This is a genomic window from Roseovarius tolerans (genome assembly GCF_028885395.1).
Taxonomy (GTDB): Bacteria; Pseudomonadota; Alphaproteobacteria; order Rhodobacterales; family Rhodobacteraceae; genus Roseovarius; species Roseovarius tolerans.
Genome location: NZ_CP118494.1, coordinates 1,065,473 through 1,122,641, shown reverse-complemented (window position 1 = coordinate 1,122,641; position 57,169 = coordinate 1,065,473). Strand labels below are relative to the sequence as shown.

General features: G+C 64.8%; 51 protein-coding genes (2 of these 51 cut by a window edge). 21 read left to right on the top strand and 30 right to left on the bottom strand.

All coding sequences use genetic code 11. The annotated features are described in order from the left end of the window. On the bottom strand, window positions 1–111 hold the 5' portion of the coding sequence (locus PVU19_RS05515; RefSeq protein WP_050661001.1) for an AMP nucleosidase. 1,374 nt of this gene lie to the left of the window's left edge; 111 of the gene's 1,485 nt are visible here — the first part of the coding sequence; the start codon lies at window positions 109–111; the stop codon falls past the left edge of the window. A gap of 84 nt (window positions 112–195) precedes the next feature. On the opposite strand from PVU19_RS05515, the gene PVU19_RS05510 reads away from it, so the two are divergent. Both PVU19_RS05510 and PVU19_RS05505 read left to right on the top strand, forming a co-directional pair. Next, window positions 196–639, top strand: a complete 444-nt coding sequence (locus tag PVU19_RS05510) for a VOC family protein (RefSeq protein ID WP_050661000.1) — start codon at window positions 196–198, stop codon at window positions 637–639. After that, window positions 636–1,391: a class II aldolase and adducin N-terminal domain-containing protein gene (locus PVU19_RS05505; protein WP_050660999.1), complete on the top strand. Its 756-nt coding sequence runs from the start codon at window positions 636–638 to the stop codon at window positions 1,389–1,391. Before PVU19_RS05510 ends, PVU19_RS05505 begins: the two co-directional genes overlap by 4 nt. A 235-nt stretch (window positions 1,392–1,626) precedes the next feature. Here the strand turns inward: PVU19_RS05505 and PVU19_RS05500 are convergent, their stop codons facing one another. After that, window positions 1,627–2,103, bottom strand: coding sequence for a transglycosylase SLT domain-containing protein (locus PVU19_RS05500; RefSeq protein WP_050660998.1), 477 nt, complete (start codon window positions 2,101–2,103; stop codon window positions 1,627–1,629). A 116-nt stretch (window positions 2,104–2,219) separates the two neighbouring features. Between PVU19_RS05500 and PVU19_RS05495 the strand changes: the two genes are divergently transcribed. Then, window positions 2,220–3,074 (top strand): SDR family oxidoreductase, encoded by an 855-nt coding sequence (locus tag PVU19_RS05495; RefSeq protein ID WP_050660997.1) that lies wholly within the window; start codon window positions 2,220–2,222, stop codon window positions 3,072–3,074. Between the two features lie 105 nt (window positions 3,075–3,179). Here PVU19_RS05495 and groL read toward each other — a convergent pair whose 3' ends face one another. Next, complete coding sequence (gene groL / locus PVU19_RS05490; protein WP_050660996.1) at window positions 3,180–4,823, bottom strand: chaperonin GroEL; 1,644 nt, start codon at window positions 4,821–4,823, stop codon at window positions 3,180–3,182. Between the two features lie 51 nt (window positions 4,824–4,874). Continuing rightward, window positions 4,875–5,186, bottom strand: a complete 312-nt coding sequence (gene groES / locus PVU19_RS05485) for a co-chaperone GroES (protein ID WP_050660995.1) — start codon at window positions 5,184–5,186, stop codon at window positions 4,875–4,877. A gap of 692 nt (window positions 5,187–5,878) precedes the next feature. Between groES and PVU19_RS05480 the strand changes: the two genes are divergently transcribed. Beyond that, window positions 5,879–6,799, top strand: a complete 921-nt coding sequence (locus tag PVU19_RS05480) for a manganese-dependent inorganic pyrophosphatase (protein WP_050660994.1) — start codon at window positions 5,879–5,881, stop codon at window positions 6,797–6,799. A gap of 104 nt (window positions 6,800–6,903) precedes the next feature. Here PVU19_RS05480 and ccrA read toward each other — a convergent pair whose 3' ends face one another. Both ccrA and PVU19_RS05470 read right to left on the bottom strand, forming a co-directional pair. Beyond that, window positions 6,904–8,193 (bottom strand): crotonyl-CoA carboxylase/reductase, encoded by a 1,290-nt coding sequence (gene ccrA, locus PVU19_RS05475; protein WP_050660993.1) that lies wholly within the window; start codon window positions 8,191–8,193, stop codon window positions 6,904–6,906. Between the two features lie 136 nt (window positions 8,194–8,329). Beyond that, window positions 8,330–9,700: a 1-acyl-sn-glycerol-3-phosphate acyltransferase gene (locus PVU19_RS05470; RefSeq protein ID WP_050660992.1), complete on the bottom strand. Its 1,371-nt coding sequence runs from the start codon at window positions 9,698–9,700 to the stop codon at window positions 8,330–8,332. Window positions 9,701–9,960: 260 nt separating this feature from the next. Between PVU19_RS05470 and PVU19_RS05465 the strand changes: the two genes are divergently transcribed. Continuing rightward, the gene (locus PVU19_RS05465) at window positions 9,961–11,928 is read left to right on the top strand and encodes a protein meaA (RefSeq protein WP_050660991.1); all 1,968 of its coding nucleotides are present in this window, start codon (window positions 9,961–9,963) and stop codon (window positions 11,926–11,928) included. A 19-nt stretch (window positions 11,929–11,947) separates the two neighbouring features. On the opposite strand, the gene PVU19_RS05460 is transcribed toward PVU19_RS05465, so the two are convergent. Then, window positions 11,948–12,340: a DUF4168 domain-containing protein gene (locus PVU19_RS05460; RefSeq protein ID WP_050660990.1), complete on the bottom strand. Its 393-nt coding sequence runs from the start codon at window positions 12,338–12,340 to the stop codon at window positions 11,948–11,950. 188 nt (window positions 12,341–12,528) lie between these two features. Between PVU19_RS05460 and PVU19_RS05455 the strand changes: the two genes are divergently transcribed. After that, entirely contained in the window at window positions 12,529–12,969 is a 441-nt protein-coding gene (locus tag PVU19_RS05455; RefSeq protein ID WP_050660989.1) for a GNAT family N-acetyltransferase, read from the top strand. A gap of 40 nt (window positions 12,970–13,009) precedes the next feature. Here PVU19_RS05455 and PVU19_RS05450 read toward each other — a convergent pair whose 3' ends face one another. The 10 genes from PVU19_RS05450 to PVU19_RS05405 all read right to left on the bottom strand — a co-directional run bounded on the left by PVU19_RS05450 (window position 13,010) and on the right by PVU19_RS05405 (window position 22,275). Next, the gene (locus PVU19_RS05450; protein ID WP_050660988.1) at window positions 13,010–13,360 is read right to left on the bottom strand and encodes a RidA family protein; all 351 of its coding nucleotides are present in this window, start codon (window positions 13,358–13,360) and stop codon (window positions 13,010–13,012) included. Window positions 13,361–13,381: 21 nt separating this feature from the next. Next, entirely contained in the window at window positions 13,382–14,476 is a 1,095-nt protein-coding gene (locus tag PVU19_RS05445) for an NAD(P)/FAD-dependent oxidoreductase (RefSeq protein WP_050660987.1), read from the bottom strand. Then, window positions 14,473–15,501 (bottom strand): histone deacetylase family protein, encoded by a 1,029-nt coding sequence (locus PVU19_RS05440; RefSeq protein WP_050660986.1) that lies wholly within the window; start codon window positions 15,499–15,501, stop codon window positions 14,473–14,475. The genes PVU19_RS05445 and PVU19_RS05440 overlap by 4 nt, the downstream gene beginning before the upstream one ends. Further along, on the bottom strand, window positions 15,498–15,980 hold the full coding sequence (locus PVU19_RS05435) for a GNAT family N-acetyltransferase (RefSeq protein WP_050660985.1): 483 nt from the start codon (window positions 15,978–15,980) through the stop codon (window positions 15,498–15,500). Before PVU19_RS05435 ends, PVU19_RS05440 begins: the two co-directional genes overlap by 4 nt. A 3-nt stretch (window positions 15,981–15,983) precedes the next feature. Continuing rightward, window positions 15,984–16,910 carry a 3,5-dioxohexanoate:acetyl-CoA acetone transferase gene (gene kce / locus PVU19_RS05430; RefSeq protein WP_050660984.1) on the bottom strand — a complete coding sequence of 309 codons (927 nt, stop codon included), beginning with the start codon at window positions 16,908–16,910 and terminating at the stop codon, window positions 15,984–15,986. Continuing rightward, window positions 16,910–18,262 (bottom strand): aminotransferase family protein, encoded by a 1,353-nt coding sequence (locus PVU19_RS05425; protein ID WP_050660983.1) that lies wholly within the window; start codon window positions 18,260–18,262, stop codon window positions 16,910–16,912. The genes kce and PVU19_RS05425 overlap by 1 nt, the downstream gene beginning before the upstream one ends. A gap of 4 nt (window positions 18,263–18,266) precedes the next feature. Further along, complete coding sequence (locus tag PVU19_RS05420) at window positions 18,267–19,337, bottom strand: ABC transporter ATP-binding protein (RefSeq protein ID WP_050660982.1); 1,071 nt, start codon at window positions 19,335–19,337, stop codon at window positions 18,267–18,269. Window positions 19,338–19,445: 108 nt separating this feature from the next. Beyond that, the gene (locus PVU19_RS05415) at window positions 19,446–20,588 is read right to left on the bottom strand and encodes an ABC transporter substrate-binding protein (RefSeq protein WP_050660981.1); all 1,143 of its coding nucleotides are present in this window, start codon (window positions 20,586–20,588) and stop codon (window positions 19,446–19,448) included. Window positions 20,589–20,623: 35 nt separating this feature from the next. Then, on the bottom strand, window positions 20,624–21,409 hold the full coding sequence (locus tag PVU19_RS05410; RefSeq protein WP_050660980.1) for an ABC transporter permease: 786 nt from the start codon (window positions 21,407–21,409) through the stop codon (window positions 20,624–20,626). Further along, window positions 21,409–22,275, bottom strand: a complete 867-nt coding sequence (locus PVU19_RS05405; RefSeq protein ID WP_050660979.1) for an ABC transporter permease — start codon at window positions 22,273–22,275, stop codon at window positions 21,409–21,411. The genes PVU19_RS05410 and PVU19_RS05405 overlap by 1 nt, the downstream gene beginning before the upstream one ends. 109 nt (window positions 22,276–22,384) lie before the next feature. Between PVU19_RS05405 and PVU19_RS05400 the strand changes: the two genes are divergently transcribed. From PVU19_RS05400 to PVU19_RS05385, 4 genes are all read left to right on the top strand, one after another. Further along, on the top strand, window positions 22,385–23,344 hold the full coding sequence (locus PVU19_RS05400; protein ID WP_050661149.1) for a LysR family transcriptional regulator: 960 nt from the start codon (window positions 22,385–22,387) through the stop codon (window positions 23,342–23,344). Window positions 23,345–23,464: 120 nt separating this feature from the next. After that, window positions 23,465–24,823 carry a bifunctional UDP-N-acetylglucosamine diphosphorylase/glucosamine-1-phosphate N-acetyltransferase GlmU gene (gene glmU / locus PVU19_RS05395; RefSeq protein WP_050660978.1) on the top strand — a complete coding sequence of 453 codons (1,359 nt, stop codon included), beginning with the start codon at window positions 23,465–23,467 and terminating at the stop codon, window positions 24,821–24,823. After that, on the top strand, window positions 24,823–26,646 hold the full coding sequence (glmS, locus tag PVU19_RS05390) for a glutamine--fructose-6-phosphate transaminase (isomerizing) (RefSeq protein ID WP_050660977.1): 1,824 nt from the start codon (window positions 24,823–24,825) through the stop codon (window positions 26,644–26,646). Before glmU ends, glmS begins: the two co-directional genes overlap by 1 nt. 11 nt (window positions 26,647–26,657) lie before the next feature. Beyond that, a complete protein-coding gene (locus tag PVU19_RS05385; protein WP_050660976.1) occupies window positions 26,658–27,653 on the top strand; it encodes a hypothetical protein in 996 nt (331 codons plus the stop codon). A gap of 279 nt (window positions 27,654–27,932) precedes the next feature. On the opposite strand, the gene PVU19_RS05380 is transcribed toward PVU19_RS05385, so the two are convergent. Next, a complete protein-coding gene (locus PVU19_RS05380) occupies window positions 27,933–29,939 on the bottom strand; it encodes a tetratricopeptide repeat protein (protein WP_050663782.1) in 2,007 nt (668 codons plus the stop codon). A 98-nt stretch (window positions 29,940–30,037) separates the two neighbouring features. On the opposite strand from PVU19_RS05380, the gene PVU19_RS05375 reads away from it, so the two are divergent. The 4 genes from PVU19_RS05375 (at window position 30,038) to PVU19_RS05360 (ending at window position 34,884) form a co-directional block, all read left to right on the top strand. Continuing rightward, on the top strand, window positions 30,038–31,951 hold the full coding sequence (locus PVU19_RS05375; protein WP_152911678.1) for a glycosyltransferase family 2 protein: 1,914 nt from the start codon (window positions 30,038–30,040) through the stop codon (window positions 31,949–31,951). Next, on the top strand, window positions 31,948–32,994 hold the full coding sequence (locus PVU19_RS05370) for a glycosyltransferase family 2 protein (protein WP_235575869.1): 1,047 nt from the start codon (window positions 31,948–31,950) through the stop codon (window positions 32,992–32,994). Before PVU19_RS05375 ends, PVU19_RS05370 begins: the two co-directional genes overlap by 4 nt. A 125-nt stretch (window positions 32,995–33,119) precedes the next feature. After that, window positions 33,120–33,869 (top strand): FkbM family methyltransferase, encoded by a 750-nt coding sequence (locus PVU19_RS05365; RefSeq protein ID WP_050663780.1) that lies wholly within the window; start codon window positions 33,120–33,122, stop codon window positions 33,867–33,869. A 43-nt stretch (window positions 33,870–33,912) separates the two neighbouring features. Continuing rightward, window positions 33,913–34,884, top strand: a complete 972-nt coding sequence (locus tag PVU19_RS05360; protein WP_235575868.1) for a glycosyltransferase family 2 protein — start codon at window positions 33,913–33,915, stop codon at window positions 34,882–34,884. A 3-nt stretch (window positions 34,885–34,887) separates the two neighbouring features. Here PVU19_RS05360 and PVU19_RS05355 read toward each other — a convergent pair whose 3' ends face one another. From PVU19_RS05355 to PVU19_RS05300, 12 genes are all read right to left on the bottom strand, one after another. Next, a complete protein-coding gene (locus tag PVU19_RS05355; protein ID WP_050663779.1) occupies window positions 34,888–35,484 on the bottom strand; it encodes a hypothetical protein in 597 nt (198 codons plus the stop codon). Further along, window positions 35,484–36,269, bottom strand: coding sequence for an FkbM family methyltransferase (locus tag PVU19_RS05350; protein WP_050663778.1), 786 nt, complete (start codon window positions 36,267–36,269; stop codon window positions 35,484–35,486). The genes PVU19_RS05355 and PVU19_RS05350 overlap by 1 nt, the downstream gene beginning before the upstream one ends. Window positions 36,270–36,395: 126 nt before the next feature. Further along, window positions 36,396–37,457, bottom strand: a complete 1,062-nt coding sequence (locus PVU19_RS05345) for an ATP-binding cassette domain-containing protein (protein WP_050663777.1) — start codon at window positions 37,455–37,457, stop codon at window positions 36,396–36,398. A gap of 14 nt (window positions 37,458–37,471) precedes the next feature. Beyond that, window positions 37,472–38,515, bottom strand: a complete 1,044-nt coding sequence (locus PVU19_RS05340) for an ABC transporter permease (RefSeq protein ID WP_050663776.1) — start codon at window positions 38,513–38,515, stop codon at window positions 37,472–37,474. A gap of 95 nt (window positions 38,516–38,610) precedes the next feature. Beyond that, entirely contained in the window at window positions 38,611–39,573 is a 963-nt protein-coding gene (locus PVU19_RS05335) for an ABC transporter substrate-binding protein (protein ID WP_050663775.1), read from the bottom strand. A gap of 53 nt (window positions 39,574–39,626) precedes the next feature. Continuing rightward, window positions 39,627–40,340: a DUF3726 domain-containing protein gene (locus PVU19_RS05330; RefSeq protein WP_050663774.1), complete on the bottom strand. Its 714-nt coding sequence runs from the start codon at window positions 40,338–40,340 to the stop codon at window positions 39,627–39,629. Continuing rightward, window positions 40,340–41,995, bottom strand: coding sequence for a hypothetical protein (locus PVU19_RS05325; RefSeq protein WP_050663773.1), 1,656 nt, complete (start codon window positions 41,993–41,995; stop codon window positions 40,340–40,342). The genes PVU19_RS05330 and PVU19_RS05325 overlap by 1 nt, the downstream gene beginning before the upstream one ends. A 20-nt stretch (window positions 41,996–42,015) precedes the next feature. Then, window positions 42,016–43,023, bottom strand: coding sequence for a membrane dipeptidase (locus PVU19_RS05320; protein ID WP_050663772.1), 1,008 nt, complete (start codon window positions 43,021–43,023; stop codon window positions 42,016–42,018). Next, window positions 43,020–44,471, bottom strand: coding sequence for an aldehyde dehydrogenase family protein (locus tag PVU19_RS05315; protein WP_050663771.1), 1,452 nt, complete (start codon window positions 44,469–44,471; stop codon window positions 43,020–43,022). The genes PVU19_RS05320 and PVU19_RS05315 overlap by 4 nt, the downstream gene beginning before the upstream one ends. A gap of 133 nt (window positions 44,472–44,604) precedes the next feature. Then, the gene (locus tag PVU19_RS05310; RefSeq protein ID WP_050663770.1) at window positions 44,605–45,015 is read right to left on the bottom strand and encodes a PaaI family thioesterase; all 411 of its coding nucleotides are present in this window, start codon (window positions 45,013–45,015) and stop codon (window positions 44,605–44,607) included. Then, window positions 45,012–46,037 (bottom strand): phosphotransferase family protein, encoded by a 1,026-nt coding sequence (locus tag PVU19_RS05305; RefSeq protein ID WP_050663769.1) that lies wholly within the window; start codon window positions 46,035–46,037, stop codon window positions 45,012–45,014. The genes PVU19_RS05310 and PVU19_RS05305 overlap by 4 nt, the downstream gene beginning before the upstream one ends. Next, window positions 46,034–47,677: a long-chain-fatty-acid--CoA ligase gene (locus tag PVU19_RS05300; RefSeq protein ID WP_050663785.1), complete on the bottom strand. Its 1,644-nt coding sequence runs from the start codon at window positions 47,675–47,677 to the stop codon at window positions 46,034–46,036. The genes PVU19_RS05305 and PVU19_RS05300 overlap by 4 nt, the downstream gene beginning before the upstream one ends. A gap of 231 nt (window positions 47,678–47,908) precedes the next feature. Here PVU19_RS05300 and rpe point away from each other — a divergent pair, with 231 nt between their 5' ends. The 7 genes from rpe to PVU19_RS05265 form a co-directional block, all read left to right on the top strand. Continuing rightward, on the top strand, window positions 47,909–48,610 hold the full coding sequence (gene rpe / locus PVU19_RS05295; RefSeq protein WP_050663768.1) for a ribulose-phosphate 3-epimerase: 702 nt from the start codon (window positions 47,909–47,911) through the stop codon (window positions 48,608–48,610). Beyond that, complete coding sequence (gph, locus tag PVU19_RS05290; protein ID WP_235575867.1) at window positions 48,607–49,275, top strand: phosphoglycolate phosphatase; 669 nt, start codon at window positions 48,607–48,609, stop codon at window positions 49,273–49,275. Before rpe ends, gph begins: the two co-directional genes overlap by 4 nt. A 27-nt stretch (window positions 49,276–49,302) precedes the next feature. Continuing rightward, complete coding sequence (locus tag PVU19_RS05285) at window positions 49,303–50,265, top strand: NAD(P)H-dependent flavin oxidoreductase (protein WP_050663767.1); 963 nt, start codon at window positions 49,303–49,305, stop codon at window positions 50,263–50,265. Window positions 50,266–50,356: 91 nt separating this feature from the next. Then, window positions 50,357–51,637, top strand: a complete 1,281-nt coding sequence (locus tag PVU19_RS05280; RefSeq protein WP_050663766.1) for an acetylornithine deacetylase/succinyl-diaminopimelate desuccinylase family protein — start codon at window positions 50,357–50,359, stop codon at window positions 51,635–51,637. Window positions 51,638–51,708: 71 nt separating this feature from the next. After that, entirely contained in the window at window positions 51,709–52,875 is a 1,167-nt protein-coding gene (locus PVU19_RS05275) for a lytic murein transglycosylase (RefSeq protein ID WP_050663765.1), read from the top strand. 158 nt (window positions 52,876–53,033) lie between these two features. Beyond that, window positions 53,034–55,199, top strand: a complete 2,166-nt coding sequence (gene katG, locus PVU19_RS05270) for a catalase/peroxidase HPI (RefSeq protein ID WP_050663783.1) — start codon at window positions 53,034–53,036, stop codon at window positions 55,197–55,199. Window positions 55,200–55,594: 395 nt separating this feature from the next. Further along, on the top strand, window positions 55,595–57,169 hold the 5' portion of the coding sequence (locus PVU19_RS05265; protein ID WP_050663860.1) for an error-prone DNA polymerase. 1,296 nt of this gene lie beyond the right edge of the window; 1,575 of the gene's 2,871 nt are visible here — the first part of the coding sequence; the start codon lies at window positions 55,595–55,597; the stop codon falls past the right edge of the window.

Below are 57,169 nucleotides of genomic sequence, written 5' to 3'. Positions count from 1 at the left end.
GCCGTCGTAAAGCAGGCAAAGCCGATCCACCGCCGCGCGGGCATCGGTGAACGCCTCAGTCCCCGGCAGGTCGGGCGGAAGGATCGGGTCGGTCGGGTCGTTGGGGCTCATGCGCGCGTCCTGTGCTCGGTCAGAGGGCACACGTTGACACGGGCCAAGCGCACGATCAAGCTGCGAGGCAAAGCGAGGTGTACCATGGATCTTGAGACCGTCACCCCAGAGGATTTCGGGGCCAGCCTGCGCGGCTTTGGTCTCAACATCCTCGTGCGCGACGTGCCCGCGCAGGCGGCATTCCTTGCGGAGGTCTTCGGCGCGGTGCCGCACCGCGTCAGCGGCGATTTCGCGATCATCGCCTATCATGGCCACCTGATCCAGCTGCATGCCGATCACACCTATGGCAGCCATCCGCTGCTTGGCCTTGTGCCCGAGACCCCGCCGCGCGGCGCGGGCGCGTCATTGCACATGTTCGACAGCGACCCCGACATCGCCGCCGCCCGCGCCGAAGATGCGGGCGGGATGATCCTGCAAGCCCCCACCAACAAGCCGCACGGGCTGCGCGAATGCTGCATTCTGTGCGAAAACGGCTATGCCTGGGTGGCCTCGCGGCCCCTCACCGATAATGAAAGGACAGCGACATGAGCGTGACCAGCCTGAAACCCAACATAGAGCATTGGCAGGAGCGGGTCGATCTTGCCGCCGCCTTCCGCTGGACCGCGCGGCTGAACATGCACGAGGCGGTGGCCAATCATTTCAGCCTCTCGATCAACGAGGATGGCACGCGCTTTCTGATGAACCCCAACCAGATGCATTTCGCCCGCATCCGGGCGAGCGACCTGATCGTGGTCGATGCCAACGACCCCGAGACGCTGGAGGGGCCGGACGCCCCCGACCCCACCGCATGGGGGCTGCATGGCGGGCTGCACCGGCACTGCGCCCATGCGCGCTGTGCGATGCATGTGCATTCGACCCATGCCACCGTTCTGGCGAGCCTCGCCGACAGCCGCCTGCCGCCCATCGACCAGAACGGCGCGATGTTCTATGGCCGCCACGTCGTCGATGAGGGCTATGGCGGGCTTGCCTTCGAGGATGAGGGCGAACGCTGCGCGCGGCTCTTCCACGACCCGAAACAGAAGGTCATGATCATGGGCAATCACGGCGTGATGGTGATCGGCGACACCGTCGCCGACACGTTCAACCGGCTTTATTATTTTGAGCGCGCGGCGGAGAATTACATCCGCGCGCTTCAGACCGGGCGGTCCCTGCGGGTGCTGTCGCACGAGGTCGCGGCCAAGACCGCCGAGGAAATCGAGAGCTACCCCGAACAGGCCGACCGGCACCTGTCGGAGATCAAGGCCCTGCTCGACGCCGAAGGCTCGGACTACGCGAGTTGAGGCAGGGAGGGAGATGGGCTGTTTCAGCCGCTGACGCGAGCCGCGCATCGACGGGCCGCGGTGCGGCGATCCAACGCTCGTTCGGCAGAACTTTATCTCTGCCAAGTCAGAAAAACATCCACGCGTTGCGCAGGTTGCTGCCATATCGCCGTGCCGTCGGGGCGGCCCGGCGATGCGCGGCGGTCTTCGACCGCGTATCGCGCGGGTGCTTTGATCCAACGACCGCTCAAGCCCCTCAAGACCGCAACCCGGTCTCGACCAGCAGCCCCTTGCGCTTGGCCTCGTAATAATAGCCCCGCGCATACCAGCCGATCGCGGCATCCGGATCGCCGCCCGCCACCAGATAGGCCCCGCGCAGATACTTCACCCCGTATTTCAGGTTGGTCTCGGCATCGAGCAATGTCTCGGGCGGGCCGCGATGGCCCATCGTGCGCGCGGTCTGCGGAAGGATCTGCAACAACCCGTAATACGGCCCGTTCCGCGCGCCCGGACGATGCGTGCTCTCGCGGATCGCCAGCCGGTGCACCAGGCTGCGCGGCACCTCGTAGTGATCGGCATAGCGATTGATCAGACGGCGCAACTCCGGCGTCTCGTTGGGATAGAGCGGCGGATCATGGGGCGCGCTGCGTGTCGAGACCGACGGCGTCGAACAGGCGGCAAGCGGCAGGCTGGCCAGAAGACCGAGCACAAGGCGGCGCGTGGGATGGGGCATTGCGGCTCCGACATGACTTTGCGCCAGAATGCCCGCCCGCGTCGCCCCGCGCCAGCGACATGATCACCACCGGCGAAACCTTGCCATTCCACCCGCCCCGCGCCATGTAAGGGCGCATGAGCAAGGTTCTTTTCTCCTTCGGCCACGGCTATAGCGCCCGCGCCCTCGCCGCCCGGCTCCTGCCTCAGGGCTGGCGCATCTACGGCACCACCCGCGACGCAGGCAAAGCCCGCGCCCTGCGCGCCGAGGGCGTCATCCCGCTCCTCTGGGGCACCGATGACCTCACCCCCGCCCTGCATGAGGCGACCCACCTGCTCAGTTCCGTAGCCCCGACCGAGGACGGCGACCCGGTGCTCGCCCGCCACCGCGCCGAGATCGCCACCCTCGCGCCGCGCCTCACCTGGGCTGGATACCTCTCGACCACCGGGGTCTACGGCGACCATCAGGGCGGCTGGGTGGATGAAGACACCCCCCTCACCCCCTCCACCAAGCGCGGGCGCCTGCGCGTCGCCGCCGAGACCGAATGGCAGGCGATCCGCGGCCTGCCCCTGCACATCTTTCGCCTCGCGGGGATCTACGGCCCCGGGCGCGGCCCGTTCGAGAAGGTGCGCCAAGGCACCGCGCGGCGTATCATCAAGCCGGGTCAGGTCTTCAGCCGCATCCATGTCGACGATATCGCGCAGGTGCTCGAGGCCTCGATCATGGCCCCCCGCCCCGGCACCGCCTACAACCTCTGCGATGACGACCCCGCCCCGCCGCAGGACGTGATCGCCCATGCCGCCGAATTGCTGGGCGTGGCCGTGCCCGACGCCATCCCCTTCGACGAGGCGGAGATGAGCCCGATGGCCCGCTCCTTCTACGCCGAATCGAAACGCGTCTCGAACCGGCGCATCAAGGACGATCTCGGTGTGCGCCTCATTCACCCCGACTACCGCAGCGGGCTGCGCGCGCTTCTGGTGCAAGAGGGCTGACGCTCCCCTTCATCTTGCCGAAAATACTCAACACTCCGGCCCCCCAACGAGAAAGGGCCGCGCAGCGCGCGACCCTTTCCTTGGCTCCAAAGGCCGGGGGATGATTTACATCATGCCGCCCATGCCGCCCATGTCGGGCATGCCGCCGCCGCCACCGGCGCCTTCTTTTTGCGGCTTGTCGGCCACCATCGCCTCGGTGGTGATCAGGAGGCCGGCAATCGAGGCAGCATCCTCGAGCGCGGTCCGGACAACCTTGGCCGGGTCGATCACGCCGAACTTGAACATGTCGCCATATTCATCGGTCTGCGCGTTGTAGCCGAACTTGAGGTCTTCGCTCTCGCGGATCTTGCCCGCAACAACCGACCCGTCGACACCGGCATTCTCGGCGATCTGGCGCAGCGGCGCTTCGAGCGCGCGACGCACGATCATGATGCCCGCGTTCTGGTCACTGTTCTCGCCGGTCAGACCTTCGAGCGACTTGGCACCCTGCACAAGGCTGACACCGCCGCCGACGACGATCCCTTCCTGCACGGCAGCGCGGGTGGCGTTCAGCGCGTCATCGACGCGGTCCTTGCGCTCTTTCACCTCGGTTTCGGTCATGCCGCCAACGCGGATCACGGCCACACCACCAGCGAGCTTGGCCACACGTTCCTGCAGCTTCTCGCGGTCGTAATCCGAGGTGGTGTCCTCGATCTGCTGACGGATCTGCGCGACGCGTGCCTCGATTTCCGCCTTCTCGCCATGGCCGTCCACGATGGTGGTTTCGTCCTTGGTGATGTTGACGGTCTTGGCGCTGCCCAGCATGTCCATGGTCACCGACTCGAGCTTCATGCCGAGATCTTCCGAGATCACCTGGCCACCGGTCAGGATCGCGATGTCCTGCAGCATGGCCTTGCGACGATCGCCAAAGCCCGGTGCCTTGACAGCCGCGATCTTGAGGCCGCCGCGCAGCTTGTTGACCACGAGGGTCGCAAGCGCTTCGCCTTCGACGTCTTCCGCGATGATCAGCAGCGGCTTCTGGCTCTGGATCACCTGCTCGAGCAGCGGCACCATCGGCTGGAGGCTCGACAGTTTCTTCTCGTGCAGCAGGATCAGGCAGTCATCCAGCTCCGCGATCATCTTGTCGGAGTTGGTCACGAAATAGGGGCTGAGGTAGCCACGGTCGAACTGCATGCCCTCGACCACGTCGGTCTCGGTCTCGAGGCCCTTGTTCTCTTCGACGGTGATGACACCCTCGTTGCCGACCTTCTGCATCGCATCCGCGATCTGACGGCCGATTTCGGCTTCGCCATTGGCGGAAATGGTGCCGACCTGCGCAACTTCGTCGGAGTTTTCGACCTTGCGGGCCGCGGCCTTGATGTGCTCGACGACCTTGGTGGTCGCGAGATCGATACCGCGCTTGAGATCCATCGGGTTCATGCCCGCGGACACGGCCTTGACGCCCTCTTTCACGATGGCTTGCGCCAGCACGGTCGCGGTGGTGGTGCCGTCGCCGGCCTCGTCATTGGTGCGGCTGGCGACTTCTTTCACCATCTGCGCGCCCATGTTCTCGAACTTGTCTTCCAGTTCGATTTCCTTGGCGACAGAGACACCGTCCTTGGTGATGCGCGGCGAGCCAAAGCTCTTTTCCAGCACCACGTTGCGGCCCTTGGGGCCGAGCGTAACCTTGACCGCATCGGCCAGGGTGTTGACGCCCTTCAGCATGCGGTTGCGGGCGTCGGTGTTAAAACGTACGTCTTTTGCAGACATGTTCAGATGCTCCTGATTTCTATGGGTTCCGGGTCAGACGAAGCGCGGCGTTCAGGCGGCCTTGGCAGCCTGATCGGCGTCGATGATGCCCAGAATGTCGCTTTCCTTCATGATCAGCAGCTCTTCGCCGTCGATCGTGACCTCGGTGCCCGACCATTTGCCGAACAGAATGGTGTCACCGGCCTTCACGGCCATCTCGATCAATTCGCCATTGTCCTTGCGCGCGCCGTCACCGACGGACACCACCTGGCCCTGCTGGGGCTTTTCCTTGGCGGTCTCGGGGATGATCAGGCCCCCGGCGGTTTTCTCTTCGCTTTCAACGCGGCGGACAAGCACGCGGTCATGCAGCGGTTTAAATGCCATCTCTGAGGCTCCTTGGCTCAAAGTTACTCCCTATTGATCCCTACTCGGGGATCGTTAGCACTCCCCTCGGGCGAGTGCTAACGAGAGATAGCTAGGCAGTGCGCCTCCCCGAGTCAACACCCTTGGTCGCGAAAATCGTCGGTGTCGGATCAGGGCTGCCGGGTCGGCCTGATGCCGAACCGATGTCAAGGTCGGGATTCGACTTGAAGCGGTCATTGAATGACCCGTAGAAGGTGCCGCGTGATCGCAGGGCCGGGGACTGGCGATGCGCCGTTTGTGGCGGGTACTTTATCCCAGCCAAGTCATTCTAAACTCAACACGTTGCGCACCCTATCAAATCGCCAGGCCGCGGGACGGCGTCATGCCGGAGGCATGCCTCTGGTATGACGATCGCGCAGCACCTTCGGTGCGTTTCGCGCGGACAGGCTTCAACGCCCGCTCCAGGCCAGAACTGTCCCGCCCCATCTGTTGTGATCGTCTCCCCTGTGCCTCCCCTCCCCGGTCATCCTCTGGCTTGACCAGAGGATCTCTTGGCCGAGAGACCCTCGGATCACGTCCGAGGGCGACGATGCGAGAGGCGGGCACCGGAATCGCCCCCCTCTTTGCCGCAGTGCAGCATTGCCGGGTGACAAACCCCGCGCACCTCCCTATAAAGCGCGCCGAAGCATTCACGATCACTGAGGACACGCATCATGACCACTCTTGTTTTCGGCCACAAATCCCCCGACACCGATTCCACCGGATCGCCGATCCTCTGGGCGTGGTATCTCAACGAGGTGAAGGGCGGCGACGCCGAAGCCGTCCTGCTGGGCGAGCCCAATACCGAAGCCGCCTTCCTGCTGAGCAAATGGGACCTGCCCAAGCCGCGCATCATCTCTGATGTTGAGGATGGTCAGGCCTGCGTCGTGGTCGACACCAACAACCCGGCTGAACTGCCCGCCAACATCAACGGCGCTGACGTGCAGGCGATCATCGACCATCACAAGCTGGTCGGCGGGCTGGAAACCAAAGGCCCGATCGACATCACCGTGCGCCCGCTCGCGTGCACCGCGACGATCATGGTCGACCTGATGGGCGACGACGCCGCGAAGATGCCCGATTGGGCCAAGGGCGCCGCACTCACCTGCATCCTTTCGGACACGCTCGAATTCCGCTCGCCCACCACGACCGACCATGACCGCGCCGTGGCCGAGAGCCTCGCCTCCGATCTGGGCATCTCGATCCCCGACTACGCCGCCGAGATGTTCGCCGCGAAATCCGACGTGTCGGCCTTTTCCGACGCCGAACTGCTGCGCATGGATTCCAAGGAATACGAAGTCGGCGGCAAGAAATTCCGCGTCAGCGTTCTGGAAACCACCGCCCCCGCCACCGTGCTCGACCGCAAGACGAGCCTGATGGACAGCATGACCACCGTCGCCGCCGAGGATGGTGTCGATCAGGTGCTCCTGTTCGTGGTGGACATCCTGAATGAAGAGGCGACGCTGCTGGTGCCGAACGATCTGGTCAAGGCGCTCGCCGAGAAAAGCTTTGGCGCGAGCGTGGCGGGCGACGCCGTGGTCCTGCCCGGCGTGATGTCCCGCAAAAAGCAGATCATCCCCAATCTCGCGCTCTGATATCGCACCGACGCGATACCGACAGAATACCGACGCGATACAGACATGAAAAAAGGCCCGCGGTGGACACCTCCCGCGGGCCTCTCTGTATCCGGTGCGCGGGCTTAGCCCCGACCGGCCTCGATCACATCCTCGACCGTGCGCAGCCCAGTGCGCGGAGCCTGAACCAGCACCGCCATGTTGCCCGGCTTGTGTTCGTTGTTCAGCATCTTGGTATGTGCCTGCGGAATCTCGTCCCACGGGAAAACCTCGGACATGCAAGGGTCCAGACGGCGCTCCACCATCAGCTTGTTGGCCGCCGCCGCCTGCTTGAGATGGGCGAAATGGCTGCCCTGCAGGCGCTTCTGATGCATCCACATATAGCGCACGTCGAAGGTGCAGTTGAACCCGCTGGTCCCCGCACAGATCACCACCATGCCGCCCTTCTTGCACACCAGAGACGAGACCGGAAAGGTCGCCTCGCCGGGATGCTCGAACACCATGTCAACGCTGACGCCTTTTCCGGTTATGTCCCAGATTGCCTTACCAAATTTCCGCGCTTCCTTGAGCCATTCGTTATATTCCGGCGTGTTCACCGTGGGCAGTTGTCCCCAGCAGTTGAACTCCTTGCGGTTGATGACACCCTTGGCCCCCTGATCGAGAACGAACTGCCGCTTGCTCTCGTCCGAGATGACGCCGATGGCGTTCGCGCCCGCCGTGTTCGCCAACTGGATCGCGTAAGACCCCAGACCACCCGACGCCCCCCAGACCAGCACATTCTGCCCCGGCTTGAGATCATGCGGCGCGTGACCAAAGAGCATCCGGTAGGCGGTGGCGAGCGTCAGCGTGTAGCAGGCACTTTCCTCCCACGTCAGATGCTTGGGGCGCGGCATGAGCTGCTGCGCCTGCACGCGGGTGAACTGCGAGAACGATCCGTCCGGCGTCTCGTAGCCCCAGATCCGCTGCGTGGGCGAGAACATCGGATCGCCGCCGTTGCACTCCTCATCATCACCATCGTCTTGATTACAATGGATAACCACCTCGTCGCCGACCTTCCAGCGCTTGACCTTCTCGCCCACTTTCCAGACGATCCCCGCCGCGTCGGACCCGGCGATATGATAGTCCGCGCCGTGCCCGTCGAACGGGCTGATCGGCTGGCCGAGACCGGCCCAGACGCCGTTATAGTTGACGCCCGCCGCCATCACCAGAACCAGCACCTCGTGGCTGTCGATCTCCCATGTATCGACCACCTCCTGCTGGAACGATGTTTCCGGCTCGCCATGCCGCTCGCGGCGGATTGCCCATGCATACATATGCTTGGGCACATAGCCGAGCGGGGGCATTTCGCCGACCTCGTAAAGGTCTTTTTCAGGTGCGTCATAGGGCGCGATGCCCGTCTCGTTGTCCAAAGCCATGCTAGCCTCCTGTGAACGCGTGCCGCAGTGCAGAATCGCGGCGCTCTGACCTTGGGATACTGATGGATCGGTAATATTGCAATAGCTTTGGGTCTATTTTTGTAATTATATGACCGAGCAATTGCAGCAAAATCGCTCAATCCCCGCTGCACCCGCGAAAAAGATGGGCGATTGAGGACGCATAATACGTCAGCAGCGGGCGCTCGGTCTCGTTGACGACGAACGCCCCGTGATGCTCCTCGATCATGCCACGCTTGCGCAGAACCGTGATCCCGAACCGGATCGCGTATTCCAGATCGTCGCGCGGCAGGTGCAGATGGGCGCGCGGCGCCGCCTCCAAAATCTCCGCCACGCGGGCATCCAGCGCCTCGCGGCTCAGCGGTGCATCGGCCAGCACCAGCGCGCGCGCCACCAGGGGCACCGGCAGCACCGGCACCTCGGCTCCGATCCTGGCCATCAGCGCCCGCGCCAGCCCCTCAACGCCCCCTTCCGGGTGATCCACCTGATAGGACCGCAGTGACATCGGCGCGCCGAAACTGACCGCGGCGTAGCCGTGCCGGTGGTATTTGCCCCGCAGCTTGAGCCAGCCCTGATTCACGATGAACTGCGCCACCACGCTGATCCGCGCCGGAAAGCGCCGTCCGCCCGCCTGATCTGCGGCGACCAGCAGCCGATCCTCGAACACCCGGTCATAGTTCAGCGCCACGGGCACAAAGACCACGTCGCGCCCGCCCGCCTCACGCTCCTCGACAAGGTATTTCAGCAGGCCAAGGCGCGGTTCCTGCAAGCCGCCATTCAGGCTCAGCCCGCCCTCGGGGAACATCGCCTGCGTGACGCCACCATCGGTGGCCATGCCGACATAGCGCGCCAGAACACGGCGATAGAGCGCGCCGCGCGACTTGCGACGGATGAAATAGGCCCCCATCGCCTTGATCAGCCGGCTGAGCGGCCAGACCCGCGCCCATTCCCCCACGGCATAGGACAGCGCCGAGCGTTCGGCGGCCAGCCACGTCACCAGCACGTAATCCATGTTGGAGCGGTGGTTCATCACGAACACCACCGTCGCATCGCGGTCGATCCCGCTCAGCGTCTCGTCGAAATGCCCCAGCCGCACCCGGTAGAGCGCGCGGCTCAGCCATTTCGCCAGCTTTATGGCGATGCCGAAATAGGCGGTGGCGGAAAAACTCGGCACGATCTCGCGCGCATAGCCCTTGGCCTTCTCGAAGGCGACATTCTCGGGGATGCCTTCCTTGCGGGCATGTTCGGCGATGGCGCGGCTGACCTCAGGGTCGTAGATCAGCCGCTGGATCATGTCATAGCGCCGCGCCAGCTTGAACGGCTCGATGGGCCGCTCCAGCCTCTCGTTGAGCCGGGCAACGGCGCGCTCCATCCGGCGGCGAACAAACCAGCGGACGGAGGGGAAGAGGAAATGCGACGCAAAGGTCACGCCCGCGAAGGCGATCAACAAGAGCAGCGCCCAAAGGGGCATGTCGACCGTTTGTGTCATTGCACCAGATAAGCAGGGAACGCGGGGGCGGTAAATGGGGGCCGCATTATCCTATTGGTGTTGGGCGTCATCCTCTGGCTTGACCAGAGGATCTCTTGGCTGGCAGATCCTCGGATCAAGCCAGAGGATGACGGGAGAAAGCCCGAAGACGCCGGACCGGCGCATATGCCGCGATGCAGCGAATTGACAGCGCCAGTTTGTTGCCATTACATTGCGCGGAACGTAAGAAAATTGCGCAACCTGATTCACGAGGCCCGTACATGTCGCAGACGCAGAAAGATCGCCCCTGGTTAATCCGCACCTATGCGGGCCATTCGACGGCGCAGGCCTCGAACGCGCTCTATCGCTCGAACCTCGCGCGCGGGCAGACCGGGCTCTCGGTGGCCTTCGATCTGCCGACGCAAACGGGCTATGACAGCGATCACGTGCTCGCCAAGGGTGAGGTCGGCAAGGTCGGCGTGCCGGTCTGCCACCTGGGCGACATGCGCGCGCTCTTCAATCAGATCCCGCTTGATCAGATGAACACCTCGATGACGATCAACGCCACAGCACCTTGGTTGTTGTCGCTCTATATCGCTGTGGCCGAGGAGCAGGGCGCAGACACCACTGCCCTGCAAGGCACGGTGCAGAACGATCTGATCAAGGAGTATCTGTCGCGTGGCACATACATTTGCCCGCCCAAGCCGAGCCTGCGGATGATCGGCGACGTGGCCGAATATTGCTACAAGCACGTGCCCAAATGGAACCCGATGAATGTCTGTTCCTACCACCTGCAAGAGGCCGGGGCGACGCCGGAGCAGGAACTGGCCTTTGCGCTGGCCACCGCCGTGGCGGTGCTGGACGAGTTGCAGCCGCGCGTGCCGGAGGAGGATTTCCCGATCCTCGCCGGGAGGATTTCGTTCTTCGTCAACGCAGGCATCCGCTTTGTCACCGAGATGTGCAAGATGCGCGCCTTCGTCGATCTCTGGGACGAGATTTTGCAGGAGCGTTACGGCGTCGAAGACCCCAAGTTCCGCCGCTTCCGCTATGGCGTGCAGGTCAATTCCCTCGGCCTGACCGAGCAGCAACCCGAGAACAACGTCTACCGTATCCTGATCGAGATGCTGGCAGTGACGCTGTCGAAAAAGGCCCGCGCGCGGGCGGTCCAGCTACCGGCCTGGAACGAGGCGCTTGGCCTGCCGCGCCCCTGGGATCAGCAATGGTCGATGCGGATGCAGCAGATCCTCGCCTATGAGACGGACCTCTTGGAATTCGACGATCTCTTCGAGGGCAACCCGGCGGTGGATGCCAAGGTCGAGGCGCTGAAAGACGGCGCGCGGCATGAATTGGCCAACCTGGACAGCATGGGCGGCGCGGTCTCGGCCATCGAATACATGAAATCGCGGCTCGTGGACAGCAACGCCGAACGCCTCGGCCGGATCGAGCGCAATGAGACCGTGGTCGTCGGCGTGAACAAGTGGCAGGAGGGCGAGCCCTCGCCGCTGCAGACCGAGGATGGTGGCATCATGGTGGTCGATGCGGCCGTCGAGACCGATCAGATCGGGCGGCTGGAAGAGTGGCGGCGCGCGCGCGACGCGGGGGCCGTAAAAAAGGCGCTCGCCGATCTGCGTGCGGCGGCAGAGGCCGACGAGAACATCATGCCCGCCTCCATCGCGGCAGCCAAGGCAGGTGTCACCACCGGCGAATGGGCCGAACAGATGCGCGCCATTCACGGGGAGTATCGCGGCCCCACCGGCGTCTCGCGCAGCCCTTCGAACATGACCGAGGGGCTGGATGAGATCCGCGATGCGGTGGATGCGGTCAGCGACAGCCTCGGGCGGCGTCTGAAATTCCTCGTCGGCAAGCCGGGGCTCGACGGTCATTCCAACGGGGCCGAACAGATCGCCTTCCGCGCCCGCGATTGCGGCATGGATATCGGCTATGAGGGCATCCGTCTGACGCCGGAACAGATCGTCACCGCCGCACAGGACGAGGGCGCGCATGTGGTCGGCCTGTCGATCCTGTCAGGATCGCACATGCCCCTGATGGAGGACCTGATGGAACGGATGCGCAATGCGGGCCTCGGGCATGTGCCGGTGATCGTCGGCGGCATCATCCCCGAGGACGATGCGCGCCGCCTGCGCGAAATGGGCGTGGCGCGGGTCTATACGCCGAAGGATTTCGAGCTGAACACCATCATGATGGATATCGTGACGCTCGCCGATCCGCGCGCGGTGGCGGCGGAGTGATCCGCCGCCCCGATGCCGATTACTCTTCGCGCAATTCGGAGATGCGAGCGATGATGCGCTGATTGAGCGCGTCGCTTTCGCCGGCAGCATTCGCAATGGCGACGTAGCTGTCCACGTCCATATTCTCGACCTCGCCCACGGCGGAGAAGGCGGCCTCATTGGCCTCCTCGACGAGTTCCTTCTGGGCTGCCTCGTCCTCGGCGGCCTCGATCAGGGGCGTGTATTCGTCGCGCACCTCTTCGACCGCGAGAATGGCATCGACAAAGGCCTCAACTTGGCCGTCGGTGACATCCTCGGCGGCGATTTCGGCGGGTTGCGGCAGGCTTTGCTCGGTCTCCTGCGCGGCGAGCGGGGTGGCAAGAGCGAGCGCCGTGGCGCTGAGCAGCGTCGCGAGTTTGGTTGTGAAGGTCAAATCAGTCTCCTGTTGCGTGGTCTGACGTCCCGCGCAGGCCGCGCGGAATGCCCGGTAGAGGTGGGGGAACGATGAACGGGTGACAACCCGATCGGCGGAAAAATGCCGGGGCGCGGCGAGAATTCAGTCTGGTCTCTGCCCTGCGGTTGGCGCAGGCTACGCAACAAGACCTGAACCGGAGATATGCCATGACCCTGCAGATCCGCCCTGTCGAAACCGGGGACAAACCCGCATGGGTGCCACTCTGGCGCGACTATCTGGCGTTCTACGAAACCACCCTGCCAGATACGGTCTATGACGTGACCTTCGCGCGCCTGACCTCGGCGGCGCATCCTGATCAGAACGGTCTGATCGCACTGCGGAACGGGCGCGCGGTGGGGGTGGTGCATTACATCTACCATCCGCACAACTGGCGCGAGGAGAAGGTGTGTTACCTGCAGGATCTCTTTGCCGCCCCGGCAGCGCGCGGCACAGGCGTGGGGCGGGCGCTGATAGAGGCGGTCTATGCCCGCGCCGATGCCGATGGCTGTCCGTCGGTCTATTGGCTGACGCAGGACTTCAACGCGCAGGCACGCAAGCTCTATGACCGGATCGGAACGCTAACGCCGTTCATCAAGTACATCCGTTAGTCTGTATACTTGCAATCGGTGGCGAGCCTGACAGTCCTGCTTACCCTTGCGCCGCCGTCACGATCAGTTCCACCTTATACTCGGGCGTGGCCAGTTTTGCCTCGCCACAGGCGCGGGCGGGAGCGTGGCCTTCGGGCACCCAGGCATCCCAGACACTGTTCATCTCGGCGAAATCAGCCATGTCGGCCAGCCAGATCACACATTGCAGGATGCGCGTGGCGTCTGACCCGGCCTCGGCCAGCAGTGTCTCGACCTTCTCCAGGCAGGTGCGGGTCTGATCCGCGACGCTGTCGCCCGGATTACCCACCTGACCGGCCAGATAGACGGTGCCGTTATGGGTGACGATTTGGCTCATGCGCTGGCCGGTGTGGTGACGGGTGATCTCGGTCATGGGCGGGTCCTTTCGGTTGGATCAACAAAAACGGTCGGGGGCGAGCGCGGCGCGGGTGGCCGCGTCGAGCACGGGTGCGCCGCCAGTCAGCAGCGCGGCGCTGAACTGCGATAGCGCGGGCGCGGTCTGAACGCCATAGCCGCCCTGCCCCGCCAGCCAGAAAAAGCCGGTACTGCGCGGATCGAACCCCGCCACCGGTGTGCGGTCGGACGCGAAGGTGCGCAGGCCTGCCCAGCTATGTTCCAGCCGCGTCACCTCATGCGTCACCGCCTGCTCGAACCGGTGCAGCCCCTCGGCAAGCACCATGTCCTCGGGCCAGGCATCATGCGGATCGACCGGGTCTTCGTCGGCGGGCGAGACCATCAGCTTGCCCGCCTCCGGCTTGGCGTACCACGTCTCGGCGATGGAGCCGAAGATCGGCCAATGCTCGGTATCTTGTCCCTCGGGCGCCGGGATGATCGCGGCGGAGCGGCGATAGGGTTGCAGACCGAAGCGCGGCAGACCGGCCATCGCCGCGATCTCATCGGCCCATGCCCCGGCGGCGTTGACGATGGTAGGCGCGGTGAAGGTACCGTGTGCCGTCTCGACATGCCATTGCCCGGCCTCATGGCGCAGCGCCTGCACCTGCGCGCCGGTGACGATCTGCCCCCCGCGCCCCCGCAGCATCCTTGCATAGCCCTGCAACAACAGATCCACGTCGATGCCGCGCGCGTCGCGTTCGATCAACGCGCCCGCAATACGCTCAGGGCGCAGGATGGGGACGATCTCAGCGGCCTCCTTTCCGGTCAGTCGCTCGACCCCCACGGCCCCGTCGAGATAGGCGTCGAGCACCGGCAGTTCCTCTTCCGAGGCGACCATCAACTCGCCCCGGGGGCTGAGGATCGGCTTGTCACTGATCTCTCTCGGCTGCTCGAAAATCGGTTCGGCCACGGCGTTTAGCGCGCGCAGCGTGGCGTTGCCATAGTTGCGGATGAAGATCGCCGCAGAGCGGCCCGTCGCGTGATAGCCGATCTGAGGCTCGCTCTCCAGCACCGAAACGCGTGCCCCGGCGCGGGCACACTCCGCGGCCGCACTGACCCCTGCGATGCCGCCGCCGATGACTATTATATCGCTCATGGCCGCGCCCCCTCGAACCCGGTGAGCGTGGCGGTGAGGTTCTGGCCCAACTCCTCGCAGAGATAGCCCCCCTCCTGCACGAACAGCGTGGGCAACCCGAGGCCCGCAATGGCCGCACCGATGCGCCCGAAGCCCGGCGTGGTGATGGCCAACCCCTTAAACGGATCGCCCTCATAGGCGTCGAGGCCGAGGGCGACCACCACCGCGTCAGCCCCGAAATTCACGATCCTTTCCAGCGCGCGATCCAGCACCTTCAGATAGTCGTCATCGCCGGTCTTGCGCGGCAGCGGCAGGTTGAGGTTGTAGCCCATCCCACGCCTCTCGCCGCGCTCGCACGCATGGCCCCAGAAGAACGGGTAGAACCGTTCCGGGTCGGCATGGATCGACACGGTCAGCACATCATCGCGGTCGTAGAAGATGCCCTGCGTGCCGTTGCCGTGATGCACATCCACGTCAAGGATCGCCGTGCGCCGTCCTGCCATACGCAGGCGTTCGGCGGCGATGGCGGCATTGTTGAGAAAGCAAAAGCCGCCCGCCAGATCGCCAAAGGCATGATGCCCCGGCGGGCGGCAAAGGGCGTAGGCGGCGCGCTCGCCTGCCGCGACAAGATCGGCCCCGGTGACGGCGCTCTGCGCCGACCAATAGGCGGCCTCCCACGTGCCTGCGCCAATGGGACAGGCGGTATCCGCCTGATGATAGCCCGCCTGCCCCACGGCGGATTTGGGGTAACCGTCGCCGCGCGTGGCGGGGTGGATGTTGGGGATCACCTCCGGCCCGCCACCCTCGATGCGCTGCCAGCGGATGTGGATATTGCGCAGAAAGGTCACATACTCCGGCGAATGAAGCGCCGCGATCGGGCCTAGCCCGGCATCCTTGGGCGCGATCATCTCGCAGCCCGCCTTGCGCGCGCCATCGGTCAGCCGCGCGATGCGCTCGGGCTGTTCGGGGCTGGGCTGAATGACGCCATTGGCCATGAAATGCTGTGGCGCGTGTTTCCACTGGCGGTCGTCGAAAATGGCCTTCATCTTCCCTCTCCCTTCAGTCTCTCAAACCCTGCCAGAGGCAGGCGCATCTTTGTCACACGGTCCTGCGGCGCAAAGCCGAGACGTTCATAGAACCGGCGTGAGGCGGTGCTGTGGCCGTAGACCGCCAGCGTCATCCATGTTGCGCCCCACTGCACCCCGGCCCGGTGCGCCACCTCGGCCAGCAGGTGCCGCCCCGTCCCCTGCCCCCGTGTCGCCGCATCGACCCAGAGGTCGGAGACATAAACCCCCGGCGCGCCCTGAGCAGTGGAAAACACCGGACTATAGAGCGCCGCACCGATCACGCCCCCCTCCACTGCCAGAAGCCCGTAAGCCGCTGGCGTATCGCCCATCAGCCCGGCGCGCAAGGCGTCGAGTCCCGCCATATGCTGATCCCCCAGATCGTGGCTGAGGGACCGCAAGGCCCGGTCCAGCAGACCCAGATCCGCCTCTGTCGTGACCGCGCGAAACTCCGTCACCATCTCTCAGATCGCCGTCCGGTCCGCACCCTTGAGGCGCAAGAGGCGGCGCGCGCCGTCCGCATCCACCACCTCGCGCCCCATCGCCTCGACAATGCCGCGCACTTTCTCCACCTGCTCGGCATTGGATCGCGCCAGCGTGCCGCGCGCAATCGTCAGGCTGTCCTCCAGCCCAACGCGCACGTGCCCGCCCATCGCCGCCGCCTGCGCCGCCATCGGCATCTGGTGGCGTCCCGCGGCCAGCACCGAGAACATGTAATCCGCACCGAACAACTTGTCGGCGATGCGCACCATGTGGCTCAGGTTTTCGGGTTCCGGCCCCATGCCGCCCAGCACGCCAAAGACGAACTGAATGAAGAACGGCGCCTCGATCAGGCCCCGGTCAGCGAAATGGCGCAGCATGTAGAGATGGCCCAGATCGTAGCATTCGAATTCGAACCGCGCGCCACGCTCCTGTCCCAGCTCCGTCAGGATGCGGGCGATGTCGCGCGGGGTGTTCTTGAACACCAGATCATCGGAGCCTTCGAGAAAGGGCTGCTCCCAGTCATGCTGCCAGTCGGTGATCCGCTCGGCCATCGGGTAAAGGGCGAAATTCATCGTGCCCATGTTGAGCGAGGCCATTTCCGGCGCGGCCTCTTTCGGGGCGGCCAGACGCTCATCAAGCGTCATCACCGCGCTGCCGCCCGTGGACAGGTTCAGCACCGCGTCGCAGCCCTGTTTGAGGCGCGGCAGGAAGGCGCGGAAATGGTCGGGATCGGCCGAGGGCCTGCCCGTCTCGGGGTCGCGCGCATGCAGGTGCAGGATCGACGCGCCCGCCTCGGCGGCCTCGACACCCGCCTTTGCGATCTCGTCGGCTGTCACCGGCAAGTGCGGCGACATCGAGGGCGTGTGGATAGAGCCGGTGAGCGCGCAGGTGATGATGATCTCGCGCATCACACCGCCTTGCCCAACGCGGGGCGGATTTCCTCTGTGAACTGCGACAGCGAGGCATCCAGCACCTCGGTGATCTCATCGAGATGCGTCTCGGTCACGATCATCGGCGGCGCGACGATGATATGATCGCCCTCCACCCCGTCGCGGGTGCGCCGCGAATAGACGATCAACCCCTTGTCATAGGCGATCTGCACAAACCGGTTGAAGGCTTGCAGGTGCTTCGGCAGCGGCGCCTTACTGCCCCGGTCGGCCATGAATTCGAACGCCGTGAGCAGCCCCTTGCCGCGCACGTCGCCGATGATGGCATAGCGCTGCATGAGACCTTCCAGCCGTTCCTTGAGTTTCACCCCCATCCGCGCCGCGTTGCCCACCAGATCCTGCCGCTCGATCTCGTCGATCACGGCCAGACCGGCGGCGCAGGCCAGCGGGTTGCCCGCATAGGTGTAGCCATGCAAGAAGCCGCCTGCATCCAGCACCGCTTCGACCAGCCGTTCATGCGCCACCATTGCCCCTAGCGGCACATAGCCCGCGGCGAAACCCTTGGACATGACGATGATATCCGGCGCCAGTCCCCAATGCTCTGAAGCGAGGAATTTTCCGGTGCGCCCCGCACCCGTCATCACCTCGTCCAAAATCAGCAGCACGCCATGTTTGCGACAGATCTCTTGCACCCGCTCCATGTAACCGCGTGGCGGCACCAGCGCGCCGGTGGACGCGCCACCAATAGGTTCCACCAGGAATGCCAGGACGCTGTCCGGGCCTTCTTCCACGATTTTTGCCTCCAGCATGTCGGCGTAATGGTGGCCCGTGGCCTCATCTTCGGGGTCGAACCCGTCAAGGTAAGCGCGCGGCGCGGGGATCTTTGGCATCGCCTGCATCAACGGCGCAAACGGTTCTGTCAGCGGCGCATAGGACGTGACGGCAAGCGCCCCTAAAGTGCAGCCATGATAGGACGGCGCCCGACTGATGATTTTCCACCGGCTGCCCTCGCCGATGGCAAGCGCGTACTGACGCGCCAGTTTCAGCGCCGATTCCACCGCCTCAGATCCACCCGAGACAAAGAACACGCGGTTGAGTCCTTCGGGGCAGAGCGCGGCGGTCTTGGCGGCGAGCTTCTCCGACGCCTCGGTCTCGAAATGCAGGCGGTAGCCAAAGGTGGATTTCTCCATCTGACGCCGCATCGCCTCAAGCACGTTCTCATTGGAATGGCCGATGTTGCAGACCATCGCGCCGGATGATCCGTCCAGATAGCGCTTGCCATCCACATCCCACATATAAACGCCGCGCGCCTGATCGAGCACCGGCTTGCGCTCGCGCCCCTGATAGAAAAGGTGAGAGGGTTTCACGTTCATTGTCTTATCCCGGAAGCGCCGCGCAATCCTGCGGCCGCAAGTGCAGATGGACCGCATCGCCAGCAGCAAAGGGGCGCTCGTCGATCATGTTGATGGCTTGCAGTTGCGCATCGCCCGCACGCACGAAATAGCGCACGGCCTGCCCCTGATAATCCACGGTTTCCACGGTGGCCGGCACCGAGATCACGCCCTCGGAGGCCTGGGTTTTCGACAGCAACAGTTTCTCGGCGCGCACCACCAGCTTGGCCGCGCCTTTGCCGGTCAGGTTCGGGGCCTTGGCGGCGGGCACTGTGACCTTGCCAAAGGTCGCATCCTCGACCACCACGCTCGCGCCATGCTCGATACATTTCGCCTCGGTGATATTGGACGCCCCGAGGAAATTGGCGACGAATTCGGAGGCGGGCGTGTTATACACCTCTTCGGGCTTGCCGACCTGTTCCACCCGCCCCTCGGACATCACCACGATCAGATCGGACATGGCGAGCGCCTCGGATTGGTCGTGGGTGACGAAAACGGTCGTCACGCCGATGCGTTCCTGAATGCGCTTCAACTCCACGCGCATATCCTCGCGCAGGTTGGCATCGAGCGCCGAAAGCGGCTCGTCCAGAAGCAGCACGTCCGGCTCGATCACGATGGCGCGGGCAAGCGCGATGCGCTGTTGCTGACCGCCCGAGAGTTCCTTGGGATAGCGGTCACCGACATTAGGCAATTGCACCAGTTCCAGCGCCGCCTGCACCTTGGCCGGGATCTCGGATTTCGGCACGTCGCGGTATTTCAGGCCGAAGGCCACGTTCTCGGCCACGGTCTTATGCGGGAAAAGCGCGTAGTTCTGAAAAACGAGGCCAAGGTTGCGCTTGTGAATGGGCACGTCGTTGACGCGTTTGCCCCCGATCAGGATTTCGCCCTCGCTCGGGTCGAGCAGCCCGGCGATCATCCGCAAATTGGTGGTCTTGCCACAGCCCGAAGGCCCCAGCAGCGTGACGAACGCCCCCTCGGGAATTTCCAGCGTGGTGCGATGAACGGCGGTGAAACTGCCGAAACGCTTGACGATGTCTTGCAGGGTGACGGCGCTCATCGCGGTCTCCTATGTTGCGAGGCCGCGCGGGGCGGCGGGCACGCAATTTCGAAATTGCGTGACCAAGGCCGTTTGAACGGCCTTGGCACTCTTTGCGAGCTGGATCGCTCAGTAGCCGCGCTGCACGCGGCTGAAGGTCTCGGACCACTCGGCCTCATTGCCGTTCCAGTAGTTGGGATCGGCGAAGGTGAGCGAGTCGAGCGTGCCGGTCGGATCATAGGCCGGCAGGGTGGGGATCTTGTCACCCAGATCGACCTTGGTGCCGTCGAGCGCGGGCGGATAGTTCTGCCCCTCGGCCACGGCGATGGAGGTCTCAGGCGCCAGCATGAAGTTCAGGAGTTCCTCGCAGGCCTCGACCGGGCTGCCCTTGAGCACGTGCAGGCATTCCTGCCAGGCAAAGCTGCCGGGCGCGTCGTAATAGCCGATATCGTGGCCCTGCTGCTGCAGCGCCGCGATGCGGCCCGACCAGCCTTCGGTCACGTAGATTTCTTCCTCGGCCAGCAGGCTCATCAACTCCGCGCCCGACGACCAATATTTCAGCGCCAGATCGCGGTGGCTGCGGATCGCGTCCCAGACGGCCTCCATATCCTGAATATTGTTGGGGTCTTGGCCCGTCTGCAACGCGCCGTACCAGATCCGTGTGCGCCATTCGCCCCAGCCGCCGATCTTGCCCTTGTAGGCCTCGTCGATCAGGATGCTGGCACCTTTCTCCTTCATCTCCTCGTCCGAGATATACTTGCGGTTATAGGCCAGCCCCGTGGTGCCATAGTCATAGGGCACCGCCGAGAGATAATCCGGCGTCACACCCCGGAACGCGCTGGTCAGCGCATCCATCACCAGCGACATGTTGGGGATGTTGTCGAGGTTCAGCTCCACCGTCAGGCCGAAATTCACGTAGCGCGCGTAATCGAACACGCCCGACAGATGCGCGATGTTGTATTCGCCCTCCTGGCTGGAGCGCACCTGCGCGAGATACTCGTCGCTGCCCGCAAAGGTGCCGTCCACCACTTCGATGCCGGTCTCCTTGGTGTAAGGCTCGAACGCATGTTCGCGGAACGCCTCGGACACGACACCGCCCCAGCCGTCGAACCGCACCTGCTTGACGTCCTGCGCATGAGCGAACTTGGCGAATGGCGTCTGCACACCATAGGCGAGACCCGCAGCCCCGATCAGCCCCAGAAAATTGCGCCGGTCCAGATCGCCATTGCGATAGCGCTCCAGCAGTCGTTCATAACGTTTGGTATTGTCCATTTTTCATATCTCCTTGTTGAGGGTTAATGCGGTTCTTAAGCGCCGCTTTTCATGGCGAGTTTGCGGGCCACCGCCGCACCGAGCAGTGGCAGGCCCACGGTCATCACGATCATCACCGTGCCAAGCGCGTTGATCTCCGGGCTGATCGAATTGCGCAGCATCGAAAAGATCTGCGTCGGCACGGTCTCCACCCCGCCCGGCTTCCAGAAGAGCGTGCCGGTGATGTCGTCGAAACTGATAGTGAAGGCAAAAAGCGCACCGGCGGCCACCGCAGGCAGCATGAGCGGCAGGGTGACCGAGAAAAATGTCTGCACCGGCGAGGCGCCGAGGCTGAGCGCCGCCTCTTCCACGTCGCGCTTGATCGACACCAGCCGCGCCTGCACCACGAGGATGACGAACGGCAGGGTAAAGATGACGTGCCCCGCCAGCAGCAAAGCGAAACTCTTGCCAAGGCCCAGCCAGTTGAGAAACAGCAAAAGCGCCACCGCCAGAACCACCTCGGGCACCAGAATGGGCGCGATCAGCAGCGTGGTGATCGTGTTGCGACCGGGGATCTTGTAGCGCACCAGCGCAAGGCTCGCGAGGATGCCCAATGTGGTCGAGATCACCGCCGTCATCAGCCCCAGCACGATCGAGGTGCGAAAGGCGCGCATCACCGCGTCGTTGTTCCACAATTCCTCGAACCAGCGCAGCGACATGCCGGTCATCGGGAAACTGCCGAACTGATTGGCGTTGAATGACAACAGCACCACCACCGCCACCGGCAGGAACATGAAACCATAGACCAGAATGGTCCAGATGCGGATCGCCTGCCAGCCCATCAGCCCAACCCCTTGGCCAGTTGCGCCATGCCGAGATAGCGGTTGTAGATGCCCACCAGCACGCCCAGCACAGCCAGCAGCAGCAGCGACAGCGCCGAGCCAAGCGGCCAGTTCAATTGCGTGATGATCGCCTCGAACACGAGGTTAGCGAACATCGCATCGGTCGGCCCGCCAAGGATCACCGGCGTGATATAGGTGCCCGCGCCCAGCACGAAGCACAGCAATCCGCCCGCCGCCAGACCGGGCAGCGACAGCGGCAGGGTCACTTGGGTGAACGCCTCCCACCGGGTCGCCCCGAGCGAGGTGGCGGCGTCTTCGAGATTGGTGTCGATCCCTTCCAGGCTGACATAGACATTCAGCACCATGAACGGCAGCAGGAAGTGCACGAGCCCGAGGATCACAGTCGCCTCGTTATAGAGCATCTGCATCGGCTCGCCGATGATCCCGAGGCTCATCAACAAGGTGTTGAGCGCGCCGGACGTGCCAAGGATATTGATCCAGCTCATCGTGCGGATGATGTAGCTGATCCAGAACGGCAGCATCAAAAGAAGCAGCAGGATCATCTTGTTGCCCTTGGACCGCGCGATGAAATAGGCCGCCGGATAACCCATCAGCCCGCAGATCACCGTGGTGATCGCTGCGATCTTCAGCGTGTTCAGCAGGATGTCGCGATAAAACCGGTCGCTCAGCGCCTTTTCCCAGTTGTCGAGAAAGAACCCCACCTGATCCGCACCCATCGCCGAGCGCAGCCAGAACGAATAGACCACGATGAACATCAGTGGGATGATCAGCAGAAAGAGCACCGCCCCAAGGGCGGGTGAAAGCAATATCCACGGCTGTCTTGCCTCGCGGGCTTCGACCGACATGCGTCTCCCTTTCCTGCGCTGCCCGTCGGATGCGGGCTTGCGACAAGGGTGCAAAGCGGTCCATCATTAATCAAATAGATAAGAGGAATTGTGACAATAGATGAAATCTATGGAAAGCCGCGACAGCCCTGAACGGATCATGCGCGAGATGGATTGGAACCTCTTGCGCACCTTCGTCGTGCTGGCGCAATCACGGTCGGTCACAGATGCCGCAAATCGGTTGCGCCTCACGCAGCCCTCGGTCTCTACCGCGTTGAAAAGACTTGAGGATCGAGTGGGCAAGCGCCTCATTCACCGCTCGCCGGGGCGGTTCGAGCTGACCGAGGCGGGCGAGGTGCTCTATCGCGAGGCGCTCGATATCCAAGGCTCGATCCTGCGCCTCTCGACCCTGATGCGCAACATGACCGACGAGGTGACGGGTCATGTGCGGGTGTCCTTGGCAAGCCACGTCATCTGCCCGCTTTTTGATCAGGTGCTGGCGGAATTCCATGCCGAGAACCCGCGTGCGACGCTCTCGATCGAGGTGCATTCCTCGGCGCAGGCGATCGAGACGGTCTCGGCGCGCTCGGCCTCCTTCGCCATCTGCCTCGTGCATCAGCGCAACCCCAAGCTGGAATATCTGCGCCTCTACCGCGAATTCTTCGGCCTCTTTTGCGGCCCGCCACATCCCCTCTTCGGCCGCCGCGACCTGACCCGCGCCGACCTCGCAGGCCAAAGCGCCGTCAGCTTCGAGACCGACCGCCTCCAGGACGCGCTCAAACCGGTGACGCTGATGCGCGCGCAGGCCGAACTGGGCGATCAGATCATCGCCACCTCCAGCCACCTGGAGGAGGTGCGGCGCATGATCATCGCGGGGCTGGGGATCGGGCCATTGCCCCTGCACGTGTCAGAGCGCGACGTGCGCGACAGCCTCTTGTGGCAGTTGCCGCCCTATGACCAGACGGCGGCGGTCGATGTTCATGTGGTCTGGAACCCGCGCGCCGTGCTCAACCGCGCGGAACAGTCCCTGCTCGACCGGCTGCACTGCAGGATCGACGACACCCCGATGGAGGCGCGCACCTATCGCTGAGTCTGCGGCAGGTTTTCGCGCAACCCGCTGCGAGATGTTACGCAGGTTTCATACCTGCACCCTTGCGCCCGTGTGGTGAACCGATACAAGAAAACGCGTTACCACGTTCAGGGATTTCTCATGTCGATTGCACTCATCATTCTGGCGGCGGGCAAGGGAACGCGGATGAACTCCGATCTGCCCAAGGTTCTGCACCGGATCGCCGATGCCCCGATGCTGGTGCATGCGATGCAGGCCGGTGCCGCGCTTGACCCCGACCATACCGTGATCGTGGCAGGGCACGAGGCCGAGGCGGTGGCCGACGCGGCGCAAGAGCATGACGAGACGGCGCGTATCGTGCTGCAGGAGGAGCAGTTGGGCACCGCCCATGCGGTAGCGCAGGCACAGGCAAAGCTGGAGGGCTTCACCGGCGACGCCATTGTCCTTTATGGCGACACGCCCTTTATCCGGCCCGAGACGTTGGAAAAGATGGCCGCCGCGCGCACCGCGCATGACGTCGTGGTTCTAGGGTTCGAGGCCGCCGATCCGGGCCGCTACGGGCGGCTTGTTGTCAAGGGCAGCGCGCTGACGCGGATCGTGGAATTCAAGGATGCAACCCCGGCCGAGCGCGCGATCACGCTGTGCAACAGCGGCGTGGTGATGGCCCCTGCCCCGCTTCTCTTCGACCTGATCGCAGAGGTCGGCAACGACAATGCCTCGGGTGAGTATTACCTCACCGACATCGTGGGGCTGGCCCGCGCGCGCGGGCTTTCGGCCAGTGCCGTCACCTGCGACGAGGCCGAAACCATGGGCATCAACAGCCGCGCGGAACTGAGCGTGGCCGAGGCCGCCTTTCAGGCCCGCGCCCGCGCCGAGGCGATGGAGAACGGCGTGACGCTGGTCGCGCCCGAGACCGTGCATTTCGCCTATGACACCCATCTCGGCCGCGATTGCCTGATCGAGCCGAACGTGGTCTTCGGCCCCGGCGTCACCATCGAGACCGGCGCGCATATCCGCGCCTTCAGCCATCTTGAGGGCTGCCACGTCGCGCGCGGCGCGGTGGTCGGGCCCTATGCACGGCTGCGCCCCGGAACCGAGTTGAGCGAGGACAGCCGCATCGGCAATTTCGTCGAGGTCAAGAACGCGCTCATCGGCGAGGGGGCCAAGGTCAATCACCTGAGCTATATCGGCGACGCGCAGGTGGGCCGCAACAGCAATATCGGGGCAGGCACCATCACCTGCAATTACGACGGCGTGATGAAGCACCAGACGCGTATCGGCGAGCGGGTCTTCATCGGCTCGAACACGATGCTGGTGGCCCCGGTCTCGGTCGGCGACGACGCGATGACCGGCTCCGGCTCGGTGATCACGCAGGATGTGGCAGCGGGGGCCTTGGCCATCGGGCGCGCCCGACAGGTCGAAAAACCCGGACTTGCACGTAAATTGTTTGAACTGTTACGGGCGCAAAAGGCCCGAAAGACTCAGAAGGAAATGGATTGATGTGCGGAATTATCGGAGTTCTGGGCAATCACGAGGCCGCCCCGATCCTCGTCGAATCGCTCCGGCGGCTGGAATATCGCGGCTATGACAGCGCCGGGATCGCCACGCTGAACGACGGTCGGCTCGACCGTCGGCGCGCGGTCGGCAAGCTGGTCAATCTCGCGGATCTGCTGGTGCATCAGCCGTTGGCAGGCAAATCCGGCATCGGCCATACCCGCTGGGCCACCCATGGTGCCCCGACCGAGATGAACGCGCACCCGCACAAGGCCGGGCCCGTCGCCGTGGTGCATAACGGGATCATCGAGAATTACCGCGACTTGCGCGCCGAACTCTCAGAGGCCGGGATCGGGCATGAGACGGACACCGATACCGAAACGGTGGCGCTGCTGGCGCATCACATGATGACGCAAGGCCTGAGCCCCGAGGCCGCCGCGCGCGCCACCATTGCGCGGCTCGAAGGCGCCTATGCGCTGTGTTTCCTGTTCGACGGGCATCCCGATCTGCTGATCGCCGCACGCAAGGGCAGCCCACTTGCCGTGGGCCATGGCGAGGGCGAGATGTTCGTCGGCTCGGATGCGATCGCGCTTGCGTCGATGACCGACCGGATCACCTATCTCGAAGAGGGCGATATCGCCGTCGTCACCCGGCAGGGCCTCGCCGTCACCGATGCCGAGGGGCAGGCGGTGACCCGCGCCGTCAAGACCATCGAGATCGACAATGCCCGCGTCGACAAGGCCGGGCATCGCCACTTCATGGCCAAGGAAATCGCCGAGCAGCCATCGGTGATCGGCACCGCGCTCACCCATTACCTGACCGAGGACGGGCGCGATATCGTGCTGCCGGGCGGGACGCCCGACTTCACCAGGATCGAGCGCATGAGCCTCGTGGCCTGCGGCACCGCCTATTTCGCCTGCCTGACGGCAAAATACTGGTTCGAGCAATTGGCCGGCCTACCGGTGGATGTCGATATAGCCTCGGAGTTCCGCTATCGCGAACCGCCGGTCAGCAAAGGCACCGCCGCGCTTTTCGTCAGCCAGTCGGGAGAGACCGCAGACACGCTCGCCGCCCTGCGCTACTGCAAGGGCCGCGCCGGACAGGTGCTGTCGGTGGTCAATGTGCCCGAAAGCTCGATCGCACGGGAAAGCGATCTGGCCCTGCCGATCCTTGCCGGGGCCGAGATCGGCGTCGCCTCGACCAAGGCGTTCACCTGTCAGTTGACGGTGCTGCTCTTGCTGGCGCTCAAGGCGGCACATGCGCGCGGGCGCATCGATGACGCCCGGCTGAGCGATCTGCTGTCGCAGTTGCGCGCGCTGCCCGCGACCTTCAATACCGCGATGGAGATCGACCCAGATGTCCGCATCGCGGCGCGTGACCTCTCGGGTGCGCAAAGCGCGCTCTTCCTCGGTCGCGGATTAATGTATCCGTTGGCGCTCGAAGGGGCGCTGAAACTCAAGGAAATCAGCTATATCCATGCCGAGGCCTATGCCTCGGGCGAGTTGAAGCACGGGCCCATTGCCCTGATCGACGAAACCCTGCCGGTGATCGTCATGGCGCCTTGCGATGCGCTCTTCGACAAGACCGTGTCGAACATGCAGGAGGTGATGGCGCGCGGCGGGCAGATATTGCTGATCTCGGATGCCAAGGGCGTCGCCGCTGCCGGTGACGAGACATGGCAGACCATCACCCTGCCCGATGTCGATCCGGTGCTGGCCCCGATCCTGTATGCGCTGCCCGCGCAATTGCTGGCCTATCATACGGCGGTCGCCAAAGGCACGGATGTGGATCAGCCGCGCAATCTGGCGAAATCCGTGACGGTGGAATGAGGGAGCCAGGCGTGCTCTGGCTTCATATCGGGATGCCCAAGACGGGCACGACGGCGCTGCAGGGCTATCTGCATGCGCAGCCCGATTTTCTGGACGATCACGGCATCCGCTACATGGTCACCGGCCGCGACCGGGGCACCGGCACCGCGCGCCTGATCTGTCACAACGCCATGGCCATGCACATGAGCCGGGGCTGGCAGACCGCCCCCGAAGGCGAGGCCGAAGCCTTTGCCGCCGAATATGCCGCCCACCCCGCGCAGCATTGCATCCTGTCGAGCGAAATGTTCTTCGGCCGTGACCTGACCCCGATGCAGGCTCGGTTCCTGAGCCGCGTGGAGGGGTCGGTCAAAGTCATCCTCTACCTGCGCCGCTTCGACGATTTCATCGAAGCCGATTACAAGCAGCGCGCCAAGAACGCCCTGCCCACCGGCGGGGCGGACGGCTTTGTCTCACAAAGGCTGCAGCAGATCGAGAGCGATCCCGACTACATGGATTTCGCCGCGCTGTTTGAACGGATCAAGACGCAGGTGCCGGGGGCGGAAATCCACCCGCGCCTCTACCTGCGCGACGAGATGGCGGGACAGAACGTGATCCCGGATTTCCTGTCGGCCATGGGCGTGCCGCCTGAGGCGGTGATCCTGCCGCGCGTTGCGGCGAACCGCTCGCTCTCGCGGCTGGCGAGCGAGGCGCTCGGCCTCTTCGACGAGCGCGGCGCGGGCTATGACAAGAAGGCGCGCCGCAGGTTGGGGCGGCTCCTCCAGCAAAGCGAGGATCCGAGGCTGTTTGCCAGTGCCGACGTGCTCCTGCCCGAGGAACGCGCCCAGATCAACGAGACGCTGGAGGCGCGCAACGCGGCAATGCGCAAGGCGTATTTCCCCGGGCGCAAGGTGCTGTTCCCGCCGCGCACCGACATGCCCGAACATCCGCCACGCGGCCATCGCGGCGAATTGCAGGAGTTTCAATATGCGGTGCGTGCGATCCTCAAGCTGATCCGGCGGGCGGGTTGAGACGAAGAGGGAATTTGGCCTGAAGCGGACATAGCACCCCGCCAGAAGGTGCCGCGCGGTCGCAGGGCAGGGGACTGGCGAGGCAACGGCTGTTGCCCGCACTTTATCCCAGCCAAGTCACTCTAAACTCAACACGTTGCGCGACCCCTCAAATCGCCAGGCCGCGGGACGGCGTCATGCCGGAGGCATGCCTCTGGCATGACGATCGCGCGGCACCTTCGGTGCGTTTCGCGCGGGCGGTGCGTATGTCCGCTTCAGGCCAAAAACCACCACCACCGCTCACGCCTGTTTCCGCAACAGCCGATCGCGCCGGTTGCGATAGCGTTGCTGATTGGGCGCGATCTCGGCGGCGCGATCAAGCGCCGTCACGGCGGCGTCCTCGTCACCCATATTGCGACACAGGTCCGCCAGATGCGCGTGCAACTCGGCGGTGCTGTCATCCATAGCCGAGGCCTGCTCGAAGCAGGCCCGCGCCGCCGCCATGTCGCCCGCCTGTTCATGAATCTGCCCGGTCAGGAAATGCCAGAAGGCGTGATCGGGCGCATCGGCGCGGCACGCGTCCATCTCGACCAATGCCGCCGCGTGATCGCCGCGCAGCATCAGAATTTCCGCCTGCCGCTTGCGCACCAGCGGATCGTCTGGGGCCTGCGCCACTGCCTCGGTATTGCGGGTAAGCGCCTCATCGAGCCGACCCATCCGCGCCTCGAGCAGCGCGCAAAAGCTGAACGGCCCGGCCCCCGGCACGCAGGCCTCATGCGCCAGAAGCCGCGCACGCATCGCTTCCAGTTCCTGCGTCGACTGCAATAACCGCCCGGTCTTGCCATCGAGCGGAAACCACGGCCATTCAATGGCGATGGTCGACAGATCCGCCGCGCGACGCCGCAGGATCTTGCCCTGCTGCACCACGATATTGGTCTGCTGATAGCGCACCGGCAGGGCCATCAGCGTGGCCCGGTCAAACGGCAGCGTCGCACCGGGCTTGAGCCGCCCGCGCTTGATCATGAACGATCCAAGCACCGTCACATCCGGCAGCATCGGCTTTTGCCAGAAGGCGCGCAGGAACGACCGTCGCGCGCCGAACCGCTTGCCCAATGCCCCCAGGATATGCGCCCGGGTGGCAAGGCCAGAGATGTAATTCTCCTGCCATTGGTCCGGATGGGCGAGGGCCGCCTCGACATGCACCAGCGCCTCGTCCCACTTGCTGAGATAGATACCGTTGGTCGCATGCATCAGCGCCATGAAGGCGTTGTCGGCCCCGGCATCCAGAATGCTCTGACCGATTTCCCACGCCTCGGCCTCGCGCCCGGTTTCCTGCAGGCGGCGGGCGAGTTTCACATAGACATGCGCGGCCTCGCTCGGGGTGATGAAATTCTCCACCCCGGCATTGAACCGGCTCACCAGATGCTCATACGCGGCGTCGCGTTCCGCAAGGCTCATCACCTCGTGAAAGCATTTGCGCTCCTGCCCGCTCAGGCGGGCGGCGGCGCGGCTGAAGGCGCTGATCGGCGGAGCCACGATCTCCGAGGCACGCGACATCGCGAAGAGCTCCAGAAAATCGCGCTGCACCGGCTTGCACCCCTCAAGATCGACCAGATCGGTGATGCTGCGCACGTGGCTGTGCGCGGTGGTGAACCGCGCGATGCTCTCGGCCTGATCGGAAAACACCAGCGCCCCTGCCCCGGCGTTCTTTTCCAGATAGGCCGAATAGAGCTCGTCCGGCTCGATCTTGGCGGGCCATTCCTTGTGCTTCCAAGGGTCCTCGTTGAGGATGTCGCCGCGCCGGATGTGATAGGCCACGACGCGCCCGCTGCCCTGCGCCATCGCCGTCTCGATCTCCCCGATATGGCGCTGCACCACCGGGTTGAAGGCGATGCGGCTGATGAACCCGCGAAACCGCCCGCGCAGATCGCCGCCATCCTCCCACGGAAACTCCACGATCTCGAACCCCTCGTCGAGCAACACATGCCCGCCCCCGGCCAGATGCGCCTCCAGCCGTTTGGACGTCTTGTCCTTGAGGAAAGACCAAAGCGGTTTGGTCAGGCTGTCCAGCGCCTCGAAGCTTTCGTTGTCGATGAAATGCCGGTCGATGAACGCCTGCGCGAAGAGATCCGACGGCGTGTCGAGTTTCGGGGCCATCGCCCCGCGCGGGAACCAGTTGATACGGAAATCGGTGCCGTAATCCTCGGCGAGGCGGATGCTGTTGAGCATCATCAGAAGGCGGGCGCCCAACTGATCCTTGCGCAGACCGATGAACCATCCGCGCCCGTTATTGGCACCCGTCGACATAAATCAACCTTTTCTACATCTTGGAAATTTTATACACTCAATGGAAACAGTCGCAAGCGCTCCCGCTGCCGGGCAGTGGCGAAGGAGTTGGTGAGTTCATGACAACAGGGCCGAAACTGTTGCTGAGTGCCTTCGCGGCGCAGCCTCGATCGTCGTTTCTGGAATGGCTGGCCTATCACCGGGCAATCGGAGCCACCGATGTGCTGTTGTTCACGGATCGCAGACAATCAGGCAAGCAGCCGCTGTTCGACGCCCTCGCGGCGGCAGGAGCGGTGCGCGTGACGCCGGTCGCGGTCGATCCCGACATGAAGGAAGAGATCCACAATTCCGCCCTGCGCGCCGCGGCGGTCGAGGCCACGGATAGCGGCGGATATGGCCTCTATCTCGGGGCCGACGAATATTTCTGTATCCTGAACACTTCGAAATCCGTGCAGTCGCTGATGCGGTCCTCGGGCGGGGCGGATGTGCTCTCGGCCCCGCTTCAGGTTGCGGGCATGGCCGAGGGGCAGGACAGCGGCGCGATCCTGTTCACCGAACGCCCGACCGCCGCCGTTACGGCGGACGCGCCCTTGCGCAGCGTGGTGCGGCTCGGGCTTTTTGCAGCGCGCAATCCCGAGGTGCCGACCGGCCCCGCGCAGGGCAAGGCGGCGCTCAACTGGGTGAACGGTGACGGCACGCCGATGGCCGAACCGCATAGCCGCCTGACCTGGACCAACGATGCAGGCGCGCGCGGCGCGTCCAAGGCCGCGATCCTGAAAATCCCCGCGCCGAGCGTGGAGGCGTATCTTCTGCACACGGCCACCCTGCCCGAAAAGCAGCACCCGGATGCCGACACGCTGATCGCGTGGCTGGAAACGCAGCGCGCGATCACGGGCGAGGGTCCGGACCTGACGCCGCGCATGGCCGACACGGCGCGCGAACTCGACAGCCTGATGGCGCTGCCCGGCGTCGCCGAGGCGCAAGAGGCGCTCTGCGCCGAGGAACGCGCGACGCTGGAGCGGCTGCGCACCGGCGGCGGTGACATGGCCCGAGTGCTGGGCGCTGTCGGCGCAAAGGCCCCACCACTCGCGCCCAAAACCAAAGCCCAGCCCCCTGTCACGCCCGTGGCGGAGACCGCCGAGATCACACCGGACGCGGAACCAGACCCGCGCCCCGAGGCTCCCGCCGCCCTGCCGCCCTGGTTTGCCGAAATCCACACCGGCGGCGACACCGAAGGCTTCTACACCCGGCTCAAGAACCATGCCGTGGTCGGTATCCTGCGGGATCAGGCGCGGCTGGTCATCAGTTTCGACAACCTCTCGAACGTCAATGACCTCTCGCCCGAGCGCGAGCCCTGGGCCTATAAATTCGTGCGCGACAATGGCTGGTCGCACATGGCGGTGATGGCCCGGCGCAAGGATTGGTTTCGCTGCCCGCAACTGATCGCTCATCTTGAAAAGCTGGCTGCCGACGGGGTCTTTGCCGGGTTCGACAAGGTCGTCCTGACCGGCACCTCGATGGGCGGTTTTGCGGCGCTTGCCTTTGCCTCGCTGGCCCCCGGCGCCACGGTCATCAGCTTCAACCCCCAGACCACGCTCGACGAGACGCTGGTGCCGTGGGAGAAACGCTTTGGCATGGGCCGCGCGCGCGATTGGACGCTGGCCCATAGCGACTGCGCCTTCGAGATCGACGAGGTCGAAAAGGCCTTCGTGCTCTACGACCCGTTCTTCGAGCCCGACCGCCGCCATGTCGACCGGCTGGAGGGCGACAACGTGATCCGGCTCAAGACCTGGTGTTCGGGGCATTTCTCGCCGGTGTTCCTGCGTCGGGCGGGTCTGCTCAAGCCGCTGATGCAGCACGCGCTCGACGACACGCTGACGCCGGACGTCTTCTACAAGATGTATCGCGACCGCCGCTTTCTGCCGTGGTATCGCAAGGCGCTGCAAACCAACTTGCAAGAGCGCGGCCATGACAAGCTGGCGCGCATCGTCAGCCCCGCCTTTCGCAAACTCAAGAGACAGGCCGCCGAATGACCAAGCCCGGAGCGATCACCGCCGCCCTGCCCGCCCCCGCCCTTGGCGGCAGCCATGTCATCATGACGACGATGAAAAACGAGGGGCCGTTCCTGCTGGAATGGATCGCCTATAACCTGACCATCGGCTTCACCGGCTTCGTGATCTTCACCAATAATTGCGACGATGGCACCGACCTCATGGCCGAGCGGCTGGAGGAACTGGGCTATTGCAGTCACCGGCCCAACGATGTCTCGGACGGCTCGCCGCCGCAGCACAAGGCGCTGCGCCGCGCCACCGCGCATCCGTGGGTCAAGGGGGCCGAATGGCTGATCTGTCTCGATGTGGACGAGTTCATAAACCTGCGCGAAGGCGTGCAGACGCTCGATGAGATGATCGCCACCATGGGCGATTGCGATGCGGTGTCGTTCGTCTGGAAACTGTTCGGCTGTGGCGGGGTCGAGGATTACAAAGACACCCCCGTGACCGATCAGTTCTTTCTCGCGGATATCGAGGATGACCCGGCCAACGGGCGCGCCACAGGCTTCAAGACGATGTTCCGCAACAACGGTCTTTTCCGTAAATACAACCCGCACCGCCCCAAGGGCGTGCCCGAAGGGCGCGAGGATGCCGTGCGCTGGTCCGATTGCGGTGGCAATCTGCGCCCGATGGGGCAGATCGGCTGGCGTGCATGGTCGGGGTTCAGCAACCGCTACGCGCGGCTGCATCACTACTCGGTGCGCTCGCTCGACAGCTTTCTGGTCAAGCGCGACCGGGGCCGCACCAATCACATCGCCCGCGAGCAGACCGAGCATTACTGGTCCGACATGAACGTCAACCGCGCGCAGGATCGCAGCATCCTGCCCCATGCCGAACGCGCGCGCCCGGTTCTCGACGCGCTCAAGGCCGATCCGGTTCTGGCGCGCCTGCACCAGGACGCCTGCGACTGGCACCGCGCCAAGATCGCGGAACTGAAGGAGCGCGCCGGCTGGGACGAATTCCTCGGGTGGCTCAAGGTCAACAAGATCGAGACAAAGGACGAGGTCACCGAGAAAGATTATTGACAATAACCCCGGCCTGACAGCTTGATAAAACGCCGGTTGACCATGCGCGGCACAAGCGCGGCACCCGGCGGGCAGCAGTCAGGAGGGCGCGAAAGACCCCTCGGGCATTTCACAGGACCAGTCGCATGAACGCAGACACAATGCTTCATCCCAAGAAGAAACACCGCCTGCAAATCGCCGAAAAAGGCGGACCGATGGGGGCCGTCGCGCGGCTCTCGAAATATTCCGAGCGTCGCGGCGCGGTGCTCGATGTTGGCGTCAATCGTGGCACCATGGCGCTGCATCTGTGCCGCCTCTTTTGCGACATGCCGATCCACCTGATCGAGCCGATCCCGGCACAATGCGACTACGTGCGCGAGCGTTTCGCCCGCTTTCCGACGGTCGAGGTGCATCAGATGGCCCTCTCGCACGAGACCGGTCAAAGCGATTTTCACCTGGCCGATCATGTCGGCAGTTCCTCGCTCTTCACCAATACCGGCGACGAGGCCGCGCAGCATTCCGGCCACTCCACCGCCGAGACGATAACCGTCGAGACCAACCGTCTCGATGACTGGTGCGCGGCGAACGCGGTCGACCATATCGCCTGCATGAAACTCGACACACAGGGCAGCGAGTTCAACATCCTCACCGGCGCGCAGGACCTGCTGTCGCGCGATGCCATCGACATCATCATGCTCGAATGGTTCGCAATTCCGCATTATGACGGCGTGCCCCTGCTCGACGAGATCCTGACCCTGATGCGCGGGCATGGCTACCTGCTCTACGACATCTTCCCGTCGCGGCGGCTCAAGAACGGGCAGTTGCGCTTCGGCGATGCGGTGTTCATCTCCGAGACCTTCCGCAAGACCCGCTTGCCCGCCGCACAGGGCACCTGAGCCACGGCCGGCACTCTCTGACCGAAAGGACGGCGCATATCCGATGGGACGCTTTGTCATTGTCACCCCGATGAAGAACGAGGGGCCGTTCATTCTGGAATGGGTCGCGCATAATCTCGCCATCGGCGTAGACGAGATGGCGATCTTCTCGAACGACTGCACCGATGGCTCTGATGCGCTGCTCGACCGGTTGCACGAGATGGGCAAGCTCCGTCATGTCGACAACAGCTCAAGAAAGCCTGCGCCGCAGCGCCGCGCCTATCGTCGGTTTCTCAAGATGGATATTGCCGGACCCGAGGATTGGGTGATCCCGATCGACGCTGACGAATATATCAACGTCAAGACCGGCGACCACACGCTGCGCGCCCTGACAGATGCGGTGCCGCAGGCGCGCACGCTGTCAATGACATGGCGGCTCTTCGGAAATGCCGGGGTCAAGTCTTACGAGGCGGCGTTCCTCACCGATCAGTTCCGCATGGCCGCCGCCGACATGACCCGCCGCCCGCCGCAGGCCTGGGGCCTGAAGACCATGTTCCGCCGCGATCTGTGGGGCCATATCGGCGTGCACCGACCCAAACGGCCCACCGTCGAAACCTTTGCCGAGACGCAGTGGTTCAACGGTTCGGGCCAGCCAATGCCCGACCGCTACATGGAGGGCAGCTGGCGCTCGGGGCCGGATTCGCTCGGCTATGATCTGGTGCAACTCAATCACTACGCGCTCAAGTCCTGCGAATCCTACCTGGTGAAAAAGGCCCGGGGCCGGGCGCATCACGGCGGCGAGGCGCTTGGCCTCGACTACTGGAACAAGATGAACCACAACCGGATCGAGGATCGCAGCATCGACGGCATCCGCCCGCGCAAGGCAGCGATTTACGACGACTTGCTGTCCGACCCCGAGTTGCGCCGCCTGCACGACGCCTGCTGCGACAATCACCGCGCGCTGATCGCGGAATTGCGCGAGCGTCCCGATTTCAGCGATCTGGTGCAGGGTCTCTTGCCCGAGACGGCGGGCTGATCCTCAGAACGGGTTGGCAAACGCGCCGATGATCTGGGTCAGGTCCTCGCGCGGCAGGGCCATCTTCTTCAATTCGAAGCGGGCCATCCTTCCGCGCATCTCGACCGGTTTGGCAAAGCGTTCCACCGCGTGATAGCGCGGTCTGTCGCCGTAATCGTCGAACAGCACCACGGTCTTGCGGGTGCAGCGCAGCATCACCGCATAAAAGCACGCCTCGCGGAACCGCCCGTCGATGAGCACCGTATCGGGGGCCTGAAACTCGGGGTGATCCCAGATACCGAGCGCGTATTCGTGGTAGCGCCGATAGCCGCTGCTATCCACCGGGCGGCCCCATTTGCCGGTCTTGCCGATCGGCGCATAGTGCAGATGCACCGGCGACGGCGCGCTCGCCTCGTCGAGATAGGCTTGCAGGCGGCGCGTCCAGCGGCGGTCGCTCTCGACGGAAAAGACCGTCTTGCCGGGCATCTCCGAGGCCAGCACCGTCGAGCCGCCGCTGCCATATTCGAGAATGACCTTGGCGTCGGCATAGGCCTCGCGCACCCAGTCGCCCACCTCGGGCGAAAACGTCAATTCGGGGCGTTCCAGAACCGCCTTGTCCATCACTCACACTCCTTCACCGTGTCGCGCATCCACCGCCCCGGCAGTGCGAGGGCGGGTTTCTTTGGATTGTGCCGCCGGTCGAGCGGATGCGGCAGCACGCCTGCCGGACGCAGGCCCTGCGCACGGTCGCGCCGCAACAGCGTCGCCTCAACCACGCGCGGGATCGCCTCGCCGTCGATCTCGACACTGCCCGACACGTTGTTGGGATGCAGATGCACCGTCACGAAATCCTCACGCAGCTTTTCGATGGCGGCAAGCGCCGGGCCCATGAAGCGCGGCTTGGTCAGGATCGAGGGCAGGTGATGCCATTCGATCACGATCATCCGGAACCGGCGCAAGAGGTCACGGGGTGCCGCCGAGAGCGTGGCATATTCCGCCCCCTCGATATCCATCTGCAACAGCAAATCGGCGTCGGGGTCGGGATCGGTCGCCGCCACCCAGGAGGCCAGCGTCATGACCTCGCCCTCATCCTTGTCCCCAAGGAATTTCCGCAGGAATTCTGCACCCGGCACGTTCAGCGGGGGCTTCTCGACCGAGGCGTCGGCCATGAAGGACGCAATACCGCGCTTGGCCATGTCCATCTCGAAGCTGGCCTGCTCTGACACGCCGGGGGAGTAACACGCGGCGATCCCGCGCAGGTCGTCAGGCAACAGGTAGCCGCCATCCCCGAAATCGCCCATCCGGATCAGCGGCGTGTCGGTCTCATAGGGGCGCATGAAGGCGTCGATGATCGCCGCCCCCTCCGCATCGTGGACGGATCGGGCAACGGGGGCTTGGGTGCTCATGACGCGGGTCTCTGCTCTGGTAACGGCCTGTGGGCGGGTGGCGGGGCATGCCCTGCCACCTCTGTTATCTGCAAGTCACGCGACAATAGCACATCCGCGCGGCATTGCAGCCCTGTAAATGCCGCCTCAGACCGCCTTGGCGCGCATGCCGCCCTCTGCCGCACCGGTGGGCACCAGCGCGCGCACCAGTTTCTGCATCTCCAGCGCGCCCACCTGCTCACCGTCGCGCATGACCCGGTAACACAGCCCGGTATTGCCCTCGGAAATCGCGATTACCGACTCCAATGTGTCGTCGGGGCCGACCTCGCCCGCGAACTCACGGTCCTGTGCCGTGGTTTCTTCCATCACCGACCGCACCCGGAGCACCCGCGCGCGGTTGATGTCGCTGATGAAATCCACGATGTAGGGATCGTTGGGATGCAGCAATATCTCCTGCGGCTCGCCCTGCTGCACCACCTGACCATCCTTGAGAATGACCAGGTGATCCGCCAGCTTCAGCGCCTCGTCGAGGTCGTGACTGATAAACACCACGGTTTTCTGCAATTCCTCCTGCAACTCCAGCAGCAGGTCCTGCATGTCGGTGCGAATAAGCGGATCGAGCGCCGAGAACGCCTCGTCCATCAGCATGATCGGCGAGTCCGACGCGAGCGCCCGGGCGATGCCGACCCGCTGCTGCATCCCCCCCGACAGCTGATGCGGATACTGCCCGCCCTGCCCGCCAAGGCCCACGCGATCCAGCCATTTGAGCGCGTCGTCCTGGAAATCGGCCTTGGTCTCGCCGCGCACGGCGCGGGCCATGCCGGCGTTTTCCAGCACGGTGCGGTGCGGCAGCAGCGCGAAATGCTGGAACACCATCGACATCTGCTCGCGCCTCAGGCGGCGCATGTTGCGCTCTTCATAGGCCAGCACGTCCTCACCATCGAGCAGGATCTGCCCCGCCGTCGGCTCGATCAGCCGGTTGAGGTGGCGGATCAGCGTCGATTTGCCAGACCCCGACAGGCCCATGATGACGGTGATATCGCCGCCGCGCATATCGACATTGATGTCCTGAAGGCCCAGCACATGCCGGTGCTTTTCCATCAGTTCCGGCTTGCCCATCCCGGCGCGCACATGCTCCAGCGCGCCCTTGGGGTCCGACCCGAAGATCTTGTAGAGATTGCGGATCGAAATCTTGACGTCTTTTTCCATTCCAGCGGCCCCGTTCATGAGTTTCTCTGCGCCGCACTTGCAGCATTGACGCGGGCCAGCGCCGCCTTGGTCACCCGGTCGAGGATCACCGCCAGAAGCACGATGCCCAGACCGGCGATCAGGCCGACGCCCAGTTCCAGATTGCGGATGCCGCGCAGGACCAGCACGCCCAGACCGGGGGCCGAGACGAGCGAGGCGATCACCACCATCGCAAGGCTCATCATGATGGTCTGGTTCACACCTGCCATGATGTTGGGCAGCGCCAGCGGGATCTGGACCCCGTATAGCTTTTGCCGGTCGGTCATGCCGAACGCCTCGGCAGCCTCGATCACCTCCTTGTCGACCAGCCGGATGCCCAGATCCGTGAGGCGAATGACCGGCACGATGGCATAGAGGATGATGGCAATGCCGTAGAGCTTGGGCTCGGTCACCGAAAAGAGGAAAATCAGCGGAATGAGATAGACGAAGGGCGGCAGCGTTTGCAGCATGTCCAGCACGGGGATCGTCAGCCGCTGCATCGTGTCACTGCGCGACATGGCGATGCCGATGGGCACGCCCAATAGTACGCATAGAAACGCACAGACAAAGATAATCGCCAGCGTCTGCATGGCGAAATTGTAATGGTCGATGAAGGCCAGAAACAGGATCGAGAAGGCGACAAATCCCACCAGCTTCATGGATTTCGAGGCAAAATAGACGACCGCCAGCAGGATCGGGATCATGATGAACCACGGCGTGTTCTGAAAGGCGTAGAGCGCGCCCTCCAGAAACCAGCTCAGCGGTTGGGTGATCGGATCGAGCACGATCTTGAGCGTGTCCTTGATGTCGAGAAAGCTGGTCTCGACCCCCTTTGTCAGATCGCGGGTCCGGGCAATCGCCGGGCACGCCTCGTTCAGCGCATCGAGAGAGGGAAAGGGCAGTTCCCAGACCGAGGGGCCTGCACCGCCGCCCGAGCCCTGGGCGAGCAGGTCTGCCATGCTCATCGGGCCGGTGGTCGCATCCTTGTCGCACCACTCCCGCAGGCCGAGCCCGTTGAAGATGAAATCATATGTCGCCATGTCGGCTCTCCCTGCGCAGGCCCTTGGCGGGCCTTGTCGTGCTTATTGGGCAAACGGGGCCGTGCATGTCGCACGGCCCCGCCCGAAGGCATCGTTTACTTGATGATGCCGCTCAGTTTTTCGGCAGCGGCGTCATTCACCCAGGACTTCCAAGTGTCGCTATTCTGCGTCAGGAAGTACACGGCCGCCTCTTCTGCCGAGGCGCTGTTATCCGCCTGCCAAGCCAGCAGGTTGCTCAGCTCCTGCGTGCCGAAGGAGATGTTGCTTACCAGGTCGAACACTTCGGGGTTCCGCTCGGCGAAGTCCGAGGTGACAACGGTCAGGACCGGGGCCGCCGGATAGGCGGATTTGCCGGGGTTGTCGCAATCCTGGGTCTGGTTGCAGGCGTGCACTTCGGGCTTGTGCGGCCCCATGTCCACGGCAACCATGTTGTAGCGGCCCAGAACGGCGGTCGGACCCCAGTAGTAGCCGAACCACGGTTCCTTGTTCTCATAGGCCGAGGCCATGGCGGCGGGCAGCGTGTCGCCCGAGCCGTGGTTGAACACCTCGATGCCGTGCCCCTCGAAATCGAACGCCTTGACGAGATTATCATTGGCGATCCGGCAACCCCAGCCGTCGGGGCAGTTGTGGAAGCGACCGCCGACCAGTTCGGGATTGGCCAGCACGCCCTCGATGGTGGCCAGTTCGGGATGCTCTTCCACGAGGTAGTCGGGCACCCACCAGTTCTCGCTGCCGCCTTCCGAGAACACATCGGCAGCCTTGACCACCTTGCCCTCTTCTTCCAGCTTGAAATAGGCGGGGGCCGAGTTGACCCAAAGCTCGGGCACGACGTCCGGCTCGTTGTTCTCGGCCAGCGAAGTGATCGCGGTGGTCGTGGCCGACGGCACGAGCGTCACGTCGCAGCCATAGCCCTGCTCCATCAGGAATTCGGTGATCTTCGAGATGATCGAGCCCGACGCCCAGTTCATCTCGGCGACCGAGACTTCGCCGCATTCGGCATGCGCCATCGCGGGCGCGGTCAGCGCGCCGAAGGCCAGTGCAAGTGTCAGTTTCTTCATGGTCTTTCTCCCAGTTGAGTGGTCTTTTTCATGGTAGGTCGTCTGATCGCGGGTCAATCGTTGTCATCCCCCGCATCCCCGGCACCGGCACGCGACCCGGCCGAGGGTGGAACGGTGACGCGCAATGCCAAAGCATCGAGCGCCTGCCAGTCGGCAAAGGCGATGCCCTTGGTCGGCACCGCACAATCTGTCTGTTGCTCATTCGGCTCCGGTCGCGCCACGACTGCGATCCACAGATCGACGGGCGCGCCCGCGTCTTCCCCAAGTGACACCGTGATCGGCCCGTTCGCAGCCGTATCCAGCGTGAGTTCTGCGCCAACCCAACCGATCCGGAGCGGAAGGTCAAGCCTTGTCGCCGCCCGCGCCACGAAGGGCAGGATGAGGCGCGGATGCGCGACGCTGTCGATCTGCAGGCCGTCCTCACCCGGCCCCTCGGGCAGCCCCGCGTGATCGGCAAGGGCAATGCCCGTGCGCAGCGGGCAAAGCGGGCGCATGCGCGCAGCCCACCGGCCCGCCTCGGGCATCGGGCAGCTCAGCCCGTCGCACTCCTTCAGCCAGTTCAACAGGATTGACGGCCCGGCCAATCCCGCGCGCGTCAGCCACGCTGCGGCCCATCCCGCCTCTTCGGCCTCGCCCCAAGTCAGGCCAGAGCCGCGCGCCGCCTTGAAACACAGCGCGTTGATCTCCGACAGCGACAGGCAGACGCGCGCGCCGTCCTGTGCGACAGGGGCCGAGGCAGAGCGTGTCGGATCGTTGGGCGACATCATCACGGCGCATCCCCCGGGTTCAGGTCATCGGGATAGGGCGCGCCCTGAAACAGGCTGATCCGCACCCACCGATCCGAGCGCGGATCAAACCGCGTCGCCCCGAAAAACGCCAGCTTGCAGCGCAAGAGATCAATGGGCAGCATCTCCGCGTCGATCAGGTTATCACGAATTTCCGCGAACGGATGCCGCGCCGTGGTCTGCACGCGGCGCACCATCAGGCGATGCTCGGGATGCGCCAGCAGGAACCGCGCCAGCGGGGCATCGCCGTCCTCCTCTTGCAAGACCTGCCACAGCGCCGACGCCTGCCGCCCGGTATCGAGCGGCAACTCACGGCTTGCGCCCTCCTCTTTGAGCCGCTCGCCAAGGCGCGGCTCCAGCTTTTCCTCGGAGATATACCAGAACCGCGCGCAATGGGCGGGGTCGCTGTAATCGGTGTGAATGGCCCAGTCGTACTGCGCTTGCAGGATGGCGCGCAACTCGGCCACGCGCATTGTTCCGTCAATGCCGAAATGCGCCTCTTCATCGGCCTGCATGCATTGGCCCAACCCGTCGATCAGGTCGCCATGCGGCTCCAGCATCGCGGCAAGCAGCGCCTCCTGCGCCTCGAGCGGCAGATGCTTCTGCCCCCAGTGCCAGAGCGCATCCCAGGGCTGCGGCGCGCTCGCATCCCAGCCCTCTGCCACGAAGCGATCCAGCCGGGCCAGGCCATCGCGCAGATCGGTCAGCTTGGCCTGCTGTATCGGGTGCGCGCTCTGCCAGTCGGTGGCGTTCTGCACCGCTGCCGCCAGCGTCGCGCGAAAGCCCGCCAGCGTCATCTCATCCGCCGAGGCTTGCGCCCGCACGCGGGCCAACGCCTCTTCGCGCGCCATCATCCAGTTATTCAGCAGCACCGGATGCCGCACCAGAAATGGCGCCATGCCAAGGCCGGTGGAATTTCCCACGCCAAGCCCCCGGCGCAGATCCTCGCGCAGCGGCACCGCAGCATCACCACCCCGGGCGCGCGCCAGATGCTCGACCAGATCGACGGTAAAGGCGCGGGTCAGCCAGACAGACAGCATCTCGGCCTGAAACGGCGCACTCAAAGCGGGCCGCCCGGCGATCATCGCCCGATCTGCCGCCCCGAACTTGCCCGAGCCGTAAACGGCCGTGGTCCGCATCAGATAGCCGGTTTCGCGCAACATCTGCGCATCGGGTTGCTGCCCCGCCGCCAGCCGCTCGACCACGTGATCGAACAGCCGAACCGAGCGGTTGGCGCGGCTTAACGACAGTTCCTTCGGGCTGACGCGCCCGGCCTCCTGCAGCGGCACATTGGCCTGCAACCGATCCAGATCATCGGCACCCGGCGTGCCGTCGAAGAGCGCGAATGTCGCATCCCACGCCGTCGCGATCACCCGGTCCGAGCGTTGATCGGCGGGCAGATCATGGGCAAAGGCCACGAGGCTCAGGCTGCCGCCGTCAAAGCGCATCCGGTAGACCGCCCGCCCCACGCCGCGCGCGTCCATGTCCCAGACCGGGCGGTCGAAGACCCAGCCCTCGGCCTCGATCCGGTGCAGCAATTGCCGCAGGAACGACAGCCTTGTGGGGTGGCTGCAGCCCATCCGGTCGAGGCGCATGACCTCTGCGGGCTGTCGCCGGAACGCCGCCGCCTGCGGCATGGGGTTCCGGCTCTCGCAGCTCACTGCGCGGCCTCCTTGTAGCGGGGCGCGACGCTGCCGAAACTCTCGGCAAAGAACCGTGCCCAGTTACCCCCCATGATCCCCGCCACCTCGGCATGGCACATGCCGGTGGCGCGCAAACCCTGCGCGATATTGTCGAAATCGCGGTTGTCTCGGAACCAGTCGGGCATCGGCGGAAAGCCGGGTGCATCGGCACTGCCCTCGCCGAAATCGACCGTTTTCGTCCAGCGCCCCGACCGCATCCACTCGACCACGCTGTCGGGCTGATCCTGACAGAGATCCGAGCCGATGCCGAGCCGGTCGACACCCATCCGCTCGGCGGTGCGCGCGACCATCTCGCAGAATTCCGTGAGCGTGCAGTCGCCACCACCCCTCAGGTGATGCGGATAAAGCGAAAAGCCCAGCATCCCGCCACTTTCCGACAAAGCCTGCAACACCCGGTCGGACTTGTTGCGCCGGGCGGGGTGCCAGCTTGCCGGATTGGCATGGGTAATCGCGATGGGGCGCGTCGAATGCTCGATCGCCTCCAGCGTGGAACGGTCGCCGGAATGGCTCATATCGACCACGAGGCCGACGCGGTTCATCTCGGCCACCACCTCGCGGCCCATGCGCGTGAGGCCGGTATCCTCGGCCTCGTAACAGCCCGTCGCCAACAGGGATTGGTTGTTATAGGTCAGTTGCATGAAGCGCAGCCCCAAGCGGTGCAGCACCTCGACAAGACCGATATCGTCTTCCATGCAACTCGGGTTCTGCGACCCGAAAAAGATCGCCGTGCGCCCGGTCTGCCGCGCAAGCGCCACGTCATCGGCGGTGAAGCCCTGAAAGATCAGGTCCGGGAAGCGTTCGAACCAGCGGTTCCACGCCTCGATATTCAGCACCGTCTCACGGAACGTTTCGTGATAGGTGATCGTCACATGCACCGCGTCGACATCGCCCGCGCGCATCTGCCGGAAAATATCCTCCGACCAGTTGGCATATTGCAGGGCGTCGATGCGGGGTGTCGTCATGCGGGTGCCCCTGAGAAGATGTAGGAGGTCTTGACCGTGGTGTAGAATTCCTCGGCGTAGCGGCCCTGTTCGCGCGGGCCGTAGCTCGATGCGCCGCGCCCGCCGAAGGGGACATGGTAATCGGTGCCTGCCGTGGGCAGGTTGACCATCACGCAGCCCGCCCGCGCGTTGCGGCGGAAATGCGTGGCGCGGGCGAGATCGCGCGTCATGATCCCCGCCGTCAGGCCGAACTCGGTATCGTTGGCCATGTGCAGCGCTTGCGTATAGCTGCCCGCCTTGAGGATACAGGTAACGGGCGCGAACATCTCCTCGCGGTTGATGCGCATGGCGTTGTCGGTGCCCGCGAACACGGCGGGGGCCATGTAGTAGCCGTCGGTCGCCCGCTCCAGCCGCGTGCCGCCGCAAAGGAGGTCCGCACCCTCGGATTGGCCCAGCTTGATGTAATCCAGATTGCCGCTCAACTGCCCCTCGCTCACCACCGGCCCGATCTGCGTGCCGTCCTCCAGCGCGTGACCGACCTTGAGGGCCTGCGTGGCCGCGACCAGCTTCTCGACAAAGGCGTCGTGAATGCCCTCCTGCACGATGAGGCGCGAGGCGGCGGTGCATTTCTGCCCGGTGCCGCCAAAGGCCGCGCCCACGGCATGGGCCACCGCCAGATCGAGATCGCAATCGTCGCAGATCACCATCGGGTTCTTGGAACCCATCTCCATCTGGATTTTCGTCATGTTGACCATCGCCGCCGCCGCGATGCCGCGCCCCACGGGGACCGAGCCGGTAAAGCTGATGGCGTCCACGGCCGGGCTCTCGACCAGACGCTGCCCCACGTCGCGCCCCGGCCCCATCACGAGGTTGAAGAGGCCCTCGGGCAGATCCTGCTTTGCTATGATCTCGGTCAGCGCCACGGCGCTCGCCGGCGTCTGATTGGCGGGCTTCCAGATCACCGCGTTGCCAAAGGCGAGCGCCGGCGCGATCTTCCACGCGGGCGTGGCGATGGGGAAATTCCACGGGCTGATGATGGCAACCACGCCCACCGGTTCGCGCCGCACGTCAATCTCGATATCCGGGCGCACGCTGTCGGCGGTCTCACCCAGTTGGCGCAGCGCCTCGGCGGCGAAATAGGTAAAGAACTGCCCGGCGCGATAGGTCTCGCCCTTGCCCTCGGCCAGCGGCTTGCCCTCTTCGCGGGCGATCATGGTCCCGATCTCCTCGGCACGCGCCATCAACTCGGTGCCGATCGCCATCAGCACATCGTGGCGCTTCTGCGGGCCGGTGGCACCCCATGCCGCTTGCGCCGTGCGCGCGGCATCAAGGGCCGCGTCAAGCTGCGCCGCATCGGCCTGCGCATAGTGGCCGATCACGTCGCTCAGATCCGACGGGTTGCGGTTTTCCACGGTGGCGGCACCGTCCTGCCATTGGCCTGCGATGAAGTTGCGCGTCTCGAGTGTCATGCTTGTCCTCTGTCATCCGCCGCCCTCCACCGCACAGCGCGGGAACGCGGTAAATCTCAGGCACGCAGCTTGCGAGGCGCATCCGATTAAATCAATCGCAAATTTCTTTACAAAAATTCAGAATATCTGAATTTCAACTCCGCCGATACCGAAACACGCCGCCACCCGTCGCAATCAAAGCGCCGGTCTCGTCGCGCACGTCACCTTCCGCGAAATAGGTGCTCTTGCCGCCGCCGGTGCGCCGGGCCTCGGCAATCAGAACATCGCCGCGCGCCTGCCCGAGGTAATTGACCGTGAGCGAGAGGGTCAGCGCCATCTGCGCACGCTCCGGATCGCCGGTATAGCACCCCGCAAAGCCCATGGCCGTATCCAGAAGCGTCGCATGCATCCCGCCATGCGGCAGCCCCTGCCGGTTCATCAGCACAGGCGTCAACGGCAATTCCACGCGCGCGAAATCGTCCGACCACTCGGTCAGGCGATAACCCAGATGGGTTTGCAGCGCCGAGGGGGCCTCCAGCAGCGCAGGGTCGATCTTGTCGCTCATGTCTCGTCCTTTGCGGTCCGCAGCCCCGCGCTTGCGAATTCCGGCACGTATTGGCCAAGCGCCAAACCGCGCGCGGGGTCCGAGGCGTTGCCGTCCATCGCGCGTTTCTTCACCCCCTGCAGGATCGCCGCCATGCGAAAATAGGTGAAGGCGAGGTAGAAGTTGAACCCCTTGATGGGCGCAATCCCCCGCCGTTCGCAATAGCGCGCGATGAACGCCTCATCCGACCACAGGCCGAGTGCGGCACGATCCACACCGGCCAACCCCCGTCCCTCGGCGGTGGCGGGCATCGACCATTGCATGATGACGGCGGCGAGATCGGCATAGGGGTGGCCGATGGTCGACAACTCCCAATCCAGCACGGCGACACACTGCGTGCCATCCGGCGCAAACAGCAAATTGTCGAGTCGGTAATCGCCATGCACCAGACAGCGTTGCCCGTCCTCCGGCGGCACATGCGCGTCAAGCCAGACGATCAGCGCCTCCATCTCCGGCAGGTCCTCGGTGGCGGTGGCGTGATACTGCGCCGTCCAGCGGTCGATCTGACGGCGATAGTAATTGCCCGAGGGGCCGTAATCTGTCAGCCCCGTCGCCTCCAGATCGACGTCATGGATCGCGGCCAGAACCCGATTCATCTCGTCGATGATGGCATCGCGCGCGGGCGGCTCCAGCCCCGGCAGCGACGGCGCATCGAAGGTCCGGCCCGGCACCGCGTCCATGATGTAGAAGGGCGATCCGATGACCTCCTCATCCTCGCACAGCACGTGCATCCGCGCGACCGGCACATCCGTGCCCGCCAGCGCCTTTTGCACACGAAACTCGCGCTCCACCGCATGGGCGGATTTGAGCAGCACCCCGGGCGGCTTGCGGCGCAGCACGTAATTGCGCACGGGCGTTTTCAGCAAATAAGTCGGATTCGACTGACCGCCGCTGAATTTCTCGGCCTCAACCGGCCCGTCAAAGCCCGGCAGATGCCCGGCCAGCCAGTTTGCGACGCGGGCCGTGTCCAACGCCTCGCTCATGCCCCCGCCTCGCGCAGATCGGGATGCACGTAATCGGAAAACTGCTCGCGCAGCGTCAGCTTCGACACCTTGCCCGTCGCCGTCAGCGGCAGCGCCTCGATCCACAGCAGGTCGTCAGGCAATTGCCAATCCGCGAAATGAACCGCCATATGCGCCCGCACCTCGGCCAGATCGGGCAGCAACTCGCCCGCCGCCACCGCCACCAGAACCGGGCGTTCGTCCCATTTCGGATGCGGCACGGCAATGACCGCGCAGGCGGCAATGGCGGAATGCGACAGGGCGGCGTTTTCTAGGTCAATCGAACTGATCCACTCACCCCCCGATTTCACCAGATCCTTGGCACGGTCCCGGATCACCAGCCGCCCCTCGGGGCTGACCGAGGCCACATCGCCAGTGCCGAACCACCCTTCGGCATCCATTGCCGCCGCCGTCGCCTCAGCATTCTCGAAATAGCCGCTGATCACCGTATTGCCCCGCACGTAAAGCTCTCCGCTCGCTACTCCGTCATGCGGCATCCGGGTGCAGTCGTCGTCCACGATCTTGAACTCCACCCCGAATAGCCGCCGCCCGGCGCAGCATTTGGCCGCGATACGCTCAGGCTCAGGCGCGCCCTCCAGCGCAGAAGGCAGGATACCATGCGTGCCGATCGGGCTCATCTCGGTCATGCCCCAGGCTTGCGCCACGTTCACGCCGCGCGCCTCGTAGGCCTCGATCATGACCTTGGGCGCGGCGGACCCGCCAACTACCAGATCGCCAAACCCCTCCGGCACCCGGTCCTGCGCCCGGATCTCCTCCAGCAGCCCGGCCCAGACCGTCGGCACGCCCCAAGCCGACCAGACCCGCTCCGCCTCCATCAGCCGAAAGAGGCTCGGCCCGTCCAGATGCGGCCCCGGCATCACCAGCGTCATGCCGGTCAGCGGCGCTGTATAGGGCAGGCCCCAGGCGTTGACATGAAAGAGCGGCACCACCGGCAGGATGCGCTGCCCGGCGCGGAAACTGCTGGTCTGACAGATCGGCACCTGCATCGCATGCAAGAGCGTCGAGCGATGCGAATAAAGCGCGCCCTTGGGATTGCCCGTCGTGCCCGAGGTGTAACACAGGCCCGACGCGGTCTCCTCGGGAAACTCCGGCCAATCATGGCTCTCGGGCTGGCCCTCCAGCAACTCCTCATAGCAGAGCGCATCAAGCACCGTCTCCGGCATATGCGCGCGGTCGGTCATCAGCACGAACCGCAGCCCGTCGGGCAGATCGGGCAACAGCGCCTCGACCAGCGGCACGAAGGTCAGGTCGAGAAACAGCACCCGGTCGCCCGCATGCTGGATGATATAGAGCAGTTGTTCCTGCGACAGGCGCGGATTGATCGTGTGACAGACCGCCCCCATGCCCGCGACACCGTAATATAGCTCGAAATGCCGATAGCCATTCCACGCCAGCGTCCCGACCCGGTCGCCCCGGCCGACGCCCAGCCCCTCCAGCGCATTCGCCAGCCGCCCCACACGCGCCAGCGTCTCACCATAGCTTTGCCGGTGAATGTCGCCCTCGACCCGGGCCGACACGATACCCTGATCGCCATGCGCCTCGGCGGCATGGGTCAGTATGTCGATGATCCGCAGATCACGGTGCATCATCTGGCCCTGCATGCTGCTCTCCTCCCTCGTCCCTCGCCCGGCGACGGTGGCATGAAAGGCGAGAGGGATCAATCGCATGCTCCGTCTTCCTCGGGCTTGACCCGAGGATCTCCAGAGCGCTCGAGAGACCGTCCGGTCAAGCCGGAGGGTGACGGATAAAACGACACGGCAACCGGGCCGCTCTTGACCTTCCCTGCCCGAGCGCGCATTTCCCCCACATCCAGCCCTGAGAGGAGCCACGCCATGACCTTCACCCGTTCCATCAAGATCGCACCGTCGATCCTCTCGGCGGATTTCGCCAATTTCGGGGCCGAGATCCAGGCCATCGAGGATCAGGGCTGCGACTGGGTGCATGTCGACGTGATGGACGGGCATTTTGTGCCCAACCTCACCTTCGGCCCGCCGCTCTGCGCCGCCATCCGCCCGCATATCAAGACGGTGATGGACGTGCACCTGATGATCGCGCCGGTCGACCCCTATATCGACGCCTTCGCGCAGGCCGGGGCCGACGTGCTGACCGCGCATCTCGAGGCCGGGCCGCATACCCACCGCACGCTGCAGGCCATTCGTGGTGCTGGGTGCAAGGCGGGGCTGGCGCTCAATCCCGGCACCGGGCTCGACGGGGTGGAGAACCTGCTCGACATGATCGACCTTGTCTGTGTGATGACCGTGAACCCCGGCTTCGGCGGGCAGAAATTCATCCATAGCCAGATCGACAAGGTGAAACGCCTGCGCGCGATGATCGGCGACCGCCCCATCCATATCGAGATCGACGGCGGCATCACCCCCGAGACTGCCCCGCTGATGGCCGCCGCTGGGGCCGATGTGCTGGTGGCAGGCTCGGCGGTGTTCAAGGGCGGCAGCGTCGACAACCCCGGCGTTTACGGCGAGAACATCCGCAGCATCCGCCATGCGGCAGAGGCCGCGACCGGCGCGATGGCATGAACCGAGGGCTGACCCGCGCGGTCATTTTCGACCTCGACGGCACGCTGATCGACAGCGCGCCCGACATTCACGCCGCCGCCAACACCCTGATGGCGCGGCACGGCTTTGCGCCTTTCACACCTTCCGAGACGCGCAGCTTCATCGGCAGCGGCGTGCCGCATTTCATCACTTGCTGCCTGCGCGCCCGCGACCGGGCCGGGGATGCCGCCCTGCGCGCACAGCTGATCGCGGAATTCATCGAACTTTACGAGACGGCGGTGACCCTGACGCAGGTCTATCCCGGGGTCCCTGACGCCCTGACGGCGCTCACCGCCACCCCCTACGCGCTCGGGCTCTGCACCAACAAGCCCGTCATGCCTGCCCGCGCGGTGCTGGCGCATCTCGGGCTCGACGCGCATTTCCCGGTGGTGATCGGCGGCGACAGCCTGACCGTGCGCAAACCCGACCCGGCCCCGCTGCACGCGGCGGTGGCAGGCCTTGGCGCACGCGATGTGGTCTATGTCGGCGACAGCGAGGTCGATGCCGAAACCGCGGCGCGCGCAGGCCTGCCATTTGCCCTCTATACCCAAGGCTACCGCAAGGGCCCGGTCGCGGACATCACCCATGACCGCGCCTTCGACGATTTTGCCGAATTGCCGGGGATCGTCGCGGACCTCTTGTCCTGAGCGTGCCCTCGCGCGCATACTGCGCTCATGCGCACCCGTCTCACCGATGCCTTTGATCTCACCCATCCGATTGTCTCGGCCCCCATGGCCTTTGCAGCCCATGGGCGGCTCGCGGCTGCCGTCAGCCATGCCGGAGGGCTGGGCCTGATCGGCGGCGGCTATGGCAATGCCGAGTGGCTGGACGGGGCCTTTGCCGAGGCCGGGAATGCGCGCGTCGGCTGTGGTTTCATAACGTGGAAGATGGCCGAGAACGCGGAGGTGCTCGATCAGGTTCTCGCGCGTAACCCGGCGGCATTGTGCCTGTCCTTCGGCGACCCCGCGCCCTTCGCGCCCCGCATTGCCGAGGCGGGCGTGCCGCTGATGGCACAGGTGCAGACCCTGCGCGACGCGCAGCGCGCGGCGGACTGCGGTGCGCGGGTGATCGTCGCGCAAGGCTCTGAGGCCGGCGGCCATGGCGAGCGGCGCGGCACGATCACGCTGGTGCCCGAGGTGGCCGACTGGCTCGCGGGCCACGCCCCCGAGGTGCTGCTGCTCGCAGCGGGCGGCATCGCTGACGGGCGCGGGTTGGCGGCCGCCCTCATGCTGGGAGCCGATGGCGTGCTCATCGGCTCGCGGCTCTGGGCCTCGGAAGAGGCACAGGTGAGCGAGGCGATGACCGACGCCGCGATTGCTGCCACCGGGGATCAGACCCTCCGCTCCACCGTGATGGACGCCGCGCGGGGCCTGCGCTGGCCCGACCGCTACACCGCACGGGTGCTGCGCAACCCGATCACGGACCGCTGGCACGGGGATCCGGATGCCTTGCGCGCCGACCAGGCCGCACAGGCTGACTGGGCAACGGGCTGGACCGAGGGCGATCCGTCCCGCGCCAATACATTCGTCGGCGAGGCGACAGGGCTGATCCATGACCGCCCGCCGGTGGCCGAGATCATCGCAGCCATGGTGCGGCAGGCCGAGGCGCTGCTGCGGCGCGCGCCGGGGCTGGATTGAGGGCGCAGGAACATGAGTATTTTTTCCATAAAGAAACCGCCTGTCATGGTCATTCCATACGCTGCTCTGACTGCCGGGCGGGGGTGAGACGATGACGCGCAAGGACAGGCTGACCCAAGAGATCGCGGCGCGCGAGGCCGATCTGGTGGCGCTGACGCAAGACCTGATCCGCATCCCGACGCTGAATCCGCCGGGCGTGAACTATCGCGAAATCTGCGACTATCTCGACCGGCGGCTGACAGAGGCGGGGTTCGCAACGGAAATGATCCGCGCCCATGGCGCGCCGGGCGACAGCGACCGGCACCCACGCTGGAACATCGTGGCACGGCGCGAGGGCACCCGCCCCGGCGCTTGCGTGCATTTCAACAGCCATATCGACGTGGTCGAGGTGGGCCACGGCTGGACTGTGGACCCCTTTGACGGTGAATTGCGCAACGGTAAGATCTACGGACGTGGGGCCTGCGACATGAAGGGCGGGCTGGCGGCGAGTATCGTCGCGGTGGAGGCCTTTATCGCCACCTGTCCCGACCATGCCGGGGCCATCGAGATCAGCGGCACGGCGGATGAGGAATCGGGCGGCTTTGGCGGTGTGGCCTACCTGGCCGAGCGTGGCTATTTCAGCCCCGAGCGCGTCGATCATGTCATCATCCCCGAACCCCTGGGCAAGGATCGCATCTGTCTGGGCCATCGCGGCGTCTGGTGGGCCGAGATCGAGACCCATGGCGAGATCGCCCATGGCTCCATGCCGTTCCTGGGCGATTGCGCGATCCGCCACATGGGGGCGGTGATCGAGGCTATGGAGGCGCAGCTTTTCCCCGCGCTCGCCGCACGCCGCACCGACATGCCGGTGGTGCCCGAGGGCGCGCGGCAATCGACGCTCAACATCAACTCCATCCATGGCGGCGAGCCGGAACAGGACGAGGATTACACCGGCCTGCCAAGCCCATGCGTGCCCGACCGCTGCCGCATGGTGATCGACCGGCGGTTCCTGATCGAAGAGGATATCGGCGCGGTCGAGGCGGAAGTGCGCGCCGTGCTCGAGGCCGTGCGCGATGGGCGGCCCGGCTTTGACTACACGATCCGCGAATTGCACCGCGTCCTGCCCACCATGACCGAGCGCGACGCGCCGGTGGTCGCAGCCGTGGCGCGGGCGGTGGCGGAGGTGTTCGGCCACGCGGCCGATTACGTGGTCAGCCCCGGCACCTATGACCAGAAACATATCGACCGCATCGGGCGGCTGAAAAACTGCATCGCCTACGGCCCCGGTATCCTCGATCTGGCGCATAAGCCGGATGAATACGTGGGCGTTGAGGACATGCTGCAATCGGCCCGGGTCATGGCCTTTGCGCTGCAAGACTTGTTGAGCGGATAGCCGGTTTTCGCGGTTGCGGTCGCGCAGGTGATCCTGTTTCATCGCCGCGTTTGAAAACTGTGAGGTGTGACATGCGGCGGATGATGACGGCGGCGGCGTTCTGGGCGTTGACAGCGGGCGGGGCAGCGGCGGCCTGCGGCGGCGATTTCAACGCCTTCGTCGCGGATTTGCGCGCCGAGGCACAAGCGCGCGGGCATGATGCAGCGACAGTGCAGCGGTTCTTTGCCGGTGTCCGGCAAGACCCCGCCGTGCTGCGCGCCGACCGGCGGCAAGGCGTGTTCCAACTGCCCTTCACCGAGTTTGCCCGCCGCCTGATCAGCGCCAACCGCCTCAACCGCGGGCAGCAGATGGCCGAGCGTCATGACATCACCTTTGACCGGATCGAGCGTGACTACGGGATCAGCCGGGGCGTGCTCTTGGCCTTCTGGGCCTTCGAGACCGATTACGGCGCGGTGCAGGGAGATTTCAACACTCGCGATGCGCTGGTTACATTGGCGCATGACTGCCGCCGCCCCGAGATTTTCCGCCCGCAGATCTTCGCCGCCATCGAGCTTTTCTCGCGGGGCGATTTCGACCCAAACCGCACCACCGGGGCCTGGGCCGGGGAAATCGGCATGGTGCAGATGCTGCCGGAGGACATTCTGGAGCACGGCACCGATGGCGATGGCGACGGACATGTGCGGTTGAAAACCTCGGCCCCCGATGCGCTCTTGTCCGGGGCGTCGATGCTGGCCGGGCTGGGCTGGCGCGCGGATGAGCCGTGGTTGCAGGAGGTGACGCTGCCGCAGGGCTTCGACTGGGCGCAATCGGGGTTGGAGGTGACGAAGGACGGCACCGACTGGGACGCCATCGGCCTGCGCCCCCGTCATGGCGAGATCGCAGACCTGCCCGCGAGCGTGATCCTGCCGCAGGGCAAAGGCGGGCCGGCCTTTCTCGCCTATCCCAATTTTCGCGTCTATTTCGAATGGAATCAAAGCTTTACCTACGTGCTGACCGCCGCCTATTTCGCCAAACGGCTGGAGGGCGCGCCGGTCTTTGACGCGGGCAATCCCGCGCCGGGGCTCTCGGGCGAAGAGATGAAGGCGCTGCAACGCAAGCTCAAGGCGCGCGGCTATGACGTCGGCGGGGTAGACGGTATTCTCGGGGCCAATACACGTGCTGCGGTGCGCGAGATGCAGGGCAAGCTGGGCCTGCCGGTCGATGCATGGCCAACGCGCGACTTGCTGGACCGGTTGTGACAGATCAATAACAAAAACCTATCGTTTTAATCAGCAAACGCAACTTCCCCTAATGTCGCGGATTTGTTAGAACGATTCTACATTCTGCGGATATGACGTGGCATACGCCTGCACCGCAGCAGCGAATACAGCAGACCCAACCTGAATTGGAGGACAAGATGGACGGCAACGATATGGGCAAATGCCCCGTCATGCATGGCGGGCTGACCGAGAGCGGCACGAGCGTCACCAGCTGGTGGCCCAATGCGCTAAATCTCGACATCCTGCATCAGCATGACAGCAAGACCAACCCGATGGGGCCGGACTTCGACTATGCCGAAGAGGTCAAGAAGCTCGATTTCGACGCCGTCAAGGCCGATGTCACCGCGCTGATGACCGACAGCCAGGATTGGTGGCCCGCCGATTGGGGTCACTATGGTGGCCTGATGATCCGCATGTCCTGGCACGCGGCGGGCACCTACCGCCTTGCTGACGGGCGTGGTGGTGGCGGCACCGGCAACCACCGTTTTGCCCCGCTCAACAGCTGGCCCGACAACACCAATCTCGACAAGGCCCGCCGCCTGCTGTGGCCGGTCAAGAAGAAATACGGCAACCGCCTGAGCTGGGCCGACCTGATGATCCTCGCGGGCACCGTGGCCTACGAATCGATGGGCCTCAAGACCTACGGTTTCGCCTTTGGCCGCGCCGATATCTGGCACCCCGAGAAAGACACCTACTGGGGCGCCGAAAAGGAATGGCTCGCGCCGTCCGACAACCGCTATGGCGATGTGGGCAAGCCCGACACGATGGAAAACCCGCTGGCCGCCGTGCAGATGGGTCTCATCTACGTCAATCCCGAAGGCGTCAACGGTCAGCCCGACCCGCTCAAGACCGCCGAGCAGGTCCGCGAAACCTTTGCCCGCATGGCGATGAACGACGAGGAAACCGTCGCACTCACCGCAGGCGGCCACACCGTCGGCAAGTGCCACGGCAATGGCGACGCCGAACTGCTCGGGCCGGAGCCCGAGGCGGCGGATGTCGAAGAGCAGGGCCTTGGCTGGAACAACCACACCAAGCGCGGCGTGGGCCGTGACGCCGTGACCTCCGGCATCGAGGGCGCGTGGACCACGCAGCCGACGCAGTGGGACAACGGCTATTTCCACATGCTGCTGAACCACGAGTGGGAGCTCAAGAAAAGCCCCGCAGGCGCATGGCAGTGGGAGCCGGTCGACATCAAGGAAGAAGACCGCCCGGTCGATGTCGAAGACCCCTCGATCCGCTACAACCCGATCATGACCGATGCCGACATGGCCATGAAGATGGACCCGGTCTATCGCGAGATTTCCGAGAAGTTCTACAAGAATCCCGAACTGCTCGATGAAGCCTTCGCCAAGGCCTGGTTCAAGCTCACGCATCGCGACATGGGCCCCAAGGCGCGTTACATCGGGCCGGAAGTGCCGCAGGAAGATTTGATCTGGCAGGATCCGATCCCGGCAGGCGCGACCGACTACGACGTCGCCGCCGTCAAGGCCAAGATTGCGGATAGCGAGCTGAGCCTGTCGGACATGGTCAACACCGCATGGGACAGCGCCCGCACCTACCGCGGCTCTGACATGCGCGGCGGTGCCAATGGCGCGCGCATCCGCCTTGCTCCGCAAAAGGACTGGGAGGGCAACGAGCCCGACCGTCTGGCCCGTGTTCTGGGCGTGCTGGAGCCGATCGCCAATGACAGCGGCGCGAGCCTCGCAGACGTGATCGTGCTGGCCGGGAATGTCGGTGTCGAGCAGGCCGCCAAGGCCGCCGGGTTCGACGTCGAGGTGCCGTTCCATCCCGGTCGTGGCGACGCCACGGACGAGATGACCGATGCCGCATCCTTCGACGTCCTGGAGCCGCTGGCCGATGGCTTCCGCAACTGGGCCAAGAAAGACTATGTCGTCAGCCCCGAGGAAATGCTGCTCGACCGCACGCAACTGATGGGCCTCACGGCGCATGAGATGACCGCGCTGATCGGTGGCATGCGGGTCATGGGCACCAACTATGGTGGCACGTCGCATGGCGTGTTCACTGACAAGGTTGGCGCGCTCTCGACCGATTTCTTCACCACGCTCACCGACATGAGCTACAAGTGGGAACCGGCCGAGAACGGCACCTACACCATCGTCGACCGCAAGTCGGGCGAGACCAAGCACACCGCGACCCGCGTCGACCTGGTGTTTGGCTCCAACTCGATCCTGCGCGCCTATGCCGAGGTCTATGCCCAGGACGACAACGCGGAGAAATTCGTGCAGGATTTCGTCGCTGCCTGGACCAAGGTGATGGAGGCCGACCGTTTCGATCTGACCTGATCGGGCGTCGCGCCTGGATATGAGACCCCGCCGCGCGGCCCCGACACGGGCCGCGCGGTTTTCGTTTGGGGGAGTGTCGAGAATGGCCTGGAGCGGACGTTGCCACATCCCGCGCGAAACGCACCGAAGGTGCCGCGCGATCGCCGGGCCGTCCCGCGGCCTGGCGATTTGATAGGGCGCGCAACGTGTTGAGTTTAGAATGACTTGGCTGGGATAAAGTGCGGGCATCAGCCGTTGCATCGCCAGTCCCCGGCCCTGCGATCACGCGGCACCTTCTGGCGGGGCGCTATGTCCGCTCCAGGCCACTCCACCCCCAACCACACGAGGACTCGAAAAAGAACAAAACGTGAATATACTACATGCCACCTGCCCCTTCCCGAATCGCAACCACCCCCATGCCCTTCGCCGAACTCTCTGCCCTCTCGAATTTCACCTTCCTCACCGGGGCCGCCCATCCCGAGGAGTACATCGACCGCGCCGCCACGCTCGGCCTCTCGGGCGTGGCCATCGCCGATGAAAACTCCGTCGCGGGCATCGTGCGCGCCCATGCCCGCGCGCGCGAGATTGCCCGGCAGGTCAGCGAACGCCAGAGACAGGAGGCGCGCGACGGGATGATCGGCCCGCCCGCGCCCTGGCCCACCACCCCGCACTGGGCCGTCACTCCCCGTCTCATTCCCGCCGCCCGGCTGGTGCTGCACGAGGGGCTGACGCTCACCGCTCTGCCCCGCGACCGGCAGGGCTGGGCCAGCCTGTGCCGCCTGCTCACCCTCGGGCGGCGGCGCGCGGCCAAAGGGGGCTGCGAATTGCACCTCGCGGATCTGCTGGAGGGGGCGGCTGGCCTGCACCTGCTGCTGCATCCCGGCGGGGCAAAGGACTGGCAAGCACAGGCCGCGCAACTGGCCGCGCGCTTTGGCGATCACATGCACCTGCTGCTGCGCCCGCACTATGACGGGCGCGACCGGGCACGGTTCGCGCACCAGACCCGGCAGGCCATCCGCCTCGGCCTGTCCACCCTTGCCGCCGCAGCCCCGGTCCTGCACCGCGCGCAGCGCCGCCGCCTTGCCGATGTCCTCAGCGCCATCCGGCTGGGTGTGACCGTGGACCGGCTGGGCCGCCACGCCCTGCCCAATGCCGAAGCGCGCCTGCGCTCGGAGGCCGAGATGCGCCGCCTCTTCACCGGCCACGAGGACGCGGTCGACCGCGCCGCCCGCCTCGCGGCGGGGCTCACCTTCTCGCTCGACGAATTGCGCTACGAATATCCCAGCGAAGTGGCAGAAAACGAGACCCCCAGCCAGAGATTGCGACGGCTGGCCGAGGCGGGGCTCAACTGGCGCTATCCGACCGGCGCACCGGAGCGGGTGCGTGCGATGATGGAGCATGAACTGAGCCTGATCGCCAAGCTGCGCTACGAGCCCTATTTCCTGACCGTGCGCGACGTGGTGGCCTTTGCCCGCTCGCGCGGCATCCTCTGTCAGGGGCGCGGGTCGGCGGCCAATTCGGTGGTCTGCTACTGCCTCGGCGTCACCGCTGTCTCGCCCGAGATCGGCACCATGGTGTTCGAGCGGTTCGTCTCGGAGGCGCGCGACGAGCCGCCCGATATCGACGTCGATTTCGAACACGAACGCCGCGAGGAGGTGATCCAGTGGATCTATGAACGCTACGGACGGCACCGCGCCGGGCTCTGCGCCACGGTGATCCATTACCGCACCAAGCGCGCGATCCGCGAGGTGGGCCGCGCCATGGGCCTTTCCGAGGATATCCTCGGCGCGATGACCACTCAGATCTGGGGCCATGGTGGCGACGGCCAGATCAGCGACATCCGCCTGCGCGAATTGGGCCTTGACCCGACCGAGCCGCGCCTTGCCCTCACCCTCGATCTGGTGCGCGAGATCACCGGCTTTCCCCGCCATCTCAGCCAGCATGTCGGCGGTTTCATCATCACCGAGGGACGGCTCGATGAGCTGGTGCCG

Coding starts and splice junctions, on each gene's coding strand:
- PVU19_RS05510 (WP_050661000.1), top strand. CDS start 196: ATGGATCTTGAGACCGTCACCCCAGAGGATTTCGGGGCCAGCCTGCGC.
- PVU19_RS05505 (WP_050660999.1), top strand. CDS start 636: ATGAGCGTGACCAGCCTGAAACCCAACATAGAGCATTGGCAGGAGCGG.
- PVU19_RS05500 (WP_050660998.1), bottom strand. CDS start 2,103: ATGCCCCATCCCACGCGCCGCCTTGTGCTCGGTCTTCTGGCCAGCCTG.
- PVU19_RS05495 (WP_050660997.1), top strand. CDS start 2,220: ATGAGCAAGGTTCTTTTCTCCTTCGGCCACGGCTATAGCGCCCGCGCC.
- groL (WP_050660996.1), bottom strand. CDS start 4,823: ATGTCTGCAAAAGACGTACGTTTTAACACCGACGCCCGCAACCGCATG.
- groES (WP_050660995.1), bottom strand. CDS start 5,186: ATGGCATTTAAACCGCTGCATGACCGCGTGCTTGTCCGCCGCGTTGAA.
- PVU19_RS05480 (WP_050660994.1), top strand. CDS start 5,879: ATGACCACTCTTGTTTTCGGCCACAAATCCCCCGACACCGATTCCACC.
- ccrA (WP_050660993.1), bottom strand. CDS start 8,193: ATGGCTTTGGACAACGAGACGGGCATCGCGCCCTATGACGCACCTGAA.
- PVU19_RS05470 (WP_050660992.1), bottom strand. CDS start 9,700: ATGACACAAACGGTCGACATGCCCCTTTGGGCGCTGCTCTTGTTGATC.
- PVU19_RS05465 (WP_050660991.1), top strand. CDS start 9,961: ATGTCGCAGACGCAGAAAGATCGCCCCTGGTTAATCCGCACCTATGCG.
- PVU19_RS05455 (WP_050660989.1), top strand. CDS start 12,529: ATGACCCTGCAGATCCGCCCTGTCGAAACCGGGGACAAACCCGCATGG.
- PVU19_RS05450 (WP_050660988.1), bottom strand. CDS start 13,360: ATGACCGAGATCACCCGTCACCACACCGGCCAGCGCATGAGCCAAATC.
- PVU19_RS05445 (WP_050660987.1), bottom strand. CDS start 14,476: ATGAGCGATATAATAGTCATCGGCGGCGGCATCGCAGGGGTCAGTGCG.
- PVU19_RS05440 (WP_050660986.1), bottom strand. CDS start 15,501: ATGAAGGCCATTTTCGACGACCGCCAGTGGAAACACGCGCCACAGCAT.
- PVU19_RS05435 (WP_050660985.1), bottom strand. CDS start 15,980: ATGGTGACGGAGTTTCGCGCGGTCACGACAGAGGCGGATCTGGGTCTG.
- kce (WP_050660984.1), bottom strand. CDS start 16,910: ATGCGCGAGATCATCATCACCTGCGCGCTCACCGGCTCTATCCACACG.
- PVU19_RS05425 (WP_050660983.1), bottom strand. CDS start 18,262: ATGAACGTGAAACCCTCTCACCTTTTCTATCAGGGGCGCGAGCGCAAG.
- PVU19_RS05420 (WP_050660982.1), bottom strand. CDS start 19,337: ATGAGCGCCGTCACCCTGCAAGACATCGTCAAGCGTTTCGGCAGTTTC.
- PVU19_RS05415 (WP_050660981.1), bottom strand. CDS start 20,588: ATGGACAATACCAAACGTTATGAACGACTGCTGGAGCGCTATCGCAAT.
- PVU19_RS05410 (WP_050660980.1), bottom strand. CDS start 21,409: ATGGGCTGGCAGGCGATCCGCATCTGGACCATTCTGGTCTATGGTTTC.
- PVU19_RS05405 (WP_050660979.1), bottom strand. CDS start 22,275: ATGTCGGTCGAAGCCCGCGAGGCAAGACAGCCGTGGATATTGCTTTCA.
- PVU19_RS05400 (WP_050661149.1), top strand. CDS start 22,385: ATGGAAAGCCGCGACAGCCCTGAACGGATCATGCGCGAGATGGATTGG.
- glmU (WP_050660978.1), top strand. CDS start 23,465: ATGTCGATTGCACTCATCATTCTGGCGGCGGGCAAGGGAACGCGGATG.
- glmS (WP_050660977.1), top strand. CDS start 24,823: ATGTGCGGAATTATCGGAGTTCTGGGCAATCACGAGGCCGCCCCGATC.
- PVU19_RS05380 (WP_050663782.1), bottom strand. CDS start 29,939: ATGTCGACGGGTGCCAATAACGGGCGCGGATGGTTCATCGGTCTGCGC.
- PVU19_RS05375 (WP_152911678.1), top strand. CDS start 30,038: ATGACAACAGGGCCGAAACTGTTGCTGAGTGCCTTCGCGGCGCAGCCT.
- PVU19_RS05370 (WP_235575869.1), top strand. CDS start 31,948: ATGACCAAGCCCGGAGCGATCACCGCCGCCCTGCCCGCCCCCGCCCTT.
- PVU19_RS05365 (WP_050663780.1), top strand. CDS start 33,120: ATGAACGCAGACACAATGCTTCATCCCAAGAAGAAACACCGCCTGCAA.
- PVU19_RS05360 (WP_235575868.1), top strand. CDS start 33,913: ATGGGACGCTTTGTCATTGTCACCCCGATGAAGAACGAGGGGCCGTTC.
- PVU19_RS05355 (WP_050663779.1), bottom strand. CDS start 35,484: ATGGACAAGGCGGTTCTGGAACGCCCCGAATTGACGTTTTCGCCCGAG.
- PVU19_RS05350 (WP_050663778.1), bottom strand. CDS start 36,269: ATGAGCACCCAAGCCCCCGTTGCCCGATCCGTCCACGATGCGGAGGGG.
- PVU19_RS05345 (WP_050663777.1), bottom strand. CDS start 37,457: ATGGAAAAAGACGTCAAGATTTCGATCCGCAATCTCTACAAGATCTTC.
- PVU19_RS05340 (WP_050663776.1), bottom strand. CDS start 38,515: ATGGCGACATATGATTTCATCTTCAACGGGCTCGGCCTGCGGGAGTGG.
- PVU19_RS05335 (WP_050663775.1), bottom strand. CDS start 39,573: ATGAAGAAACTGACACTTGCACTGGCCTTCGGCGCGCTGACCGCGCCC.
- PVU19_RS05330 (WP_050663774.1), bottom strand. CDS start 40,340: ATGATGTCGCCCAACGATCCGACACGCTCTGCCTCGGCCCCTGTCGCA.
- PVU19_RS05325 (WP_050663773.1), bottom strand. CDS start 41,995: ATGCCGCAGGCGGCGGCGTTCCGGCGACAGCCCGCAGAGGTCATGCGC.
- PVU19_RS05320 (WP_050663772.1), bottom strand. CDS start 43,023: ATGACGACACCCCGCATCGACGCCCTGCAATATGCCAACTGGTCGGAG.
- PVU19_RS05315 (WP_050663771.1), bottom strand. CDS start 44,471: ATGACACTCGAGACGCGCAACTTCATCGCAGGCCAATGGCAGGACGGT.
- PVU19_RS05310 (WP_050663770.1), bottom strand. CDS start 45,015: ATGAGCGACAAGATCGACCCTGCGCTGCTGGAGGCCCCCTCGGCGCTG.
- PVU19_RS05305 (WP_050663769.1), bottom strand. CDS start 46,037: ATGAGCGAGGCGTTGGACACGGCCCGCGTCGCAAACTGGCTGGCCGGG.
- PVU19_RS05300 (WP_050663785.1), bottom strand. CDS start 47,677: ATGCAGGGCCAGATGATGCACCGTGATCTGCGGATCATCGACATACTG.
- rpe (WP_050663768.1), top strand. CDS start 47,909: ATGACCTTCACCCGTTCCATCAAGATCGCACCGTCGATCCTCTCGGCG.
- gph (WP_235575867.1), top strand. CDS start 48,607: ATGAACCGAGGGCTGACCCGCGCGGTCATTTTCGACCTCGACGGCACG.
- PVU19_RS05285 (WP_050663767.1), top strand. CDS start 49,303: ATGCGCACCCGTCTCACCGATGCCTTTGATCTCACCCATCCGATTGTC.
- PVU19_RS05280 (WP_050663766.1), top strand. CDS start 50,357: ATGACGCGCAAGGACAGGCTGACCCAAGAGATCGCGGCGCGCGAGGCC.
- PVU19_RS05275 (WP_050663765.1), top strand. CDS start 51,709: ATGCGGCGGATGATGACGGCGGCGGCGTTCTGGGCGTTGACAGCGGGC.
- katG (WP_050663783.1), top strand. CDS start 53,034: ATGGACGGCAACGATATGGGCAAATGCCCCGTCATGCATGGCGGGCTG.